Raw genomic sequence first — 57,671 nt, forward strand, 5'->3', positions numbered from 1 at the left:
ATCGTTCAAATTCATTTTCACTTCGCGGCTGCGATCATCCCATCTGTCCTATCTTATCCGCCAGCATCGCCAGTAATACGATCGGCAGGTAGATATAGCTGCTGAACATCACTCTTCTCGCCGCTTTTACGTCCATCTCTTTATACAATCTCAGGCTTTGTACTACCATGAACAGGTTACATGCCAGCAGGATCCACATGCTTGTCTGTCCTGTAAGTCCGAAATAATACGGCAGTACACCTACCGGTATCATCAGCACAGAGTACATAACAGCCTGCAGTGCCGTGAATTTGGTCGGTCCCTTATCCGCCGGCAGCAGTTTGAACCCTGCTTTACTGTAATCCGTATGCGCAACCCAGGCAATTGCCCAGAAATGGGGGAACTGCCACAGGAACTGTATCCCGAATAAGATCCAGCCACCGGCACTGAAATCGTCATTCCCGGCCACCCAGCCGATCAGGCAGGGTAATGCTCCGGGAAACGCACCCACCAGTACTGCGATCGAATTGATCTTTTTCAGCGGCGTATAGATGTACGCATAAAGAAAAAGACTGAACGCTGAAAGCAATGCAGCCGACAGGTTAAAAAAGTACCACATCATCAGTACACCCATGATGCCGGCCAGTAAGGCAAACACATAAGCTTCCTGCTGACTCATCCTTCCATTCGCCACCGGTCGTTTTCCGGTACGTTTCATCATGGCATCCGTATCTTTCTCCACTGCCTGGTTGATCGCATTAGCGCTCCCGGTAACCAGCATGCCCGCAATAAAAAGAACTACGATCATACCCCAGTCGTACACCACTACTTTAGGTGCCAGCAGGTAGCAGATCACACAGGAGAAAACCACAGTAAAACTCAGCGTGAACTTGATCAGCTGAAAATAATCTCTCATTTTCGCGGCAAGCGAGAATGAAACAGAATCTGATGTGTCCGCGGTTTTCGTCATTTCATTCATTTGTTGACACAAACAACAATCTTAAAAACAATGCCCTGATCTTCTCAGGGCATTTATAGTATCATTGACCGGTATAGCAGCGTTACTGCGCAGCCATACCGGTTGTAGTTTAATGATGACTTTCGTCGGCCCCTACCGGTGTTGTCTGCGGGATGAAATCATGCCCGTCCTTACCGTAATCATATGCCCAGCGGTGTACTTCAGGAATCTCTCCGGGCCAGTTACCGTGGCCAGGATTGATTGGTGTAGTCCACTCGAGTGTATTTGATTGCCACGGATTCTGCGTAGTCACTTTTCTGCCCTTGAAAATAGAGTAGAAGAAGTTGAACAGGAACAGCAGCTGTACTGCGAATACGATGATCGCAACGGTGCTGATAAACCTGTTGAGCTCCAGGAACTGCTTGAAGCTTTCCCAGTTGGAGTAATCGTAATAACGACGCGGCATACCTGCCAGACCTTCGTAGTGCATTGGCCAGAAGATCAGGTAAGCTCCCGCCAGGGTTACCCAGAAATGGATATACGCCAGCGAGTTGTTGAGGTAACGGCCGTACATTTTAGGGAACCAGTGGTACACGCCGGCGAACATTCCGAACATGGAAGCCACGCCCATCACAATGTGGAAGTGCGCAATTACGAAATATGTATCATGGAGGTGGATATCCAGTGCTGAGTTACCCAGCCAGATACCGGTAAGACCCCCGGAGATGAACAGGCTCACGAAACCGATGGCGAACAGCATACCCGGTGTAAAGCGGATATTACCTCTCCATAATGTCGTTAACCAGTTGAATACCTTGATAGCAGATGGTACCGCGATCAGTAGCGTAAGTAATACGAAGATCGATCCGAGGAAAGGATTCAGACCCGTTACGAACATGTGGTGTGCCCATACAAGGAACGCCAGGATCGCGATCGCGAATAATGATCCTACCATGGCCATGTAACCGAAGATCGGCTTACGTGAATTCACAGACAGGATCTCTGATGCCATACCCATGGCCGGCAGCAGGATGATATATACCTCAGGGTGACCCAGGAACCAGAACAAGTGCTGGTACAGGATTGCGCTACCGCCTTCATTCGGCAATGCGCCCACACCGGTAATAAAGATATCCGACAGGTAGAAGCTTGTTCCGAAGTTACGGTCGAAGATCAGCAGGATGAAACCTGAGAACAGTACAGGGAATGACAGTACACCCAGTACGGCAGTGAAGAACAGCGCCCAGATAGTGAGCGGCATTCTTGTCATACTCATCCCTTTTGTACGCATGTTCAGGATCGTTGCGATATAGTTCAGACCACCCAGCAGTGAAGACACTACGAAGAGCGCCATCGCGATGAGCCAGAGATCCATACCTGTTTTAGAACCTTTGGAAGCGTCTCCCAGCGCACTGAGCGGCGGGTAAGCCGTCCAACCGCCACTGAAAGGCCCGGTTTCAACGAACATGGAAGAAAGCATTACAATGCTCGCTGCAAAGAAGAACCAGTAGCTGAGCATGTTCATGAACGGAGAGGCCATATCCCTTGCTCCGATCTGCAATGGAATGAGGAAGTTGGCGAATGTACCGCTCAGACCTGCTGTAAGTACGAAGAACACCAGCACGGTACCGTGTGTGGTAACGAGGGCGTAATATGCTTCATCGGAAATACGGCCGCCTTTTGCCCATTTACCCAGGATGTCTTCCAGCCATGGGAAAGTAGACTCAGGATAGCCGAGCTGTAAACGGAAAAACACACTCATCAGGCCTCCCAATATAGCCCACACCATACCCGTGATCAGGAATTGCTTCGCGATCATTTTGTGGTCCTGGCTGAAAACATATTTCGAGATGAATGTTTCATGATGGTGGTGCTCATGATGATGATCATCATGCGCTCCATGTGCCAGGTCTGAATGTGCGTGCAATACTGCTTCGTTACTCATACAATATTCTTTAATTTCTATTCGATAAATCGTACCGTAATTAAACGGCTTGGCTCATTTATAATTTGGCAGCTGCTTTTGCTGCGGTATCGGCTGTTTTTGCCGCTACTGTTTTTGTGGTGTCTGCCTTGGCTGCTGCAGGGTCCTTATCCGGGAATACATCCAGGTAGTTAGGTTTCTGCTTTGCCATGTACAGGTCGTATTCTGCCTGTTCTACCACTTCAATCACACCTTTCATGGAGTAGTGACCGTTACCGCACATCTGGTCGCAGCTGATCTCGTACACAAAGTTAGGATTACCGGTGATCTCCTTCATCTCTTTGGTGGTGTATTTAGGCGTAAACCACATGGTTGTAGGGATACCCGGAACCGCATCCATTTTCAGGCGGAAATGCGACAGACCTACGTCGTGGATCACATCCCTTGAACCGATGATCAGTTTTACCGGCCTTCCTTTCACCAGGTAAAGCGTTTGTTCGGTTACGATATCGTCGTGACTGAGTTCATCTTCCCAGATCAGACCAAGTACGTTGTTGGCAGGATCGATGTTGCGGAAGTATTTCTTACCGAAAGCACCGTCTTTTCCAGGATACCTGAAGATCCAGCCGAATTGTTTCCCTGTCACTTCCACTACTGCAGCATTCTGCGGTGGTTCACCGGTGAACAGGAACCAGTTACGTAAACCGATGATTACCAGTACAGTAAGTGTTACGGCAGGGATAATGGTCCAGATCAGTTCCAGTGTATTGCTATGCGGGAAGAAGAATACTTTTCTTTTTTCAGTCTCCTGGTATTTATACGCAAACCAGAAAAGGATGATCTGGGTGAGCACAAATACGATTCCGGTTACGGCCAATGTAACCCATAACATAGAGTCTACCCTTTCACCCTCCACGCTGGCAGAGCCATGCGGTAAAAGTGTTTTGCCATAGTACAGTTTGTTGCAGTACCATACACCGATCAATCCCAGAACAAGGAAAACGATCATTAAAAACCCGTTGATCTTGTTGTTCTGTTTCCGGCTTACTTCTTCGCCTTTCAGCACGGATACATACTCACTGGCTTTGGCGATCTGGAAGATCACAACAAAAATCAGTACGATCACAGCTATGGTTAAAAACATTGTCATAACGCTATCAATATTTTCTTAATTCTAAATGATACTTCTATACTTGTTATACCTGGTGTATGATACTTTCTTTCATGAATGGGTGATACTTTGGAACCAGTGGCTTGCTGGCGAGCGAGCGTCCTGTAAAGTATATCATCAGACCAACAAATAAGCTGAGAATTCCGAAATCGAGCCAGCCGAGCGATACATGCTCTTTGGAAAGGCTGCCCATCACCATCTGGTAGAAATCGATCCAGTGACCGAAAATGATCAGTACGGCCATGAATGTTACCAGGGTATAGTTCCTCTTCGCAGAGCGTTTCATCAGGATCAGGATCGGGCAAACGAAATTGATGATGAGGTTCAGGAAGAAGATTCCCTTGTATGGCCCCTGCACACGGTGTTTGAAGTATACGGTTTCCTCAGGAATGTTCGCATACCAGATCAGCATGTATTGTGAGAACCAGAGATAAGTCCAGAAGATAGAGAACGCAAACATGAACTTACCGATATCGTGCAGGTGTTCCTGGCCGGTGAGCTCCAGGTAACCTTTATTTTTCATGTATATTACCCATAATGCGATCAGTGACATACCTGATACGAATGAGCTTGCAAATGTGTACCAGCTGTACATGGTAGAATACCAGTGTGCATCGATACTCATCATCCAGAGCCATGGGATGGTTGATCCTACTGTAAGACCGAACCAGGCCAGGAACAGGGAAGCGCGTACAGTGTTCCTCCAGATAAAGCTGGCGCCTTTTTCAGCATCCATCGGTGCTTCATCCGCCTCGCGGCTGATCTGACGCATTCTCCAGCCCAGCAGGCTCCACAGACCGATAGCCAGTGTTGTCCAGATCAGGAAGAATTTTGCATTCAGGAAGCCGGCCTTTCCTTTCAGGATCGGGTCAGCAGCTACTGCATCATGATCGAGCCAGTGGTAGATATGGTGTTTATCGCTTACTACAACATAAACCAGCACGATGAATGTGATGGAACCAAAAATAGGTACCATGGCTGATATGGCTTCCGGGATACGGCGGAACGACTGCTGCCAGCCGCCCATTGCCAGTGTGGTAACACAGATAAAGAACATTGCGGCATTACAAACCAGTGTCCAGAAGATCGTATTGTACATGAGTGTTCCCCAGAACTGAACCTGCTCGTGCTCGTCTGAGCTGAAGCCTTTCGTAAACAGCCCGGTCAGTAATGCAACCAAACCTACGCCTATCAGGGCCAGTGACCAGGTTTTCATTTTTGCGGGGATCTCAAATTGCAATTTGATAGATGCCATCATTAATCTTTTATATCAGTTAGTACTGTTCCTCTCTTGGCGGAACGGATCAAATTTATTTTTTAGCTGTTGCATCTGCTGCTGCTGGTGCTGCGGCTGATGCTTTTGCTGCGATCTGTTTGTTCTTAATATACTTTATCACCATCCAGCGCTGCTTGCGGTTCAGCTGCGATGCGTAAGAACCCATGAGGTTCTTTCCGTAGGTTACGGAATAGAACATCTGTCCTTCAGGCATTACAGAAACGATCGGATCGCCGATCAGGTTCTTCGGTGCTGCAGGATAAGGTCCGTTACCTTCTTTCCAGAGCGGTCCGTTACCGTCCAGTTTGGCACCATGACAGATACCGCAGTTGATATCGTATAAACGAACAGCTTCCTTGGTTTCATCTGCAGAGAGCGAATCATAAGGATTCTTTACTGCGCGTGAAGCATAATATTGTGTTGTATCACCCGGCTGGTCTTTCGCAATATGGAAAGGCATTTCCTCGCCACGTGCAATGGTTCCGGCTACGGGCATTGCAGTGTAATGGATAATCTTCTCTGCCAGGTTGCTGTGGTCCGCATAGGTTTCGTATGCACGGCTATAAGCCATGTCAGGCATATAGATCTTTCCTGGCTTACGTTTTATATCGCTGCAGCTCACGATCACTGCGGCGGAAGACAAAACAGCTATGATAGATAATTTATTCATCGTCGTTCTATTCTATTGATTATGCAGCTGCAATTTGTTTGTTTTCGAAAGGCATTTCGTCTTTATCGTAGCGGCCGATCCACCAGCCTTCTTCCACGAACTGCACGTCTGTTTCAACAGCGCCGTTTGCAGAAAGGAATGCGGTGAGTTCTTCCGTATTGGTCTTGTCAGTGCATTCGATCACCATTACAAACAGGTCATCTGTTGCCCTTGCATGGAAATGGTGTTTTTTCACGAAAGGAGCCAGCTGGCACAGGTAGCAGAATGTAAGCACCATGCCTACTGCCGCGAACAGTACGGTCAGCTCGAATGTGATCGGGATCCAGGCTGGTAAGGCAAAATTCGGTTTACCACCAATGTTCAGCGGCCAGTCTTTGGTGAAGATCCAGCTGATACAGCTCAACGCTGTTGTGGTTCCGGTAATGCCATAAATAAAACCTGCAGTATGAAGGCTTGTTTCACGCATTCCGAGTGCATGATCCAGTCCGTGCACGGGGAAAGGCGTGTATACATCCTGTATTTTATACCCCGATGTGCGTACTTTCTTCACCGCAGGGAACAGGACCGCCTCATCATTAAAACAGCCTACTACGAATTTCTTTTTTGCCATGTTTTTTTAGCTTTTGGCTTTCAGCGCTTGCTGCCAGCTTTTTATCCAAACACCGCGGTTACATGAACCGCAGCTAAAAATCTTTTTTCAACCCGGCGCTTAGTGGTGATGCGCATGCTCGTGAACGAACGCTTCCAGCGGTTGTTCCTCGATATGTCCCACTTTGCTCTTATAGTTCTCACCGGATGTTTTCAGTACGTACTTGATCTCCGCTATCGCAATTACAGGGAAGTATTTGGCGAAGAGGAAGAAGCATACAAAGAACAATCCGAATGTTCCTGCATAGAAACCGATCTCCCAGATGGTCGGGCTGTAGTATACAGACCAGCTGGACGGGAGATAATCCCTGTACAGTGATGTTACGATGATCACGAAACGTTCGAACCACATACCGATGTTCACGATAATACTCATGAAGAAGGTTACGAACAGGTTTCTTCTCATCTTGCGGAACCAGAAGATCTGCGGGCTGATCACGTTACATGCCATCATACCCCAGTAGCTCCAGCCATAAGGACTGAACAGGTATGCACGGCTGTACCAGAAGGTGTAGCCCTCGTATTTGTTCTGGCTGTACCAGCCCATGAATAATTCTGTAAGATAGGCGACACCCACAATAGAACCTGTGAGTACAATTACCTTATTCATCGCTTCAATGTGACCCAGGGTAATATAATCATCCATCTGGAACACTTTACGCACAATGATCATCAGCGTTTGTACCATCGCGAAACCTGAGAATACCGCACCCGCTACGAAGTAGGGCGGGAAGATGGTAGTATGCCAGCCAGGAATTACCGAAGTTGCGAAGTCGAATGATACGATCGTGTGTACCGAAAGTACCAGCGGTGTACTCAGACCGGCCAATACCAGTGAGAGACTCTCATGACGCTGCCAGTGTTTGGTAGAACCCGTCCAGCCGAAAGATGCGATACCATACAGTCTCTTCCGCAGCTTGGTGAAAGCACGGTCACGTACGGTTGCAAAGTCGGGCAGCAGACCTGAATACCAGAATAATAATGATACAGTGAAGTAAGTAGAGATCGCAAATACGTCCCACAGCAGCGGAGAGTTGAAGTTCACCCATAAAGGTCCGCGTGTGTTAGGGTAAGGCAGTACGAAGAACGCCATCCATACACGGCCCATGTGGAAGATCGGGAACTGACCGGCACACATTACGGCGAAGATGGTCATCGCTTCAGCGGCACGGTTCACACCTGTTCTCCAGCCCTGGCGGAACAGCAGGAGGATCGCAGAGATCAGTGTACCGGCGTGACCGATACCTACCCACCATACGAAGTTGGTGATATCCCAACCCCATCCCACTGTCTTGTTCAGGTTCCACTGGCCGATACCATAAGTTACCTCCCGGTACACGCTGTAGACACCAAACAGCAGTAAAGCAGCGGCTATATAGAAACCGATATACCATAACCGCGTAGGTTTCGCCTCAATAGGACGAACAATGTCTTCTGTAACCTGGTGGTAATCCTTGTCACCATCTACCAATGGTTCCCTAAGCTGTGATTCGTACTTTAAATGCATCTGGTCTTTATTTGTTAGCTGCAGAAACGTTCTGCAGCCATCGTTTTAATGTTATTGTTCAACTTCTGTTTTCAAAACCCATTATCACACACTGGGTTTCGTTTTTTACATGTCGATTATGCGTGTTCTTTCTCCGCGTGCTTTTCAGCTTTTTTCTCTGCGCCGTGCGCGGCTACCGCTTCGTCTGAGTTCCTCACTTTGGCGAGGTAGCTCACATTCGGCAGTACGTGCAGCTGCTCCAGTACATAGAAGCTGCGGTTCGGGTTGTTCTTCCTGATCTTAGAGATCTCGCTCTCAGGATTGTTTACGTTTCCGAAAGTGATACAACCGCTTGCACAAGCCTGCGCACATGCTACGTTCACATCTTTATCTTCCAGCGGACGGCTTTCTTTCTTCGCAGCCAGTTTACCTTCCTGTAAACGTTGTACACAGAATGAACATTTCTCGATCACGCCGCGTGAACGTACAGTTACATCCGGGTTGAGCACCATCCTTGTCAGGTCATCGCTCATGTTGATCACCACATCGTTTACTTCACCTTCCTGGTTGTTCGGGAAGCTGTCTGCGCCGGTATAATCTGCCCAGTTGAAGCGACGTACTTTATAAGGACAGTTGTTCGCACAATACCTTGTACCGATACAACGGTTATAAGTCATCTGGTTGAGACCTTCTGTGCTGTGGTTGGTAGCAGCTACCGGACAAACGTTCTCACAAGGAGCGTTATCGCAATGCTGACACATCATCGGCTGGAATACCACGTTCGGGTTGTCCATGTCGCCACTGTAGTAGCGGTCGATACGCAGCCAGTGCATTTCATGTCCGCGCAGTACTTCCGGCTTACCTACAACAGGGATATTATTCTCAGCGTTACAAGCTACCACGCAGGCGCCGCAACCGTTACAGCTGTTCAGGTCTACGCTCATTCCCCATTTGATACCTGGTTTATCGAACACAGGATAAATGGTTCCGTCTTTTTCGAAGTTTTCGAGACCGCCCCATGGAGCCAGTTCTTTCTTCCTTTCGTTCAGGATCTCTTCCGGATCGTGTTTGTACTGAGCCAGGGTGAGTTCCTTCATCACTTCCGTACGGTTACCTTGTGTGGTATCGTAGCGGCTGTGTGTCTGGGTGAGGGCTACAGGGTATTTATCGCCGGTTACAGTAACGGTTACATCATTGTTACCGAACTTAACGTTGCTGCCGCTCAGTGCTGCGAGGATGAAGGCATTCTTACCTACGTTCGCTGCAGCTTTACCAACTTTCTCACTGCGGCCGTAACCTACAGCGATACCGATGGTGTCCGGATGTGTACCCGGTATGATCAGGGCCGGCAGTTCGATGCTCTTGTCACCGGCAGTGATTTTTACTACTTTTTTAGGAGGATTTACTTCGTAAGCATCCGCCTGGCCGCCATTGTTCAGGTCAATATTCAGCAGGGTCCTTGCCAAAGCAGGAGAAACGATTACGTAGTTATCCCATGTTGCGCGGGTTACCGGATCCGGTAATTCCTGCAGCCAGGGGTTAGAAGCACCCTGACCAGCACCGATACCAACTTTTTCGTACAGTACCAGCTCGATCTTACCACCTTTCTTAGCAGCAGATACAGCTGAAACTGCACCGGGAACAGCACCACCGTTGAAGGATGCTCCGCTTGCAGCAGGTGCAGCAGCCGGGTTGATCACGCCATCCTGCAGTGCTTTATCCCAGCCGCTTTCGCCGCCGTTTTTAGCGCTCCAGTAATTCTTCAGGTACGCCAGGTAATCGGTAGAAGCACCGCTCCATTTCAGGAGGCTGTCCTGCCACTGGCGGGTTTTGAATAAAGGATAGATGGTTGGTTGTATCAGTGAATAGTAACCTGTTTTAGGTTCTGCATCGCCCCAGCTTTCGAGGAAGTGATGATCCGGCGCCACGATCTTGCAGAGCTCGGAAGTCTCATCCATTTTGCCGTTGAAGGAGATGGTTGTTTTTACTTTTTTCAGACCGGCCTTGAATTTCTCTGCATCGAACCAGCTGTATGCCGGGTTTGCGCCATAAATGAGGAGAGTTCCTACAGTGCCGGCATTCATATCGTTCACAAGCTGTACAAAATCTGCATCAACACCCTGACGATAATTCAGCGTTGCAGCCCAGTTGATGGTCTTGCCGCCTGCTCCGATCGCTTCGTTGATCGCGTTGACGATGATCTGCTCGTTTACGTCGTTGCTTCCGCTTACTACCAGTCCTGCGCCTTTGTTCTCGTTCAGTGCTTTGGCAGCTTTCTCGATACCGGCTTTAAGCCTTGCATCGCTGATGCCTGCAACACCCTGACCGTTAACAGCACTCAGCAATGCTGCTGCTACTGCTCCGGCTTCGGAAGGACGGTGTAAATATTTTTCATCTGCATTGGAACCGGTCATGGATGCCACACTTTCAAAATGAAAATGTTTGCTCATTTCTGGGTTCTTCTCGTTGAGTTTTTTACCTGCAGCATATTGTTTGGAAAACTCTGCAGCACCGAGCCATGTACCGAGGAAATCGGCACCCAGGCTTACGATCACTTTTGCGTTCTCGAAATGATAAGAAGGAATGGCTTTCCTGCCGTAAGTGGCTTCGTTCGCCTGGATCATGGCGCTGTAGGAAACAGCATCATAAGTTACGTGGCGGCTGCCCGGATATTTAGACAGGAACTGGTTGATGATCTCTTTGGTAGATGGAGAAGTGATCGTGCTGGTCAATACTACTACCGGACCGGTGATCGAAGCAGCTGCTGCCTTGTCAACCGCTTCAAAAGTTACTTCCTTGCCATCGATGGTCGGGAAGCGCAGGCGTGATGTATCGTAGAGGTCGAGCACGGATGCCTGAACACGGGCAGTTGTTGCACCCTGTGTGATCGGGCTTAAATCGTTACCTTCTATTTTGATCGGGCGTCCGTCGCGTACTTTGGCCAGGATACTCACCACGTCTCCGTCCTGAACATAAGTAGTAGCATAATAATTGGCTACGCCTGGAACAATATCTTCCGGTTTATTGGCAAACGGAATAGCCTTTTTTACAGGCATTTCGCAACTTGCCGCAACAGCTGCAGCTGCAGTGCTGAAACCGAGATATTTTAAAAAGTCTCTTCTTGGCGCTTTCGCATCCAGGAAACTCTTGCCTTCTTCTGCTTCGAAAGGCAGCTCTTCCCTGAATTCATCTTTCACATCTTTATTGTAAGCCTCAGACTGATTCAGCTCTCCAAAACTTTGCCAGTACTTTTTTTGCTCCATAATTTATCAGTTGACACCGGTCTTTTTAACGGCCCGGCGGTTAACGCTTTGTTCTTGTGTATTTATTTTCAAAGCAAACGGAACAACCGCAGTTGCCGTCTGCAGGCTATCTTAATAGTGACATTTCTGACACTCGGTACCACCGATCTTCTCTACGGTGATTCCCTTGGTGCTGTCGATTTTTCCGCTCTTCAGATCCTGGTGATATTTCTCGTAAATACTGTAGAAACCATTGTCTTTGAACTGTACCTGTGTAGTGCGGTGACAGTTGATACACCAGCCCATGCTGAGGTCTGCGAACTGTTTCACTTCACCCATTTTCTGTATTTCGCCGTGACAGGTCTGACATGCTACCTGGCCTGCTTTTACGTGCTGTGAGTGGTTGAAGTAAACGTGATCGGGAAGGTTGTGGATACGTACCCATTCGATAGGCTTGGCTTTGGAAGGATCCCATGGTTTGCCCGGCTCGAATCCTGCGTATTTGTATAATTTCTGGATCTCTGCAGTTCCGTTGATCTCCTTGCCATCTTCTGTTACGATCGGCTCGCCTTTGTATTCGTTGATGCCCATGTGACAGTTCATACAAACATTCACAGAAGGAATGGTTGCCTGTTTGCCCTGGTAAACACCGGTATGGCAATACTGACAGTTGATCTGGTTGATCCCTGCGTGTACTTTGTGTGAGTAGTAGATCGGCTGCTCAGGCTGGTAGTCTTTGCTGCGGCCCAGCGCCATAGCGCCTTTTGAAGTAAGGTAACCACCTATCACGAACAGTACTACTGTTACCATGGCGATATAGCTCTTGTTCTTCCAGAACGCAACCGGCTCAACTGCAGGCTGACCTTCACGATCGTCTGCCAGTTTCTTCAGGTTCGAGTTCACCTGTAACAGGATCAGTGATACTACAGCGAGGATCAGTGTGAGGATACCAAACAATAAAGAATGGTCACCTTCGGCCGCTGCACCTGTATCTGGAGAATCTACTTTTTTAGGGTCTACAGCAGGAACTGTTTTAATATACGCAAGGATATCATCGATCTGTTTCTCATCGAGGATACCTTCGAATTTGTTCATCGCCACTTTATTGTACTCATTGTACAGGTCGTTGGCATACTTGTCTCCCGTTTTCAGGAAGGCCTGGCTGTTCTTGATCCAGGCATGCAGTTTTGCCTTATCAGGCCAGCGGTCTTCCACACCTGCCAGTGCAGGGCCGGTAGATTTTGCATGAACCTTGTGACAACTCGCACAATTGGTATTGAACAGCGTTTTTCCGTCTTGTGCCGATGCTGGATTCAGGAGGACAGAACCCATTAATAATAATGCACTTACGAACGAGGCTTTGGCTATACGTCTAAAAGATATCATATTCACAAACGGTGGTTCTTGGTGTGGAAAAATATCCGTGAACGGCTGCAAAAATATGACAGGATGCTGACAAAACACCAACCTTGTTAAAAAAAATTTAGCCTTGCCAGGCTTGTGTTTCAGCGGATTATTAGAGAACGCTTTAACTAATTGTCATGCTTTTCTGATCGTTTTCGCAATCAGTTATAATGTGGTGAGCGGCAGAAGAAAAATTCCCTTATTGCCTCAGATTCAGAGATTAATCATGATTTTTGAAGCATGTTTCAACGCTTAAAAGAAAAATGGCAGGTCAGCTGGCCAAGGTTCGTCCTCATTTTCTGCACGTTCGCTACCGGGGGTAGTCTTTGCGGTTATGCCGGCCGGAAATTACTGTCACTGACTTCGCTGGGCCGGGAAGACGGTTTCCTGTATTGGGTCGTATATATAGTGCTCATCACTTTTCTCTGGCCTTTCTGCGTTTTACTGATCAGCATTCCCCTCGGGCAATTCCTGTTTTTCCGCAATTACCTGCGCAAAATGGGCCGCCGCATCACGGGTAAAAGCTCCAATTCGTATGAAGTGCGCGAAATGCGCCTTAAGGTTGATAATTCCATCGACATGAAACAATTGCAGTCACAGGCGGAGGAAAAGGTTGTCCGCATCGCCATTTTCGCATCGGGTGCCGGCTCCAATGCGGCTAAGATCATCGAACATTTAAAAGGTCATAAGGATATTAAAGTGGCGCTGGTGGTGTGTAATAAGCCTGGTGCGGGTGTGATCGGCATAGCCGGATCGAATCATATTCCTGTGCTGATGATCGAAAAAGAGCAGTTCTTCCGCGGCGATGCCTACCTGGCCGCACTCCGCGAGCACCGGATCGGGTTTATTGTGCTGGCCGGCTTCTTATGGAAAATTCCTGCAGCGCTGATCCAGGCCTATCCTGGTCATATCATCAACATCCACCCTGCACTCCTGCCCAAATACGGGGGTAAGGGCATGTATGGCATGAAAGTGCACGAAGCTGTGATCGCTGCCGGTGAAAAGCAAAGCGGCATTACCATTCATTATGTAAATGAGCATTTCGACGAGGGTGAGCATATTTTCCAGGCCACCTGCGATATCGAAGCAACAGATACGCCCGAATCACTTGCCGCCAAGATCCATGCACTTGAACATGCGCACTTCCCCGTGCAGGTAGAAAAACTCGTGCTGAAACGTTAAGGAGCCAGGCGTTCCCGGTTCCAGTTACCGGCTACCGTTTTCCTGTAGATGATCCGGTCGTGGAGCCTGTTGCTCCTGCCCTGCCAGAATTCTATTTTCTGTGGTTTTAAGATATAACCGCCCCAATGCGGCGGGCGCGGCACTTCAGTTCCTGCAAACTGCTGTTCGTAACCCGCATACCTTTTTTCCAGTTCCGCGCGATCCGGAATAACCGTACTCTGCGGCGATGCCCAGGCTCCGATCCGGCTCTGCAAAGGGCGTGAGTGAAAATAGGCATCGCTGTCTGCTGCTGCCACTTTCTCTACATTACCCGAAATCCGCACCTGTCTTTCCAGCTCACGCCAGAAAAACACAATGGCTGCTTTCGGGTTCTGGTGCAACTCAGCTCCCTTCTGGCTATTGTAATTGGTGAAAAATACAAATCCTGCTTCACTGTAATCTTTCAGCAATACGATCCGCGCATCCGGCTCGCCTTCGGATGTGGCCGTGGCCAGCGTCATTGCATTCACTTCTTCTACCTTGCTTGCGATCGCTTCATCCCACCAGCGCCCGAATTGCACAATAGCATCTTCGGCCACATCTTCTTCTCCCAGTGATCTTAACTTGTAATCAGTTCTGATATCGGCTATTGTATTACTCATCGGGGCAGGTTTATACTGCAAAGATACAACAGCTGCGCGAGTACAGGTGGTTATAAAAAGAAGGAAGCGTGCCATTACACGCTTCCTTTATAAATAGAATTTGCTATCGTTCTGAATTAATCGGTCAGGTCTATTTTTTTCGCTTCATGCGAATGTTTTCCCGATATGAAAGTATAGATCGCCGGGATCACAAACAGCGTTAACAGTAATGAGAACATAATACCGCCCACTACCACGATACCCAGCGGCATACGGCTGGTAGCAGCAGCTCCGAGCCCCATGGCAATCGGCAATGCGCCGAGCGCTGTGGCGAGGCTGGTCATCAGGATCGGCCTCAGGCGCTGTGCCGAGGCTTCGATCACTGCTTCAAATTTCGGCAGGCCGCCTTCCCTTTTCTGATTCGCAAATTCCACGATCAGGATCCCGTTCTTTGTTACAAGCCCGATCAGCATGATCATACCGATCTGCGAGAAGATATTCAGTGTCTGGTTGAATATATACAAACTCAGTAACGCACCCGCAAGCGCAAGCGGTACCGTGATCATGATCGTGAACGGATCTTTAAAGCTCTCAAACTGTGCGGCCAGTACCAGGTAGATCAGTACCAATGCCAGGCCAAAGGCGAATGAAGTATTGGAAGAGCTGTCCGCATAATCGCGCGACGGGCCGCTCAGCGCTGTCTGGAAACTTTCATCCAGTAATTTATTGGCTATTGCCTGCATCGCTTTCACTCCGTCTCCGATGGTTTTACCTTCTGCCAGCGAAGCCGACATGGTTGCTGCCTTGAAACGGTTATAATGGTAGAGCGTTGGCGGATTGGAATTCTCTTCCAGCTTCACTACTGCAGTAAGCGGTATGCTTTCGCCGCGGTTGTTACGCACATAGAGTTTTTCGATGTCGCCGGGTTCTTTACGATCGTTCAGCATTACCTGTGATATTACCTGGTACTGCTTTCCATTCATGATAAAATAAGCAAGCCTTCTTCCGCTGAATGCACTTGATACCACATCGGCCACATCCGAAATAGACAAGCCCAGATCTTTGGCCTTAATCCTGTCGATGGTAAGCTGCAGCTCCGGTTTATTGAACTTCAGGTTTACATCCACGTTCTGGAAAGTCTTGTCTTTCCGTGCTTCTTCAAGGAATTTGGGGATCACGTCCTTGAGTTTTTCGAAGCTGAGGTTCTGCAATATGAACTGCACCGGCAACGATCCGCGGCCGCCACCCACGGAAATGGTCTGTTCTTCCACCGGGAAGATCCTGGCATTATTGATAGCAGGAAGTTTTTTGGCAATGGCTTTGGCAATCTCACTCTGGCTGCGCGTTCTTTCGTCCGGCTCCACAAATGCGATCCGCGCTGTTCCGCTGTTCACGCTTCCGCTTCCGCCGAAACCAGGTATGGCCGCAAACACAAATGATTTTTCAGGGATGGAATCAGACAGATAGTTGAGTAATTTATCACCGGTTTCCACCATATAACTATAACTCGCACCCTCCGGACCGGTCAGCTGGAAACGAACGCTGCTGCGGTCTTCCAGGGGAGCCAGTTCACTTTGCAGATTGGTTCCGATCAGGTAGATCGAACCTAAACATGCCAGGATCAGGATCCAGGCAACCCATCTCACCCGGATGAACGCGCTTAATAAACGCTTGTATCCGTTTTCCATGCCACGGAAGAATGGCTCGGTCTTTTCATAGAATTTACCATGTCCGGCATCTTTTTTATTGAGGTATACGTTCAGTACCGGCGTAATGGTAAGCGATACAAATGCAGAGATCAAAACCGCTGCCGCCACCACGATACCGAATTCGCGGAACAGGCTGCCCACAAAACCCTGCAGGAAGATCACCGGCAGGAATACTACCGCAAGTGTGATCGAAGTGGACACTACCGCGAAAAAGATTTCCTTACTTCCTTCCAGTGCCGCCTTTCGTATCGGCAACCCGCCTTCCAGTTTGCGGAAGATATTTTCCGTCACAACAATACCGTCATCCACCACCAGCCCCGTTGCCAGTACAATACCCAGCAGCGTCAATACATTCACAGAGAAGCCTGCAATGTACATGATGAAGAACGTTGCCACCAGCGAGATCGGGATATCGATCAATGGCCTGATGGCGATCAGCCAGTTCCGGAAGAAGAAGAAGATCACCAATACCACCAGGCCGAAAGAGATCAATAAGGTCTCTTCTACTTCCTTGATCGAACGGCGGACGTTTTTTGTCTGGTCGATCAGCGTAGTCATTTCAAAATCACCTTTCTGGCTCTTCTGGATATCTGCGATCCTTTTATAAAACTCGTCGGCAATATTGATATAGTTCGCGCCCGGCTGTGGTGTAATGGCAAGTCCCACGGCGTTTACGCCGTTCAATCGCCAGCTGAACTCTTCCTGCTCCGGACCGATCTCTACTTTTGCTACATCATTCAGACGAACGATTCCCGCCGAATCTTCATAAATGATCAGGTCGCGGAAATCCTTCTCTGTAGAAAGCCTTCCCAGCGCGCGGATGGTTAACTCTGTATTGTTACCATAGATCTTTCCCGAAGGAATTTCTACGTTCTCCCTGTTCAACGCATTGCGGATATCCGTAAAGGTTACGTTATAGGCGTTCAGTTTATCGGGGTCTACCCAGATCCGCATGGATGGCCGTTTCTGGCCTAATATATTCACACCACTTACTTCCGGGATGGTCTGCAATCTTTCCTGCAATACATTTTCCGCATAATCGCTCAGCTCCATCAAGCCCTTGGTACGGCTCTGTACCGCCATGAGTACAATGAAATCGCTGTTGGCATCGGCCTTGCTCACTACCGGCGGCGCATCGATATCCTGCGGCAGGTTGCGGACAGCCTGGCTTACTTTATCCCTTACGTCGTTGGCTGCTGTTTCCAGTCCTTCTTCAATATTAAACTCCACTGTAATGTTACTGCTGCCCACGCTGCTCGAAGAGCTGATACTCCGGATACCGGGAATACCGTTGATGGCTTTTTCCAGCGGCTCGGTGATCTGGCTTTCGATGATGTCTGAGTTGGCTCCGGCATATGAAGTACGCACATTCACGATGGGCGGATCGATAGCCGGGTATTCACGTACAGAAAGAAAAGTATATCCCACCACACCAAACAGCACGATGAGGATATTCATCACCGTGGCTAGTATGGGTCTTTTGAGTGATAATTCTGATATATTCATTGTAGACTCGTAGTATTAATGATGGAGCCGCAATTGATCCATGATGATAACCGGCGCTGATTACTGGGTGAAGTCTGAAAGCTTTTTCACGCTTCTCACTTTTACCGGCGATTTCGGGCGAACGAACAGAACACCGGTAACCACCACACTGTCTCCCACCGCAAGGCCCTTCACCACTTCTGCTGCACCAGCTTCACGTAACCCGGTTTCTATGTCAACAAATACGCCTTTACCCTGGCGTACCACCACCACTTTTTTCGCTTTTGCGTCGGGGATGATCGCATTGGTTGGCACCAGTATGCTGCTGGATCTGCCGCCGGTTTCCAGTCTTACTTTCACGAACGCTCCCGGATGAATGGCTTTGCCTTCCAGCACGGCCCTTACTTTCAGGTTGCGGGTTGTTGCGTTGATCTGGGGTTCGGTTGCAATGATGCGCGCTTTGCGCAATGTATTATTCTCATTGGTCTGCACTGTTACCGTGCGGCCTTTTTCGATCAGTGACGCGTACATTTCGGGTAAGGTAAAATCTATTTTTACCTGGTCGGTCTGTTGCAGGGTTGCCAGCACGGTTGCAGAAGTAACATATGCGCCCGGGCTTACCATCCGCAATCCCAGCACACCGGAGAACGGTGCACGCACAACGGCTTTATCGAGTAATGCCTGCGTAACCGCCATATCTGCTTTCAGGCTGTTTACCTGGTTCAGCGCAACATCATAATCTGATTGGTTGATCCCGCTCACTGCCAGCAGTTTTTTCAGCCGGGCTTCGGTTTTCTCCGCCAGGTCGAGCTGAACTTTTGTTTTTTCCAGTGTTGCAGCGATATCGGCATCGTTGATCTTTGCCAATACAGTTCCCTGCTTTACAGAAGCGCCTTCGGGCAGGTTCAGCTGCACAAGCCGGCCGCTGATCTCGGGCCTGAGCTCTACCGCTTCATTGGCCACTACCGTTCCGTTCACTTCAAGCGTATTGCTGAGGCTGCTGGTAGACGCTATGATCACGTCTACGACCACCGGCTGGTTGCCGGCTGCCTGTTTAGGTTGTTCTTTCTTGCTTTTACATGCCAGTAGCACGAGCATAGCTAACGGCAGCATGGAAATTCTTTTCAACGGCTGGTTGGTTTTAAGACCACTAAAGATAGCAGTATTTTATAACCAGTGTTTTAACAATGTATAAATGGTTGAACAGCGTTACTCATCCCTTCTGCGAAGAGATCCGCGCCAGTTGTAGCGGGTAGACCGGTATATTTCATATTGCTTCTGGATGAAATAACCCAGCTCCAGGTCGTTCAGCAATATGACCTCCTCGTAGGCTGGTCTGAAACGTATCATGAAAGTATCCAGTTCGGGAGACTGGAGATTGGTGAGCTTGCGCACAAACTGTTTGCTGAAACGGCGGTCGATGTATTTATCATGTTCCTGCTGCAGCAGCCTGTTCTGCAGGTTGAGCAGGCTCCGGTTCCGTTTGGTGCGGAAAAGATTGATGATCTCATCCAGGTCGAAGCCCACGGTAAGGCCGCCCGGGTTGTAATTGGGATTATCGCTCAGCCTTAATGAGGGTTTCTTAAAATCGAAAACCCTGGCATAATCTTTCCGGTTCTGTATGGAATCGTATTTATAATAGTTATTGCGCACTTTCACTTCCGGCAGTTCGGCAGCGCGTATATGGATCATGATATTGAACTTGTCCATATTGGAAATGGTATCCACCGCGTATTTCTGTGTTGCCTTACCGATGAGTGAGAACCAGATGGAGTCTGTGTTTTTAACGGTAATGAGGTAACGCCCGAGCGAATCGGTAATGGTTCCGCGCCCCGAATTGCTCAGTACGGCTACGGATTCGATAGGCCTGCGTCCGCTCACATCATATACGGTTCCGCTGATGGTAACGAACTGGGCATGCGCTTCCTGCACTATTCCAAAACAGCCAGTCAGTAATACAATAAGAAGAACGGGTAGCCTTTTTCTCAAATCCTGGATAAATTAATAAGGATGTAATATTAAAACAGCGAAAGCATAGAACAAGACTACATTACCGAATTAACGTTGATTTTGCAGATTGCTGAAATTGTTGCTAAAATTTTACATCGATGATATACGGCAGCATTGTACGCCAGGTAGGCCAGTCGTGGTTGATATCATCGCCCCAGATATCGAGGTCGTAGGAAATCCCTTTTTCATGCAGTACGCCTGCCAGCCTCCGCGAGCCGTCCGGATCTTCATAAGACCCGCTGCCGGTATAGATATGGATATGCTGACTGGCTTTTATTTTTCCCAGGTACCACTGGTCTGTTAAAGAGGGCAGGTAATGTACCGGGCTGTTGTAGTAAACCTGTTCATCCCAGAACCCTTTGCTGTATTCGGTCAGATCATATACGCCGCTCATGCTGATGGCCCCGTTGATGATATCGGGCCGTTTCAGGAAGAGATTCATCGCATGCAATGCTCCGAACGATGCGCCGCAGGTATAGATCATTGTGTCGTTACTGGTGGCGTTGCGGATGAACGGGATTACTTCCTCAAACACATATTCATTGAACTGGTTATGACGGATGCCCTTATGTTCAGGGCGCATTTCATTGTTCATCCAGCTTTCGTTATTGATACTGTCGATGCTGAACACACGCAGCTTGCCCGCTTTGATATAAGGCGCCAGTGCTTCGATCAGCTGAAAGCGTTCATATTCCAGGTAATCCGCCGCTGCCGTGGGTATCAGCAGCAATGCAAAACCATAGTGCCCGTAAGAAGCAATAGGCATTGTTTTATCTAGTGCCGGGCTATGCCAGCTGGTTGTCTCTTTTTGCATACATAAACATTTTCACAGGAAGGAGCGTTTGCTTCTTCCTATTCAATACAATTCTTCCGGATCTCTTTCCAGAGGTCACGGTAACACTGTGCTGCATAACTGCCGGCGGCATAGGTTTCCAGCGGCGCTTCCTTCACACCCATTTTTTCTACGTCGCTGAGGTAGGGTATATAACTCTTAAAGAACAGCCTGTCTTTATAAAATGCATTCATCACTTCATGATGCAGGTTCTTACGGTGATCTACCATGCTGAAGAAACATTTGAGCTTTTCCCTGTCGAGGTTATGCTCTTTAAAATAATCCAGCACTGTTTCGAAGGACCGTACAGACAATGTAGTGGGAATATTCGGCATCAGTACCCAGTCTGCTGCGGCAAACACGGCATCGTGCAGCAATGAGATGCCGGGCGGACAATCGAGTATCACCACATCGTATGTTTTCTTCAGTGGCTGAAGCAGTGATGCGAGTTTTTTCTTCGATTGCTTCATTTCATTCAGCAGGATATCCGCATGCCTTGCTGATATATCTGCGGGAATGACGGACAGGTTTTCATAGGGTGATGCCTGTATCGCTTCTTCCAGGTCCATTTCACTGTTCAGCAACTTGCGGGAAGTGTTCTTTACTCCGGCCTGTGCTCCCAGGTAAAAGGAGGAAGAGCCCTGCGGGTCCATATCCCAAACCAGTGTATGATAGCCTTCGCGTGCCGCGAGATAGGCAAGGTTAACGGAAGCGGCCGTTTTGCCAACACCGCCCTTAAGGTTGTATAGCGCTAATATGACCATGCTCTAATATACATTATTTTGGCATAATGCCAATAGGGCAACGCTGATCAGAGCAACCAGCCCATAAGAAGACAGGCAATAACAATATAGGGTGCCGGGATCCGGTTACGGCTTAAAACAAAGAAGGTACAGCCGATCACGAGCAGGTCCCAAAGCCATATCGACCGCCCCTCGAACAGGGCCATGAGCACCGTATCCTTGAGCAGGTAACAGGTGGCACCGCACATGATCCCCACCACGGAGGCGTTGATCCCCTCCAGGGAACGGAAGATTACCGCATAACGTTTCAGGTTATGCCACACGGGAAAAAAGAATAACACGAGCAGGGCACTCGGCAGAAAAATAGCTACCGCCCCAATGATACAACCCAGCAGCTGGTCGCCCGGACCGAGACTGCGCATCACCATGCCGCCGGTGAATGCGCTGATGGAAAATACGGGACCAGGTATAGCTCTTACAATACCCGAACCGGTGAGAAATTCCTCCCTGCCCATTTTAAGCACATCGGGTCTCTTTTCCTTTACACGTCGGGTTTCAGGGCGGGTCACGTACTGTTCGTACATATAGGTCATGAGCACATCTCCGCCACCGAATACAAAACTGCCGTTCCGGAATGCGTTCTCGAACAGGTTGAACTCTTTTTTCAGCCGCCAGTTATTACGGCTGGCCGTTTCAGAGAGATAGCCCGCCATACCGAAAAGTGCCAGGAAGATCAGCATATTGCCCCATTTGATCTTTTTGGGCGGCGTTCCTTTCTGCGGAATTCTTTTATCGCTGAAATTGGTAGCAATACCCGCCGCAACGATCAGCACGGGGAATACCCAGGGTGTTTTAAACGCCAGGAACGTAGCCAGCGTTGCCACCAGCATGATCACCCGGGTAATGGTATTATGAATGGCGATATGAAAAATGCGGAAAGTAGAATAAGCAATGAAGCCGATAGCCATAGGCTGAATGAACCTGAAAAGATCCGGGCTCAGGCTTTTATCGTCGAAATAATCGAGCAGGAAGGAAAGACCTCCCATAATGGTACAGGCTGGCAGGATCCAGATCATCAGTGTAAGCACGGCCAGCCAGAGACCGCCGCGTTTGTAACCGATGAGGGTAAGGATCTGTGTGGATGACGCCCCGGGCAACAGCTGGCAGAATCCGTTGTATTCTATCAGCTCCGATTCGGTGATGTCTTTGCGTTGTTGTACAAAAGTCTTCATCATCATACCCAGATGCCCCTGCGGACCACCAAATGCGGTAATGCTGTGCCACAATACGGCACGCAGAAAGGGGATATGGCGTAAGAGTATCAAGTAATGGAAGTGAAGCCGGAAGTTAAATAAATTCAACAGCTTTCAGTATCGCAATCCGGTGAAATCGGTCCTGAACGGGATAAAACAGCTCTTATAGTGTAGTTTTATCCCGTCCGGTATGATTTATTTTTTCAGGCCTATCTCGCGCAGGCGTTCATCCAGGTATTCACCGGCAGTAGCGTCCGGGTAGGCTTTGGGATGTGATTCATCTATACAGCTTTCCAGGCAGGCCAGGCTCATTTCACTGCGAGGGTGCAGGAAAAACGGCATGGAAAAACGGCTGGTATGCCAGAGGTCGCGCGATGGATTTACCACCCGGTGGGTAGTACTGCGCAGTTTATTATTGGTAAGCCTTTGCAGCATATCGCCCACATTCACCACGATCTGTTCCGGCAGCGAAGTAACACCAACCCAGTCTCCCTGTTTAGTGAGGATCTGGAGGCCGTCTGCAGATGCACCCACCAGCAATGTGATGAGGTTAATATCTTCATGCTGCTCGGCACGGATAGCGCTTTTCGGCTCCTGGGTAATAGGCGGATAATGGATACAGCGTAAAATAGAATTGCCGTTTTTGATATGCGCATCGAAATAATGCTCGTCCAGCCCGAGATAAAGAGCAATAGCCTGCAGCAGTGAACGGCCACTTTTCTCAAAATTGCGGTATGCATCGAACAGGGTCTTGTTGAACGGAGCGATCTCGTTTACCTTAACGTTATCAGGATATTCTTCTTTGATCGGGTCATTGTCTTCCACGGTCTGGCCATACTGGAAGAATTCTTTCAGATCCGGTGCTTCACTGCCCTTTGCATGTTCACGGCCAAAGCTGGTATAGCCACGCTGACCGGCCAGCCCGGGAATTTCATACGCAAGTTTTTTCTCTAGCGGCAGCGAAAAGAATTGCTGCACATATTCATATTGATTGGCGATCAGCTCGTCGGGGATGCCATGGTTCTTTACGGCCACAAAGCCTACCTCTTCATATGCTTTCCCCAAAGCCTGGACAAACGCGTCTTTGCGGACAGGATCGCCGCTCAAAAAATCGGAAAGATCAACAACTGGAATGGCCATAGCATGTAGATTTTATAAACGTGAATAATAAGGCCGGAGCCTCACATGCAAAAATAACGGGATTTTAGCTGAACCTGTATAAATAACAAATCCCGCCAGTGATGGCGGGACTGTATTTATACATACCCCCAATTGAAAAATCCTGATCCCTTACGGGCGAATATTATTGTTTTTCGAATTTGATCGATTTGATGAACACATCCCCCGAGAAAGCGTTCATGATATAACGGCCGCTTACCAGGTCGCTCATGTTCACCACCAATTGCTGTACGCCTTCGCTTATATTGGTTACCACGGTCTTGGCCATTCTCCCCTCCACATCCAGCACCTTGAGGATCAGCCTTCCGGTACGGTCAGCCTGAACGGTCAGGTAACTGCTGGTATCTACCAGGTTCGGTTGTAAACTTTGAATATACATGCCCTATAGCGTTTAAAAATGTACGGATGCTATTATATGCCAGGGGGGATATATATTTGACACAAATCCCTTATGCTCCGCTGCATAAGGAGTGCAATTATGATGCCGGATTTGTTAAAAAGTTTAACGGAAGCCTATTCTTTTTTTAAAATCCTTTGCAATTCTTCCGGAGTGGTATCCATCAGTACGTATTTTTTCACCTGGTTGATGAGCATTTCGTCTAACACTGCTACCACATTCTGATAGCTGGCTTCGCTGGTTGGCTTGATCAGTACAACCGTTTCATTCCGGTTGCCGAACTTCTTCTCTACCCCTGCCATTTTCTGCATGATCACCGAACGGATACCGGAAGCAGCATAGTTGGTTGGCTGCATTTCCTGAACGGCGGAACCATTGTAAAAGCTGATCGTGTTATCCGGACCCAGCAGGAAAGAGATGGTTTTACTCTCTGCTGTCAGCGTTGGAGGCTTGCCGGGTTGGCTTTCGTCCGGCATAATCAGTTTCATAGCGGTCGACGCATTTAATGTGGTTGTGAAAATGAAGAACGTAATGAGTAAAAAGCCGAGGTCTACCATAGGTGTAAGATCTACACGTGTAGACCGTTTTTTTGACCGGATGCCGCCACGGGCAGCAACATTGCCGGAGGTTTCCATTTCTGCCATAACTATTGTTTTCAATAGGATGCCCTAACCTGGCAATTCCACAGCAAATGGGTATTTTTTTACACGGGCTTATTTACGGGATGTCTTCTTAACGGCGATATCGCGGCGAAGCTGCTCTGTTTCCTTGTATAACTGGCGGATATTCAGCTTGAGCAATTCCATATCATCCCTGAGGCTGTTGATGGTTTTATGCAGCAATTCAGTGTCGCCCGGCAAACCGGCACCATCTCTGAAAAAAGCGATCACATCCACTTCCAGGATCTCTGCAATCCGGAGCAGTCTCGATGCCGAAGGATCGGTTTCATCTCGCTCTATCTTGGCATAGGCGCCGGGCGTGATATCGAGCTCCATAGCCATATTGGCCTGGCTGTAATCCCTGCTTTCCCTGAGTTTCCTGATGCGGTATCCGATTGAATTCTTCACCTATCAAAATTCCTTCAGGCAATATTTGCAAAATGTCCTCAAAAGACATTTTGAGTCTTTTTAATGATATTTAATATCGTTAAAGTATTCTACTGTCATTTGAGGACATACACTCCATTTTTACCTGCCTGCTACTTTATACTTAAGCGTATTGTTCTCGATGAATTCCTCATAGTAAACATGATCAGCAGATACGTAGAATTTTTTGTTATTGATGATCACGGTTTTGCAGTCTGCCGGTAATGTATTCACCACATCGCCGATGGCCGGCCTGGCATTGTCTGCGGGTTCGGGCAGTTCCTGGTAAACGGGCTCATCATTCTGTGCAATTGCATGATCCGCTTTTCCGGTATTCAGTACGCCGTTCTTCCCGGTTACATGGTACCAGATCTCGCCATCGGACCTTGTGAATTCCTGGAAATAAGTACCGTTGTACTCATAGTATTTGTTGCCATCGATCACTACTACATTCGCATCGCGTGGTATTTCGGGAACGTCGGCACCAACCGGGGCTCTCACTACTTCATAGCCATTATTCTGGTGGCGGTAAAAAATTCCGTTGAAATAAAAATAAGCACCGCCGCCCCAGCGCATCGGCCAGTAACCTGCGGGCAGTGTGCTGATATGGATGCCTATCGGCGGAGGGATCACACGATAATAATTCCCGTAAGGTCTGTAATAAATGCCGCCCGAGTAATAATAAGGCAGCCCACCGAATGTTAACCTGATCGAGGCAGAAGGTACACTGTAAAACCGCTGTCCGCGTGCGGGATAATATTTCCAGTTGTAATTATGCCGCGGCCCTCTGCCACGCTGCGCATCTGCCGAAACCACTGTTATTGTTATCAGTAACACCATGGCGGCCCTTAACCACGAAACCCTGTTTTTCATACCTGAGATTTAAAAATAGTTGAATAAAATCTTTATCGCAGGGAACAGGTCAAATCTCATACTTCTTTTACTGAAGGAAATCTTAAAATCGGCGAGTACACATAAAAAAGCCACAGCTGTTGCTGTGGCTTTGATTCATTTATGAGCATCTTATTTGCGTGCCATTACTTTTTCGGCGGCTGCAACAATAAACGGCGTATCGAGGCCGTATTTGGTGAGCAGTTCGGTTGGTTTACCGCTTTCGCCGAATGTATCGTCTGTGCCGATGTATTCAACAGGAACAGGACAGTGTTTTGCAGCTACCTGGCCAATTGCATCGCCAAGGCCGCCGATCACATTATGCTCTTCCACAGTTACTGCGCAACGGGTCTTTTTGATAGACGCGATCACAGCTTCGGTATCCAATGGTTTGATCGTGTGGATATTGATCAGTTCCACGCTGATGCCTTTTTCTTCCAGGATGCAACCCGCTTCGATGGCTTTCCATACCATATGGCCGCAGGCGAAGATGGACACATCTGCACCATCACTCAGTTTTTGTGCTTTACCGATCACGAAATCGCTTCCGTCTTCTTTGGTGAAGTTTGGCCATTTCGGGCGACCGAAACGCAGGTATACCGGGCCTTCATAAGCCGCAATTGCCTTGGTGGCAGCTTTGGTCTGGTTGAAATCGCAGGGTACGATCACAGTCATACCAGGCAGCATTTTCATCAGGCCTATATCTTCCAGGATCTGGTGGGTTGCACCATCTTCGCCCAGGGTAAGTCCTGCGTGCGAAGCACAGATCTTTACATTTTTTCCGCTGTAAGCCACGCTCTGACGGATCTGGTCGTACACACGGCCGGTGCTGAAGTTTGCGAAAGTAGTGGTGTAAGGGATTTTGCCGCCGATGGTCATACCCGCAGCAATACCGATCATATTGGCTTCTGCGATACCTACCTGTACAAAACGCTCAGGAAAATCCTTGATAAAAGGCCCCAGTTTCAGCGATCCGGCGAGGTCTGCAGTGAGCACCACCACATTTTCATTTTCCTTACCGATCTCGTGGATGCCTTCGCCAAAACCGCCGCGGGTTTCTTTTTCGTTGAGTACCTGGATATCTTTTAGCTTCATAACAGTCTATAATTTGCGTTGAAAGTGCTGCAAAGTAAAGGAAAACGGTTTAATTGCCGGCCACAACCTCTTTTACATTCCCCGTTCTTTTTAAAACACCCCAGTGCTGCAATTCTCCTTTTACGGCTTTCCGCATTGCCCGGAACAGGACTACCAGCAGCAGCCACCGGTAAACGATGCGCTGGGGGATAAGCCAGACCAGTTTCCCGGCTTTTTCCTTTTCAAAACTGAAGGCCAGTATGGCCACAGCTATGTCTACCAGCATGAACAGCAGGTAATAGATCCCTATTTCGGCCGCATTACCGGTAAATAAGCCTATCAGCATCATCAGGTCGGCAAAGGGCGCAAACAGCGGAATGATGTATTTGAACAACAGGATATCCGGCAGCACGATCCAGCCGATCCGCGGGTATTTTACATTGAACAATGCATCCCGGTTTTTCCAGAAGGTCTGCATCACCCCGAATGTCCAGCGAAAGCGTTGTTTCATGAACTGTTTGAGGGTTTCCGGTGCTTCTGTGAGGGCCACGGCATCATTTTCATTCACAACCCGGTAACCGCAACGCAGGATGCGGATAGTAAGGTCACAATCTTCCGCCAGCGTATCGGTAGTAAACCCGCCCGCCATTAACAGGGCCTCTTTCCTGAATGCACCGATGGCTCCGGGCACTACGGTAATGGCATTGAACCAGGCAAATGCTTTACGGTCTATGCCCTGGCTGGAAATATATTCTATGTTCTGCCAGCGCGTCAGCAGGTTCACCTCATTTCCCACTTTCACATTACCGGCTACCGCTCCCGTTTCTGCATTGCCGGCGAAATGCCGCATCATTTTACTTACTGCATCCGGCTTCAGCTTCGTGTCGGCATCAATGCAGACAACAAATCCGGCATTCGTTTGCGCTATACCATAATTCAATGCAGAAGCTTTCCCGCCATTAGGCTTGCTCAGTACCCGCACTTTCGGATGTTCTTTAAACGCAGCATATACTTTTTCATACGTCGCGTCTTTGCTTCCGTCGTCTACAAATATGATATTGAAATCAGGATAATCGCATTTCAGCAGGTTATGCAATGAGCTTACCGCATTCACTTCTTCATTATATGCAGGTACTATTATTGATACCAGCGGATATTCTCCTGTTTCGAAACGCAGTTTTTTCTCACGGCGGTGCTGCAGGGTTGCGAGCACCAGCAGTATCAGCATCCTGATCGTTCCGAGCAACAGGAATACGATAAACAAACCTGCAAGGATACGGCTGCCGTAGTAACCGCCTTCCATTAAAAGATAATTCAGCTGCATCAGATCTTTCTGCGGAACCGGCGGCATGATCTCATCTTTCTTTTTACCGAGCAGGTCTGCAATACTTGTAAACCTGTAGCCGTTTTTCTGCAGGTATGTAATGATGCGCGGCAAGGCTTCCATGGTTGCCAACCTGTTTCCGCCCGCATCATGCAGCAGAATGATATTGCCCGAATCTTTCATCTTTACCACACGGTTGAAAATAGAATCCGCATTCAGGGGATGATCCTCTCCTATCTGCCAGTCTTTGGGGTCTATATTTTCTCCGATCGTGAGATAGTCTTCTGTACGCCGCAGGCTGATGGGCATCAGTGCCTCCATTTCGCCCGGTCTTGTATTATCAGCATCGCTGTATGGCGCGCGGAAAAGCACGGTACCATGTCCGGTGATGCATTCCAGCAGCAAACGTGTTGCGTCGATCTCAAGACTCGCGCGCTGGTTACTCACCCTTGCGATGTTGGGATGCGTGAATGTGTGGTTGCCCAGTTCATGCCCTTCGCGGTAGATCCTTTTTACCAGCGGGATATTTTTCTCTGCTTCGATCCCGATCAGGAAGAACACCGCAGGCACTTTGTACTTCGCCAGTATATCCAGCACTTTACCGGTGTATTCCGGATCAGGCCCATCATCAAACGTCAGGACCATTTTCTTTCCTTCGGGAGGGGCCATCTGCTTCACCAGGAACATGGATGGCAATGAATCATAACGTTCTTCCGTGATCAGCATGGATGATGTGTCCAGCTCAGGTGTGATATGTCCCTTCCTCGGCAGCGACACCACATTCATCACTTCGCCTTCGCCGATATAATCGATCGAATTACTGCCGTCTATTTTAGTAAGCTGTGTAAAATCGAAACTGCGCAATGCCTTTTTGGTCATAGGCTGGTTATAGAATTTCCACAGTCGCAGGTCTTCGCTCCCTAGCCGCCACAAAGATGTTCCCGCCAGTCCGTATTCCGTTGCATAACGGACTGTATTGAAGTTGGAGACTGCATCTGTAAAATGTACTTCGTGCAGATCGTTCACTTCATCGTAATACTGGTAACTGAGATTGAACGTTTCGTTACTGAACCGTACATGCCCTTCACTTTCCCTTGCAACGGTTAATGCTTTATCGTAACTGAGCGTGGTGGTTTGCCCGCCTGCCACCCAGTCGTAACCATATCCTGCCATACACAACACGATCTTTTCCGGCGGCACTTTCGATGCTACATGATCCAGTGCTTTTTCCACCCAGCGCTGGCTGCTGACAGGTCCGGGCTTACTGCCTGAAGAATGCTCATCGTAAGCCATCAGGAAAATATAGTCGTTGTATTTTGCCAGTGCGGCATGATCGTAATCCGTGTTGAAGGGGCTTACGTCCTGCGATACCAGCAATCCTGCTGCATGCAGGCGTTCATACAATTCTTTCTGGAATGCCGTGAGCGCTTCATTCTTTTCTTCTATCAGCGCTTCAAAATCTATATTGACACCGGCAAAACCATATCGTTTACAAACATCGAGCAGGGCGTTGATCAGTTTTGTTTTTTTGGCGGGATTATTCAGTATGCGGTGCACTACATCGCCCCGCCAGGCAGCATTATAGTTATTGGTAAGCAGGGGCATTATTTTCACGCCTGCATTTTTCATGATGCCGTATGCCGACTGGTCTATTCTTGTTTCGAGACTGTCGCCCGACGGATTGAGAAAAAACCATTCGGGAATCACCAGGTTGAGCTTGTTTACATGCCTGCGTAAAGAGATCAGCGACTGCGGATCCCAGTTTACATAGAAAGCCGCGCGGATACCCAGGCTGTCGCTGAAATAAGGGGAGTTGGACAGATTCAGCACGCTGTCGTGCTGACCGCTGCCTTTGCCCCGGCGCCAGCGGTCATCTATGAATTTGCGGATACCCTGGTATTGTTTAGCCTGCGGCACATTGGTCTTTTCGGAAAGCAATACTTTTTTCCGTGCCTGGTCTTCAAAGGAGGGCAGCTTCTGAACGCCAAGTGTGATATAAGCGATGATGAATGCGGCAATGGAAACAACCAGCAGGAATAACAGGATGCGACTCCCCCATTTCACCCGTTGCCAGCGCGACGGGTTGCTGGTCTGAAATATCTGTTCATTATGTATGCTCATGCAGGGGTAACCGGTCTAGATAGCGCAAATTAGAAAGATCACGGCTTGTTTCAAATAATCAAACGATAAAGTGCTGGTAAAATTTGATAAAACTACCATATGGACATTGGTCTTTTTTTCCTGAAAATGCAATACATTCATGATCCTATTTAACGTATCCTAAAACCAACAACAATTGCCATGAAAAAGAAGCCGGTTGAAGAAGCGAATAACCAGCGTTCGAGAAGAAATTTTCTGCGTAACGGAGCCACTGCGCTCGCAGGTTTTTACATCCTGCCCCGCCATGTACTGGGCGGACCGGGCTTTACAGCACCGAGCGACAAACTGCAGATAGCCGGTATCGGTGCCGGCGGTAAGGGCGAAAGCGATCTCTGGAACTTCTTCCAGAGCGGCAAAGCCGATATTGCGTTTCTCTGCGATGTGGATGAGAGGCAGACGAAGAAAAGCCGTCAGCGTTATCCAAAAGCCAAACTGTATAAGGATTACCGTGAAATGCTGGATAAGGAAGCGAAACATATCGATGCCGTATCCGTATCCACACCAGACCATATGCATGCTGTACAGGCCATGGCCGCCATGCAGCTCAACAAGCATGTATACGTTCAGAAACCTTTAACCCACGATATTTACGAAGCCCGTATGCTTACCCAGGCAGCACACCGCTATAAGGTAGTAACACAGATGGGTAACCAGGGATCTTCCGGAGACGGTGTACGGCAATTAATGGAATGGTACAATGCCGGCCTGCTGGGCGATGTGCATACGATCTATTGTTATACCGACAGACCCGTATGGCCGCAGGGTATCGGCTGGCCTTCCGCTACCAATGCCATTCCGGCTGAGCTCGACTGGAATCTCTGGCTGGGTACTGCACCTTACAGGGAGTATGTAGACGGACTGCTGCCATTCAACTGGCGTGGCTGGTGGGATTTCGGAACCGGAGCCCTCGGAGACATGGCCTGCCATATCATGGCGCCGGCTTTTGCAGTGCTCGGACTCGGCTATCCCGTTTCGGCAGAATGCAGTGTGGCAACTCCCTATATCCAGAACTGGACAAAAGCCTACCATCCGGAATCAGGTCCTGTTTCATCATCCATTACCTTAACCTTCAAAGGAGAAAAGGGTAAACCTGATGTGAAACTCCACTGGATGGATGGTGGCATACAACCGGAAAGGCCTGAAGAACTCGGACCCAATGAAATGATGGGCGATGGCGGCAACGGTGCGATATTTATCGGGACCAAGGGTAAGATGATGTGCGGCACTTATGGTATCAACCCGCAGCTGCTGCCAACATCACGCACCAAAGAAACCAATACGCCACAAACCATTGCCCGTGTACCCAAAGGCGATGCCGGCCACTATGCCGCGTGGGTAGAAGCCGCCATTGCCGGTTATGGCAGCGAAAAAGCAAAGAACCTCAGCTCACATTTCGATATTGCCGGACCGCTTACCGAAAGCGTACTGATGGGTAACCTGGCTATACGCAGCTATGATATCCAGAAAAAAGATGATAAAGGAAAAGTGTCTTATCCCGGCCGTAATATCAAACTGCTGTGGGACGGACCCAATATGCGCATCACCAACTTCGACGAAGCCAACCAGTTCGTAAAACGTACTTACCGCGACGGCTGGAGCCTGGGTGTGTAAGAGATGATATCAAAAAGAGAGGCTGTATCTTACTTTTGATACAGCCTCTCTTTATTCGGATCCCTGATGGAGAGCAAGTGTCGTTTATGCGATTCTCAGAGCTTTTATTTTACGTTGAGACTTCCTCTTTTATACTGATATTTTAATCCCATCACTCGACCTTTACTATTGAGAATAGATCCAGCTTCGAAAAGAACTCAAGCAGTTTTTTAAGAAAACCCATTCCTGCTGAACCGAGATCGATATCATAGGTGATACGATCACCTTCATGCGAAAATCTCCAGTTATGCACCACGCCGTATTCTCGATCCTTTTTCTCTGAACGTTCATTGAAGTCACCGATAAAATCGTCTATTTGCTGAAACACACTCGGAGTATCCACAGCTACTCCTTCTCTGAGTTCTAATTGGATGCTGCAGTCTATGTTCAGACGTTCAACGATTAATTCATAAGTCAGGTCTTTTATTTTAAAAGGCTGTCCAATGTTTGGATACATCTGCTTATGATACGCCAGCGGATCCAATCCCTCAAACCAGAATTCTATATCAGAACAATCAACATCGCTGTCATCCGTTTTGTAAACCCTGCCTGACTTTGATTTCCAGGATATAGTGACCGGGAAATTGTAGTTATTTATCCAGATTTCAGATGAAAATTCTGTTATTGAATCTTTGGTTCGCAGAAAAAATTCCTGTGTTGATGCCCCAGCCCACCCTATTAAAACCTTTTTGTTCACTTTAAATCCGACACGATTTTCAAATAATGATGTTAGCTGACTATTGGCGCAATCAACAAATTTTTGCGAAAATTTTAAACCGTATCGTTTTTCACACTGCTCGATATATATATCCGGGTAAGAAAAAAGAGTGTTCGAAACTTGTCTATTCATAACGATAAATTTAAGGTATTATAAAGCACGAGCATAACGTATGATCCTTCCTGCCAGCATGAAACTTGCCCAATCATCGGCCAATCCTCCTCCCCAGGTCAAAATATCCTGAACTATTGTTCCAACTATAATGCCTACTCCAACTGTGACACCAGCTGCTTTAATATAGTTTAGCAAAGGTAAATTCGCAGTATCGCGGAAAAATTCGGCAATAACAGCATCGGAATTTTGCAGATTATTCATTAGTTTCTTTGCTAATCTTGAAATCCTGTCGAGATTGGTTTGCGGTATAGCCACAGGTATCGGTGCGGGCACAGAACTTTTGGGCACATACCTGTACAGAATTACACCACTTTCAGCCAGCGATGCTTCCAGCCACTCATTCGGTCTCTTTGCCTGGTAATACCTGGTTGCAAAGGTAAATCCCTTCTGCCATGCCGGGGCAATGGCAATAGGCTTCATCGGACAATGCGTATTCGCCAGTGCTACATACGAGGCCACTTCAGTCCGTCCATCCGATAAACCCTGTGGATTGTTGGGTTTTACTTCAAATATTTCGCCAGTAATTGTGTTTACTATATCAGCATATCCCTGCCTGCCGCTTCCTGTACTACTTGCTCCAGGAACCCCAAATTCAACCTCACCCGCGATTGGGTTTTCAAGTACATAGTTATACATAATGAGCCAGTGCTCTAAAGTTCCTGACCATTTTACATTGCCGGTTCGATTAGTGCCATTACAACCTCCCGCAAGTATGACATTATCGGCCAGGTCTTCGGCATCTATTTGATCAAAGATTGCTTTTTCTGAAATAGTCATTTGCGGCTCAGGGTCGGGCTCTGGATCACTCGGCTCCCACCCTGGCGCACAGGGATCATTCGGGTCAACGCCGCTAAGTTTTACTTTAGTCTGTACCTCAACATTTTTAGAATCTGGGATGTTGCCACCACCGTCGCATGGGGTGGGTGGAGGACCCGAACCACCACCGCCTCCGGTTCCACCTCCTCCACTTCCACCGCCAGTTTCACCTGATCCGCCGCCCAAGCCATCATCTAACCACTGTCCATAGCAAAAAGTTAGATCCATCTGAACAGAAGGACATTCTGGACATCGGTCGCAGATTCCGCCCGGCCCAAAGCAATTGCCCGTTGTTCTGATATAAGGACAATTTGTAAAAAAAATAGTCACGTCCTCACAAGTTTCAGAATAATACAGCATATCATTTTTAACCGCTTGCTGATGCTCCTTTTTTCCGATGGCAACAAATATAGAATTGGCTTCGGCATGATCTTGGCTGGAAAAAATGGATGGATCAGTTATCCTGAAATTCTTATGTCCAAATACGATCTTATCGAACATCATGAAAGACAAAGCAAACTGCTGAGCCTTTTGTTTTGAAGCGTCCAAATATAGTAGCCTTTTATACTGCCAGTCATTGACATAACTGATCGTGGTATCGCTAGCTGAAGCTGTTATAATCATTACAGCATTTACATGGTTTTGGGAATCACGTGCAAAGGGCACATAATAAACATCACTTTCATTTCCATTCTGGTTTGAACTAACTGACAAGCCACTTCCGTTCATTCCAACCCTGGTTTTTTTTGCGCCCTTTTTCAGCATCTTGTCCCACCGGGGATAACCGATCCGTTCAATGGTCTGTACTATAAAAGGGTGGCTTTGGTTCTTTCGCTGGATGTATGCTACTACCACCGTTTCAGCTGCATCGCCGCTGCGATGGGCACCAAAGAATTTTTCCTTGCTAATATCATCATTTGTTCGGGTGATCTCCAATTTGCGGCAGGACACATGCAATGTCATCGCCAGCAGCCATAAAATGGCCGGTCTCATTAAAAGTTTAGTTAGTTTCACAATAGTCTAATTTTGGGACGGTGAAACTATCGATCTAAAACAGAATAAAACATCGTTAAAACACCCATTTTTAACCAACAGGTTTTAATCATCTTTGCTGGATGTTTAAAACATCAACCAATACCATTAAGTTGGAAGAATCGGTGAGCAGCAATGTGGCGGGCGGGCATGCCCAACCCTGATCACAATACCATCAACCCTCACAACCCCAAAGAAGAAGCCGCCTCAATTTTTTAGATTGAGACGGCCGTTTCTTTTTGTCTTATTTCCGGTCAGATAGAGAAGGCTTTCATGTAAGCCGCGTCTGCATCTGCACTTTGTAATGGTGTTGTGCCCGTAAAAGCCTCCTGTTCTACTATAAAATATTTCAGGCCTTTATCCTGTCCGTATTTCAGAATGGATGGAAAATCGATCGTGCCTTTACCGAGCTGTACAGACTCATGCCCCTTGTCGGTTTTGGCAAGGTCTTTTACATGACAGAGACGGAAACGATCGGGGTATCTTTCAAACCATTTCTTAGGATCTTCCCCGGCAGCCACAACCCAGTAAATATCCATCTGGAAGTCTACCAGGTTTTTATCGGTTCCATCCATCATCACAACCTGTGGTATTTTACCATCGATCTCTTTGAATGAATAGTCGTGGTTATGATAGGCAAACCGGATCCCGTTCTTTTTGCAGATCTCGCCCGATTTATTGAATTCGTCTGCAAAGCGTTTAAAATCGTCTATGCTTTTCTGTTTGCCTTTATACGGACAGATCAGGTATTTCATGCCGATTTCCGCCGCCTCTGCGGCTTTCCGTTCAAAGTCAACGGTATTGTTGCAGTGTGAGGACACAATCTTCATATCCAGATCATCCATGTATTTCTTAAACTCTTTGTTGGTCATTCCCCAGAACATCCCGGATTTGCCTTCAAAGCTTTCGATCTGTTTGTATCCGTATTCTGATAATTTCTTCAGTGTGCTTTTTGCATCTTTCGTTATGTCATCTTTAACGGTCCAGAGCTGCAGACCGAAAGACGGCAGTTTTTTCATTGCACTGAACGGAGCGGCGCCAAGGCGTGAGGCAAATGTCAGTCCCAACGTGGCGAATGCGGTATTGCGTAAAAAATCCCTGCGGTTGCTTGACATAATATTGGTTTGATCTTAATGAATAGAATAGTTGTTATGAAACATCTTAGGCCCAGGCCTTATCACCTTTCTTATACGGGATACAGCCATCGTATCTTCCCGGCACTGCCACATAACGCAATGCTTTGGTAGCACCGATCTCCGAACTGAAATAACCCCAGAGTGTCAGTTCCTTCATCATGCGGAAATAATGCGCAGGATCTTCTTTCTTCTTGTTTTTCTGGTATTCCTTCTGTTCTGCATCGAGTGATACCAACAGATCATGGCGTTGCTGCGGTGTGATCTTCATAAACACGGAACCGTATTTTTCTTTGCTGGCATCGTTCAGCTTGTCCATGCCTTTCATGAAAACCTGCTGATCCTTCTCGGTATAGTTATCTTTTACGATCACAGTCATAAACTTTCCTACAGCAGCTGCTTTCGCGCCAGGTGTTCCGGTTTCGGGTAATATGGTTTCTGCCACTTCATCCAGAAAAGCGATATCGTCTGTTGTAAATGCAACAGTGCCCGACGTGCTGGTTTTACAGCCCGAGAGAAATGCTTCTGCGCCAAGGATGGTTCCTCCGAGCAGCAATGTTACTGTTGACAAGGCTTCGCGTCTGTTCATGGTTATGATTTAATGAGATTGAATAGTTGATTGATTAAAGATTCTGTTTTTTCAGTTCAGATACTGCATGATCCACTGCGCGTGCTGTAAATGCCATATAGGTAAGTGATGGGTTTACACAGGCGCCCGATGTCATAAATGAACCATCCGTGATGTAAACATTCGGCGCATCCCATACCTGGTTGTATTTGTTTACAACAGAGGTTTTAGGATCTTTCCCCATACGCGCCGTTCCCATTTCGTGGATCCCTCTTCCCGGAATCGCATTGTCATCCCTGCCTTTTACATCTTTTACGCCTGCATTCACCAGCATTTCCATTGCATCGTTCTTCATGTCCTTGCGCATTTTCAGCTCGTTCTCTTTCAGCTCACAGTCGATAGAGAGAATATTCAAGCCCCATTTATCCTTGCGGCTTTTATCGAGTGTTACCTTGTTGCTGTGATCAGGCAGGATCTCACCGAAGCCGCCGATGTTCATGGTCCAGCTGCCTGGTTCTGTAAGTGCTTCCTTCAGATCTGCGCCTATGCTCAGTTCCGGGATATCCCTGCCCCAACCCTGCCGGCCTGCACTACCCTGGTAACCGAAGCCACGCAGGTAATCACGTTTATCGCCGAAAAGATTCTGGTAGCGGGGTATGTAAATACCATTTGCACGACGGCCATAATAATATTTGTCTTCATAACCTTCCACCATTCCGCTGGCACCCACGCCGAGGTGATGATCCATAAGATTATGTCCAAGCTCGCCGCTGCTGCTTCCAAGTCCGTCGGGCCATACGTCAGTGGCTGAATTCATCAGTATCCAGGCGGAGTTTAAAGTAGATGCATTGAGGAAAACGATCTTTGCCTGGTAAGTGTATGTTTTATTGGTTTCGGCATCCAGCACTTCCACTCCGGTAGCTTTTTTCTTGTCCTTATCGTAAAGGATCTTTGTTACGATCGACCACGGACGAAGTGTGAGATTACCCGTTTTCATTGCAGCAGGCAAAGTAGAAGACTGTGTACTGAAATAAGCGCCAAACGGGCAGCCCAGCCAGCATTTATTCCGGTACTGGCAGTTGGTTCTGCCTTCGTGTTCCTGTGTAAGGTTGGCTGTGCGGCCAATGATCATGGTCCTTTTGTCTTTATAGAAAGCTTTAAGGCGTGCAGCCACATCTTTTTCAACGCAGTTCATTTCCATCGGCGGGAGGAACTGGCCATCGGGTAATTGCGGTAAATTTTCTTTACTTCCACTGATACCTGCAAATTTTTCCACGTAATCGTACCAGGGCGCAATCTCGTTGTAACGTACCGGCCAGTCAACTGCAATGCCGTCTTTTGCATTCGCCTCAAAATCAAAATCGCTCCAGCGGTAACTCTGTCTGCCCCACAATAATGAACGGCCGCCAACATGATAACCCCTGAACCAGTCGAAACGTTTTACTTCGGTATAAGGGCTTTCCTTTTCGTTCACCCACATATCGAGATTGGTTTCATTGAGCGGGTAATCGCGGTTGAGCACAGGATAATCTTTGATCATCTGCTGTGTTTTGCGGCCGCGGTGCGGGAATTCCCAGCCTTCTTTATTGGCGTTTACATAATCCTTGATATGTTCAATATTACGGCCGCGTTCCAGCATCAGTACCTTGAGCCCTTTTTCTGTAAGCTCTTTGGCAGCCCAGCCTCCGCTGATACCGGAGCCGATAACAATTGCATCATAATTTTGGTCAGACATGGTTGTTGTTTACTGGTTTATTGGTAATGATGAGAATATGATTGAATGATGATCTTATACGTCGCAGATCCTGACTGCATTTTTCAGGGACCCGATCTTATCCGCAGCTGCCGGCATGAATTCCTGTGCTACAAAGCCTTTGTGACCGGTTGCAACAATTGCCCGCATGATAGCCGGGTAATATAATTCCTGCGTATCGTCTATCTCATGCCTGCCCGGAACACCTGCCGTATGATAATGCCCGATGTATTTGCTGTATGCTCTGATGGTGTTGATCACATCACCTTCATCGATCTGCATGTGATAGATATCGTAGAGTAATTTAAAATTGGGTGAGCCGATCTTTTCACAGAGTGCCGCGCCCCATGGCGTTCTGTCGCACATATAATCTTTGTGATTGATCTTGCTGTTGAGCAGTTCCATATGCAATACCACCCCTCTTTTTTCGGCAAGGCCGATTACCTGCTTCAATCCTTCGGCACAGTTTTTAAGTCCGGTCTCATCATCCATGCCATTACGGTTACCGCTGAAACAGATCAGGTTGGTAAACCCGGCATCTGCAACCAGGTTAATATGTTCCGTATAATTTCTGATCAGCGTGGAATGATACTGCGGATCGTTCCAGCCTTTTACAAGACTGATCTCCGCGCCATTGCACATGGTAGAAATAAGGTTATGCTGTTTCAGCACCGGCCAGTCCTTAGGCCCAACCAGGTCAATGCCCGCCAGTCCGATCTCGTTTGCTGTTTTGCAGAGCTGATCAATCGGCAGATCATTGAAACACCAGCGGCAAACGGAGTGGCGCACATTTCCTTTTAATGCGCTCTCAACCGGAACCCCGGCGGCGAATGAACGCAGGGGCGCTACCGCTATGGCTGCCGAACCGGTAAAAAGATTCCTGAGGATCTGTCTCCTGCTATGACGTGTGGCCATCTTATACAGTATGCTTATGATTAAAAAAATGAATGCTGGTACAGCAGGATGCCTCACACGGCAGTTGATAAGGATATGGTTTTGGCATCATCGTTGGGGCTCTTGTGACAAGCGTAGTTAAATATAATATTTTTTTGGATCAATAATGTAAAATGCACACATACATCAATTTTTTTTACCAGCTTTACAGGAACTGATAACAACGATTGTATGATGCGAAAATTAAGGATGGGAATGATCGGCGGGGGTAAGGATGCTTTTATCGGAGCCGTTCACCGGATTGCTGCCAATATGGACGGACTGATCGATTTTGTTTGCGGCGCCCTCAGCAGTAATCCTGCCAAAGCCGCCGAATCGGGCAGGGCATTGTTTCTTCCCGAAGACCGGATCTACACTGATTACACAGACATGATCGTTAAAGAGAGCCAGCTCGGCGCAGACCGGAGAATGGATTTTGTGGTGATCGTAACGCCCAATTCAGCTCACTTCGCGCCAGCCATGCTTGCACTTGAACACGGGTTTCATGTGGTGATTGAAAAACCGATGACCTTTACGCTTGACGAAGCGAAACAGCTGCAGCAGAAGGCAAAGGAAAAAGACCTGTTATTATGCCTTACCCATACTTATGCCGGCTACCCGATGGTGAAGCAGGCAAGGGCAATGGTGCGGGAACAGCGTTTCGGGAAGATCAGGAAGATCTGGGTGGAATACCCGCAGGGCTGGCTGAGCAACCTGTCTGAAAAGGATGGAAACAAACAGGCACAGTGGCGTACCGATCCCGGGCAATCGGGCAAGAGTGGTTGTATGGGCGATATCGGTACACATGCAGCACATCTTGCAGAATATATCAGCGGTTTAGAGATCAGTTCCCTGTGTGCAGATCTTTCTACCGTTGTGGAAGGCCGACAGTTAGATGATGATGGCGCTGTTCTGCTGCGCTTCAATAATGGCGCATCGGGCGTACTGCTCGCATCGCAGGTGGCGGCGGGCGAAGAGAATGCATTGCGCATCCGTGTTTATGGCGAGAAAGGGGGGCTGGAATGGGCGCAGCAGGAACCGAACACACTGATCGTAAAATGGCTCGATCAACCTACACAGCTGCTTCGTGCCGGCGTGGGTTATAAAGAACCATTGTCTTCTTTCGCCACACATAATTTAAGAACACCAGGTGGCCACCCGGAAGGTTATCTCGAGGCATTTGCCAATATCTACCGGAATTTTGCACTCACTTTACAGGCGAGAATGAACGGGCAGACTCCGGCACCTGAAGCGGCAGATTTTCCAGGTGCGGCAGAAGGCGTTCGTGGTATGGCTTTCATTGATAATGTTGTGAGATCATCGGCATCCGAACAGAAATGGACCACTTTTGAAGTATAACCTGAACAGGATTTTCCAATAAATTACATGCATGAAAACGATAAAAGGACCCGGTATTTTTTTAGCCCAGTTCCTGGGCGATACTGCTCCCTTCAACTCATTGCAGACCATCTGCGAATGGGCAGCAGGATTGGGTTATAAAGGAATACAGATCCCTTCCTGGGATGCACGCTGCATCAATCTTAAGCTCGCGGCCGAAAGCAGGACCTATGCTGATGAGCTGAACGGAATGATACAGGCCGCAGGACTGGAGATCACGGAACTCTCTACACACCTGCAGGGACAGCTTGTGGCATCTCACCCTGCCTATGATGTACAGTTCGATGGCTTTGCGCCGGCGGAAGTACGCAATAATGTAAAAGCAAGAACCGAATGGGCCACGCAGCAGCTGATGTACGCTGCCAAAGCATCGCGCAACCTGGGCCTGGATGCACATGCCACATTCAGCGGGGCATTGTTATGGCACACGGTATATCCCTGGCCGCAACGTCCTGCAGGATTGGTGGAAACAGGTTTTACGGAACTGGCAAAACGCTGGCTGCCGATCCTGAATGAATTTGAGACCAACGGTGTAGACCTCTGCTATGAGATCCATCCGGGAGAAGACCTGCACGACGGCGTGAGTTATGAAATGTTCCTGGAAAAAGTGAACGGTCATAAAAGGGCCTGTCTTTTATACGATCCTTCGCATTTGTTACTGCAGTGCATGGATTACCTTACTTATATCGATCATTATCACGAGCGCATCAAAATGTTCCATGTGAAGGATGCGGAATTCAACCCAACAGGCAGGCAGGGCGTGTATGGTGGCTACCAGGGCTGGCTGAACCGGGCCGGGCGTTTCAGATCGCTGGGCGATGGCCAGGTAAATTTCGGCGCTATCTTCAGCAAGCTCGCTGCCTACGATTACAGCGGCTGGGCCGTAATGGAATGGGAATGCGCCATCAAGCATCCGGAAGCGGGTGCAGCGGAAGGTGCGCCATTTATCAGCAAGCATATTATCCGTGTAACCGATAAAGCATTCGATGATTTTGCGGGAACAGGTTCCGACGAAGATTTTAACCGGCGTATTTTAGGAATTGATCAATAACTTTATCCATCTGACAACTGAACGAAACAGCAAGAACAATATGAAAAAGTATTATGTAGGTATCGCATTGCTTGCCCTGATGGCAGCCTGCGGCGGCGGAGAGAACAAAGAAGCGAAAACAACAACCGCAGCTTCATCTTCCACAGACATTTCATCAAACCCGGATTACCAAAAGGGCCTGGAACTGATCGGCAAATCAGATTGCTTAACCTGTCACAAGGCAACAGATAAAAATATCGGCCCTGCTTACAAAGATGTGGCACAGAAGTATGAGAACACCGACGCCAACATCACCATGCTGGCCGGCAAGATCATCAAAGGCGGCTCAGGTGTATGGGGTGGCGTTCCCATGACCCCGCATCCGCAGCTCAGTGAAGACGATGCGAAACAGATGGTAAAATATATCTTACTCTTAAAAAACCAGTAACACATGCGATCACTCTTTACCGGCGTATTGCTCAGCGCAATAGCCCTGCTCGGCTGCTCCACGCAGAAAAAAGCACAGACATCAGACGGCTGGATCTCCCTGTTCGACGGAAAGACCACCAAAGGCTGGCATAGCTACGGCAAACCCGCAGCCGGTGAAGCATGGAAAGTAACGGACGGAACGCTCTTCCTGGATGCTGTTGCCAACAAGAGCAGCTACCAGAGCAAAGGCGGCGGTGATCTTGTTACGGACGAAACTTTCGGCGATTTTCATTTCAAGTACGACTGGAAGATCTCCAAAAACGGTAACAGCGGCCTGATCTTCTGGGTGCAGGACGATACGGCGAAATATAAAGAAGTATGGCATACTGGTCCGGAAATGCAGATCATCGACAATGATGGTCATGCCGATGGCAAGATCGTTAAGCACAGGGCAGGAGATCTCTACGACCTGATTGCCAGCACCGAAGGCGTTGTAAAACCGGTAGGTGAATGGAATCATGCAGAGATCATCAGCAGCAAAAACAAGCTGGAATTCATTCTGAACGGCGTTACCGTTGTATCTACTACATATGGAGATGCCAGCTGGAATGCACTGGTAGCGGGCAGTAAATTCAAAACCAGGCCTGCTTTTGCAAAAGTACCCAGCGGCCATTTTGCCCTGCAGGACCATGGAAATGAGGTTTGGTTTAAAAACATCATGGTCAAAAGATTATAATTTAAAACCATACATAAATACGAACCATCATGTCTCCCGCACATGATGGTTTTTTATTTTTATAGCTATTTCGTAATTTACCGCGCCGGAACTGTTAATCATAACCCCCAAACATGCCAGTGACTGATTCCAGAGTGGATGCTTATATTGAGAAATCGGCCGATTTTGCAAGGCCGGTCCTTGAGCATTTGCGTAAGCTGATACATAAAGCCTGTCCTGAAGTACAGGAGACCATTAAGTGGGGCATGCCTGCTTTTGAACATAAAGGGCCGCTCTGCAGCATGGCTGCGTTCAAGGGTCATTGTGCTTTTGGTTTCTGGAAAACAGCCTTGCTGCCCGACCCGGAAGGTGTGCTTACCCACCGAAGTGATTCCGTTGGTTCACTGGGCCGGATTGAAAAAACAGCAGATCTACCTTCAGATAAAGCGTTACTTGCATTATTGAAAGCTGCCAAAAAACTGAATGATGAAGGCATTAAACTCCAGCCCAAGAAAAAGAACAGCGTAAGAAGGGAACTGGTAATGCCAGATCCGCTGAAAGAAGCATTCAAAAAGAATAAGAAAGCGCTGCAAACCTTTGAATCTTTCAGCTACTCACATAAAAAAGAGTACCTCGCCTGGATCACGGAAGCAAAAACAGAAGCTACACAGAATAAACGGATCGCTACTACTATTGAATGGATGACGACTGAAAAGAAAGAGCAGCTTGAGTTGCAATAAACTTACCCGTTCACCGCACCAAACACGAGCGCAGCTATCAGTGCACCGATAACCGGCCCTGCAATCGGTACCCAGCTGTATCCCCAGCCATTACTGCCTTTTTGTTTCAGGGGCAGGATCGCATGCATGATCCTTGGTCCGAGATCACGTGCAGGATTGATGGCATAACCTGTAGGTCCGCCCAGTGAAAGACCGATACCCAAAACAAGCAAAGCCACAGGCAATGCATCGAGTGAGCCGAGGCTGCTGGTTGGTCCTGTAATATAAAGCGCACCGAATACAAGTACAAACGTGCCGATGATCTCCGTAAGCAGGTTGGCAGTATTACTCCTGATAGCTGGCGCTGTACAGAACACAGCCTGCTTGGCATCACCATCCGGTGTTGCATCAAAATGTTTCATATAGGAAAGCCATACTACCAGCGCACCGGCCATAGCACCGAGAAGCTGGCCGGCTACATAATAGGGTACAACATCCCACGATATTTTCTTCATGGCCGCAAACGCGATCGTGATGGCAGGATTGAGGTGCGCGCCGCTATCGCCTTTGGCGGCAATATATACGGCTACAAAAACAGCAATGGCCCAGCCGAATGTAATAACGATCCAGCCACTGTTCTGGCCTTTTGTTTTGTTAAGTACCACATTGGCTACTACACCATTTCCGAGCAGGATCAGGATGGCGGTTGCGATAAATTCGTTCAGGAAAATAGACATGGCAAGTTGTTTATCCGGTAAATAAAAGGAGCTTTTTAATCTTCTGCAACATAGGCTGCTGCCGCATCGATGGCTTTCTTCCAGCCGGCTGTTTTCTTCTTCACTTCAGTCTCGGGCATCTGCGGGGTAAATTTCCGGTCTACCTGCCAGTACGCGCTGATCTCATCGAGGTCTTTCCAGTAACCGATGGCAAGGCCGGCCAGGTAAGCCGCTCCAAGTGCCGTGGTTTCTGTGATCACGGGGCGCACCACTGTTGTATCCAGTATATCACTCTGCAGCTGCAGCAATTTGTCGTTCACTGTTGCACCGCCATCCACACGGAGTTCTTTGATCTTTACACCGGCATCGGCTTCCATTGCGGTAAGCACATCCATGGTCTGGTAAGCGATACTTTCAACAGCGGCTTTTGCAAAATGTCCTGCTGTTGTTCCGCGGGTAATGCCTACAATGGTTCCGCGCGCATGCTGGTTCCAGTAAGGCGCACCGAGCCCGGCAAATGCGGGTACCATGTATACGCCGCCGTTATTTGTTACGGTTTCTGCAAGCTGTTCCACATCGGAAGAGTTGCGGATGATACCGAGGCCATCTCTCAGCCATTGTACTACGGCACCTGCAATGAATACACTTCCTTCCAGCGCATAATGCACTTCCCCGTTGATCTTCCAGGCGATGGTCGTTACAAGGTTATTGCGCGAGGCGATGGGTTTGGTTCCGGTCTGCATCAGCATAAAGCAGCCGGTCCCGTATGTATTCTTCACCATGCCGGGCTGCAGGCACATCTGTCCGAAAAGAGCAGATTGCTGATCACCAGCTACACCTGCTACCGGGATCTTTGCACCGGTAAGCACGTTCTGCGTATAACCGAACACTTCACTGCTCGACCGCACTTCGGGTAAAACAGAAACAGGTATATTGAATAATTCCAGTAATTCCTTATCCCATTCAAGCCGGTGAATATTATACAGCATAGTACGTGATGCATTCGATACATCCGTAGCATGTACTTCGCCGTTGGTGAGTTTCCAGATCAGCCAGGTATCGATGGTACCAAAGCACAGTTCACCGGCTTCTGCCTGTGCCCTCGCTCCGGGAACCTGGTCAAGGATCCATTTCAGTTTGGTTGCGGAAAAATAGGCGTCTGCGATCAGCCCGGTCTTTTCCCGGATCATTACATGTTTTCCTGCCGCACGAAGTTCATCACAATAAGCTGCGGTTCTTTTATCCTGCCATACAATTGCATGATATACAGGTTCGCCTGTTTTTTTATTCCACACCACCGTTGTTTCTCGCTGGTTGGTAATACCGATGGCTGCAATATCCTGTAAGGTGAGCCCTGCCTTGATCACGGCTTCCGTAGCAACAGACAACTGCGTGTACCAGATCTCCGCCGCATCGTGCTCTACCCAGCCGGCCTGCGGAAAATGCTGCGTGAACTCTTTCTGGGCTACTGCAACCACTTCGCTTTTGTGATTGAATACAATGGCCCTGGAACTGGTTGTCCCCTGGTCGAAGGCAAGGATAAATGTAGACATATGGCTGGTCCTTTATAGGCTTTTAAATATAGGCAATCGTTTCTGTTTTATTTCAGGTATCCGCCCTGTTGCAACAGGCCGGCCCATACTTTATATCCGGGTGCTGTGAGGTGGAGTCCGTCAATCGTATATCTTTTATCGAGCTTACCCGACGCGTCGAGGAAATGCGGATACAGATCGATTACAGTAATACCCGTTTCTGCTGCTATCTTTTTCAGGCCTGCATTCACTGCAAGTATATGCTCATCTTTATTATAATGATTCTTGAACTGTGTGAATTCATTGTTTACCGGCAGCAGTGTATGAAAGTAAATCTTTGTAGCAGGCGACTTTGACCTGATTCCTTCTATGATACGGCGGTAATTACGCAGGATCTGGCTGTCGGGGATATTGCGCGAAATATCGTTGATGCCGATCAGGACGAATACTTTTGCCGGTTTGCCGTTCGCTACTTCATCCAGCCGCTCCAGTACCCCGTAACTGATATCGCCCGAGATTCCGCGGTTACGTGCTTTATCCAGCCCCAGCAATTCACGCCATTCTACTCCCGCAGTAATACTGTTACCGAGAAATACAATATCACTGCTGCTATGCGGGTAACTCCTGAACTGCTCTGCCCGCAGCGCCCAGTTGTTGGGCCGGAAGGTACTGTCCCAGGTTGCTGCCGGCTGCTGTGCCTGCGCGGTTCCTGCCAGTATGCTTACAAAACCTAATACTGCGATCAGTTGTCTGATTAATGTACTTTTCTTTTTCATAACACTAATTTAACTGTTTAAACAGATCCGGATAATCGGAAATAATACCATCCACGCCAAGGCCGATCTGTTTTACCATTTCTTCTTTCGTGTTCACCGTCCAGGGTAATACTTTGATATTTTTCTGATGGCATGCATCCACCATTTCTTTTGTCACCGTTGCAAATGCAGGACTGTAAGTGTCCGGCGTGAATGCCAGTTTTGCAAGCTGCTCCTCTAATTTACCTGCATCTTTATCTACGAGGAAAGACAGTTTCAATTCAGGGTACATTTTGTGCAGCAGGTTCAGTGGCCTGGGGTCAAAGCTTTGTATCACCACCCTGTCCATGATCTTTTTTTCTTTCAGCACGGCTGCTACCAGCGTAACAAATTCCTGCGGATCGGGGTGATTGATATTATCGGTTTTCTCTTTCGATTTGATCTCGATATTGTACAGCATTTTCCTTTTCCCTGCGTACTGCTCAACTGCATCGATCAGGTCTGCCAGCAATGGTTTCTTCACCGCCAGCTTTTGCTGATGGGGGAAGTCAGGATGGCCCTTCATACCTACATCGTATTTGCTGATACTGTCGTAGGTCATGGTGTATAACAGGGTTTTAGGCCCGTCTTTAGGATCGAAAAAAGTTCCCTGCGGCGTAGTAGTGATAGCCGGGTTGAAATAAGGATCGTGCGATACCACTACTTTTTTATCCTTCGTGATCACCACGTCCATTTCGAGTGTTTGTACAATTCCCAGGTCGATCGCGTGTTTCATCGCCGGGATCGTATTCTCCGGCATCAACCCGCGGCCACCGCGGTGTGCTTCGAAATCTATCTTTCGCGTTTTTTGTGCATGAACGCCTGCTGTCAGCAAAGTTGCCGCACACAGAATACCTGCTGTTTTTTTCATGAGATATTATTTTATTATTGAAACAACAATGCTATCAGGCGGTTGCTTCATACTTATTACCAAAGCGATCCGTTGCCTGTACTTTTATGCTCTTATAACCTGCGGGTAACGGAACAGAGAAAATATGATCTGTTTTTTTAGGCTCTGCAAATGAGCGCGATGCCGGGAGCTTATCACCTTTCATCAGCTTAACAGCGAGCGGATCAAAACCCGGCTTATTGCCCAGCACCCCTTTCGATTGGCCATCGAGCCACCACTCTACTTTCCACAGCGGATCCCAGTTGAATACATTCGCGATCATTTCGTCCTGGCCGGCTTCGTTCTTCTGCACAAAAAGGCTGATCTGGTGCGATGCCTGCTGACCCGTGCTTTTATAATACCAGCTCAGTTCGTTCCCTTTCACTTCATATACACCGTAACCATCGGGCGTACCGTCTTCGCAGATGGGGCCCGTCCACCATGCACCGCATACGGTTCCGTGCACATGCTCGTAAATGCCGTTGGTGATCACATTGCGGTTATAGTGCGTGTGGCCCGACATGATATGACAGTTCTTAAACGGCTCCAGTATCGCGTACAGGTCTTTGTTATTATCTACTGCATTGTGTACAGGAATATGCAGGCAGATGATCACCAGATTATCCTTCGGCACAAATTCCAGGTCTTTTTTCAGCCAGTCGAGCTGTGCCTGCGTGATGCTCCCCTTATACTCTCTTTCTTTTCCCAGATACAACACATCATCCAGCACTACATAATGCGCCTTACCGCGGTTGAAGGAATAGTTGGTAGGGCCGTAATGTTTCTTGAATGTAGCATCCGATGTTTCGTCGCCGCCGAGCCTGTAATCCATATCATGATTACCGATGGCCTGGAAGAAGGGGATGCCCATTTTACTTACCGCTTCATTGTATCTGGGGAAGAGATCGTGGTTATCCCATACAATATCTCCCACACAGATCCCGTGTATCAGCGTACCTGCTGCCAGGCCGCCTACCAGTTTCTGCACATCGGGAACGGATTCATTCATCATCAGTTTTACATCCTTATCGTTCTTTACCTGCGGATCGGCCCAGATAATGAACTTGTGGTTGCTGTCGTCCTTACCGATCGGCTGAAATTCGAAATCGGCTTTTTTATCTGTCAGGGATGAAATGGTTTTGTATTGCCTTGCAAGGCTGGCCTCATTCGGGAAATGATACCCGGCTGGTGTTGATACGAAAACGAACGTGGCATTGGCATGCGGCTCAATGCTGTAATTACCGTTCTTATCGGTAGCCACTGCGTTGTAACAGTCACTTACAATTACATTGGCGAGTGGTTTGCCGTTACTCGTGATACGGCCGGTGATGGCATTGCCTGAACGGCTTTTGCTGCCGGAAAAAGGCCTGGCGCAGGATGCCAGTAACCCGCCACCTGTAAACATCAATACATTCTTAAGAAAGATCCGTCTTTGCATATTGTTCTTTTGTTGAGGTCGCAAAAAATAGCTGGTAATGCAGGTGCAGGGTAAACAAAAATACCTGCCTGGCCCATTAGGCGGCAGGTATTTCGGATTGTTATTTAAATAAATTCATACTAATTCTGGTAAACGGCAAAATCATCGATGGATAAACGTCCGTTCTGTACGGTGGCCGAGTTTTTACCCAGGCCGAGTTTATTGATGCGGAATCGTACCGGACCGCTGATGTTCATCAGGAAAGTAGCGCCTTTGGCAAGCCCGCCGTTTGAACCGGCATCGGAGATATCGTTACCGATCTGCTGCCAGGTTGTACCCTGGTTGGTGGAATATTCAAGGCGCCATGTTGAGCTGGCATCTGTATAATACGCACCGTAAGACAAGGTTACTTTGGTTGCGCCATTCGGCAGATCGTAGTTCATCTGCAGGTAGCCGCTTGCGCTTAATTCCTGCTGCATGCGGATACACTGTAATCCTGCAGGGTTAAACCTGTCGCGGCCCGATGTATTACCCAGGATCGCCTGGTCTAGACGCCATTGTCCTGTTTTCAATGTGATGTTGGCTGCAGCATAACTTCCTTTCTGAGAAGCGTCGGGTGATTCAAAATCTTCAGGGTAACCAGGGTATAAAGGTCCGCTCGCATTTTTAACATCATTCAGGTTACGCATCCATACCTGTTTGTTAGCAGTATCCGTATTATAAGTTGCAATACCTGTAAAAGCTGCGCTTGCCGGAACACGGTTGGCTGCAAATGTTGCAGTGGTTTCTGTATGCAGTTTTACCAGGCCGTTGGAACCATCGTTCAGGTTCTTTTCACCGCTGTAGGTTTCGCCGGAAACCGGTGTTGGTTTTACATCAGCATTTACGGTGATCAGTGTGCTCTCATAATTCAGGAAACTGGTAGCCAGTTCCGCAATAGTGAGCTGTTTTACGGATGGTGTAAGATTGGAAGCCAGCTTTTTCATTTTGTCTGTGCCGATACCGCTCAGTTGTAAAGAACCTTTGGTGCGCGACAATTTAGCGCCAAGTACTTCTATTTCAACAGAGTCGCCCATTGCGAACGGAACCGTTGCCGTTTCGCCCAGCGCAACAATGATACCCCTGATATTACCGCGGCCATAGTTCTGGATCACGAAAGTACCCGGTGCGATATTCTTTGCGGCAGCATCGGAGATAACGATGCCCGACAATTTATGCGCGCCGCCGATCATTTCTCTGGCAATGGTTACATCATTGCCTTTATAAAGTGAACGGATCTGTTCTGCCGTGGTTACCGGGTTTACAGTACCCAGGGCATTGTTCATATCTTCTTTCAGACAGCCGGTAAGCGATAAGCTCAGCAGGGCAGCCATTATGGAAATATTTATCTTTTTCATTTTTGAATTTTTAATGTGCAGGGTTATGATTATTTATTCCACCACATTTTGGTATTCAGATCATCCGGTCCGCCCATAGCTGCAACAGCGGCTTCATAGTTCGCCCTGTTGAGCGATTGTACGGAAACCGGGTATTTGAAGCGCGCTGGCATTTTACCATTGTTCAGTACGCCAGGACCGATCGGCAGTACAGGATGGCCAGTACGGCGGTACTCGTTCCATTGCTGGAAGTCGGTAAAGAACATCGCATAATATTTCTGCAGGTGGATCTGTTCCAGCTTGCTTCCATCTGATCCTCCGGCATTCCACATAATGTCCGTTCCATTCAGGTAATTCGCTGGCACCGTATAACCCCATAATGTGATACCGTTGGTGATACCATTATCATAGTAGGTTTTAGGGTTACCCGAGATGTATCCGCGCACCGCAGCTTCCGCCAGGATGAACTGTACTTCTGAATAGTTGATGATATTACCCAGTAACGGCTCGTCTTTCAAAGCAGCAGGATAATAAGACTTACGGTCAGGAACCGCACCGCTTGCATAACCGCTCGGGATACCGAGGTACTGGCCACCTACCGGCGCCGCCCATTTCGCGATACGCGGATCGCCCCAGTCTTTCAGGTTGTTGATGAAGAATTCGGCCAGACCATTATCTCCGTTGAAATCATAATCCCTGTAAGTATTGAATGCCGATACATAAGGAGCGGTGGTTGTGAACCGCAGGATGGCAGATTCATCGTTGGTAGTGAAAATGGGATAAGTAGCAGGACTTGTCTCTACCATTTTCTTGATCCTTGCACCTGCATTCATTTCAGGTTTGCCGGAAACGCGCAGCAGCAAACGCAGCAGGAGGCTGTTACCGAACTTTCTCCATTTTGCAATATCACCTGCGTATAACGGATCGAGCGGCTTCTGATCGGCAGTAAGCGCCTGGTTGGCCGCGAGGTACACGTTGGCAGTATCGAGCTTGTCGAGAATGCTGGTATAGATATCTTTCTGTGAATCGAACTTAGGCGTATAGATATTATTCTTACCCATATTGGCTTCACTGTAAGGCACATCGCCGAACAGATCGGTGATGAGCGATGTTACCCATGCATCCATGATCAGTGCCATGCCCATCAGGCTTTTCTGCTGCAGGATGGCAGCGCCTTTGTACATGTCTTTGAAATTGGTCAGCTGCAGGTACCAGTTGTTCCACATATAATCTGATTCGCTGGGGCGGATCACATACCTGTGGATCTCATCCGAGTTGATGGTGGTTACATGGTCCTGCATCAGCTCATTTGTAAGACGCAGGGCACGGGTCTGGTTTTTAGTCACCACATCGTACAAGGCCGGTGCAAGCAAAGCTTCAGGTGCCGCCAGTGATGATCCGTTCGGATTGGTGTTGATCTCAGAGAAGTTCTTGGTACAGGATACCATGCTGATGCTCACAGCGGCTAATCCTGTTATGATGAAGTATTTTATTGCTTTCATTTTAAATCGCTTTATTGATTATTTAAAAACCAACTACAAGGTTAACACCAAAGCTTCTTGTGCTTGGGAACTGACCTATCTCGAATCCGGCATTGATCACACCATCGCCGTTTGCATTCGATCCAAGTGTTCCGAACTCCGGATCAAATGCCGGCCAGTTGGTAAACATCAGCAGATCACGGCCATACACACCGATGGTTGCTCTCTGCAGGCGAAGCTTTTTAAGCAATGCCGGGCTGAATGTATAATCAAGACGCGCTTCCCTGAATTTGATAAAGTCTGTGCTGAATGTATTCGCTTCCACGTTATCGCGGTTGAAGTGACCATTGTAATAAGCCTGGATATTGGTTGCCATTACATCGTTAGGCCTGTAAGTTCCGTCAGGATTCATCTGCACTCCTACCCCGGTAATTCCGTTATAACGGCCAGGCAGGGTTTTGGTCAGTTTGCCTTCTTCAGACAGTACCGCTGTAGTGAGTGAATATCCTACTGCACCAAACTGCGCATCGAACAAGAGATTCAGGCGGAACTGCTTGTACCTGAATTCTGATCCGAGACTTCCTTTCCAGTCAGGTGTGGTATTACCCAGGTATTTGATCGTTTGTCCCAGAACAGGAATACCCTGTGCATTGTAAACGATCTGTCCGTCAGGCGAACGCTCGTAACCCAGACCATACAGATCTCCCATACGGCCACCGTTCCTTGCTTCGATAGATCCGCGGTTAGCTGGCCCGGTAGAAAGTACCATGGTTTCCAGGTCGGCCGGCAGTGAAAGGATCTTGCTCCTGTTGGAAGAATAGGTTCCGTAAAGGCTCCAGTTCAAACCGTTTTTGGTTTTGCTTTTGATCACAGTTCCGTTCACCTGTACCTCGATCCCCCTGTTGCGGACTGTTCCCATGTTCAGCACGGTTGAGTTATAACCTGCAGCACGGTCGATAGGAATCGGAGTGATCTGATCGTTGGTGTTATTCTCATATACTGCAACATCAAGCGTAAGCCTGCTGCCGAACAGTTTTGCTTCCGTACCAATCTCCTTACTCACCGTACGCAGCGGCTTCAGATCAGGATTGGCAATAGAAGTCGGGTTCGATAATCCTGAAGGGAACAATGTAGGGTTATATACATATGCAGTCAGGTATGGATCTGTTCCACCGCTACCCACAGAGGAATAAGATGCGCGGAGTTTCAGGTAAGAAACAAATGCAGGCAGTTTGAATGCTTCCGACAGGATCGCACTTGCGTTCACCGACTGATAATAGAATGATGAGTTACCTGGCGATGTTGGCGTGGCCAGTACACTGGTCCAGTCATTACGCCCGGTATAATCGATGAAGTAACGGTTCTTATAGCTCAGCTGTGCCAGGCCATATAAACTGTTCACCGCATACTGGGAACGGTAAGGCAATGATACCGGCACCACTTTGCTGTTTGCAAAAGTGAAGATGCCCGGGTACAGGAGCTTGTCGGCTCTTACTTCATCCCTGATGTATTTATTCTTGAGGCTGCTTCCGCCAACAGATGCATTTACGGTAAAGTCGCTGTTGATCTTGCGGTTGTAACGTGCCAGGAAATCTGTAGTGATCTCCTGTGCATAGATGTTCTGCGTACGGTACATACCGTCCGCAAACTTGTTGGTGTTTTTCGGACGTTGCTGTGAACGTGCTTCCGCAGAGAAATCGATCGAGCTGCGTACCATCAGGCTGAACTCTTTGCTCAGGTTATAGGTAGCAGAAATATTTCCCACCACACCGTTCCTGTTCGATTTGTTCAGCATTTCATATGCCTGCAGGTAAGGGTTATCCAGCAGACTGCTGAATGGCCTTGTCTGCACCAGACCAACCTGTCCCGGAGCCCAGTAATCTTTAAACCAGTTCATATCCATGTTCGGCGTAAGGCCCCTGATGAAATACATAATGGTCTGGTTGTTATAACCGGTTGAAGGCAGGTTATCGCTTGAACGGTTGGTATAGTTGATCTTGGTTGCGATCTGCAGTTTGTCCGATACTTTCTGGTTTACAGAGAGCGCAACCGTATTACGGCTGTAACCGGTATTCGGAATGATCCAGGTATTCTTCAGATTGGTATAAGAAAAACGCGCAGATGTTCCGTTGCTGTTACCACCTTCAACAGTAACGCTGTTGGTATAGGTTTTACCGGTCTGGAAAAAGTCTTTGTGATTGTTCTTATATGGAACCCAGTCCGTACGCTGTGCGCCGGTGGTCCTTGTTACAGGATCGTACTGGAAATATTTCTGACCGTCGAATTTAGGTCCCCATGCAGAACTCGTGCTGCGTGTGCTTGCTCCGTCTGCAGTTGCATTGTAAGAATACCAGGTATCCTGTCCTGCAGCACCCTGGCCGTACTCATACTGGTAATCGGGCCAGCGGGAAATGGTTTCCAGTGTTGTGTTGGAGTTAAAAGTAATACCCAGCCCTTTCTGTGCACCGCGACCCGATTTGGTTGTGATCATGATCGCACCGTTTGCACCTCTTGAACCATACAATGCAGCAGCGCCAGGACCTTTCAGCACGGTAACGCTTTCAATATCTTCAGGGTTGATATCGCTTAAAGAAGAACCGAAGTCGGTTGGAGAATCCGAATCCAGATAAGATCCGCTTCCCTTACTTCCGGTCAGCTTTCCGCTGCTTCCGCTCACGATCACACCGTCGATTACGATCAGTGCTTCACCTCCGCCGGATAATGAAGTTTCACCGCGGAGTACGATACGGTTAGAACCCGCAGGACCACCACCTGATTTCAGGATATTGATACCTGCCACTTTACCCTGCAGTGCATTTGACCAGTTGTTAGACAATGCATCTGTAAGTTGTTCATTGTTCACTTTACCAACGGCATAACCCAGGCCTTTCTCTTCACGCTTGATGCCGAGGGCCGTTACAACCACATCCTGCAGTTGTTCAACGTTCTCAGAAAGTTGTACGGTCAGCACAACCTGGTTCGTGTATTTTACCTCCCTGGTCTGAAAGCCCACCGAGCTTACCACCAGTGTTTCGCCGGAGCTGATGGTGATGGCAAAGCCACCCAGCTCATCGGTAACGGTTGTACGTCCCGTAGCTCCTTTGATGCTTATGCTCGCATTAACAACAGGCTGGTTGTTAGCGGCATTCACCACTTTACCACTCAGCTTTTTTTGCTGGGCCATTGCCGGCATAAACAGCAGAAGTGACAGGAGGGAGAGAAGACAAAGCCTCCCGATTCCTTTTTTTGCTTCAGCAGTTGATTGTTTACTCATAACAGTTCTTGTTTTTGTAGCGGGTTTTGATTTTTATTTTTTCCATGTAAATGCTGTGAACACAATCGATAATACACAGGCAGCAACGAGTACAATAAAGCCTCCGTCCCAGCCCCATTTATCTACCACATGTCCCATGGCGATGTTGGCAAACAATGCACCGCCGAGGTAACCGAACAAACCGGTAAAGCCTGCTGCGGTTCCGGCTGCTTTCTTGGGAACAAGATCAAGCGCCTGCACACCGATCAGCATCACCGGTCCGTAGATCAGAAAACCGATCACCACCAGTGCGATATTATCTACCAGCGGATTTCCGGGAGGATTTTTCCAGTAAACGATCACTGCTACCAGTACCAGTAACATATAGATGATGGTAGCAGGTGCACGCCTTCCCTTAAAAATTTTATCGCTCAGCCAGCCGCAGAGAATGGTACCCGGAATACCGGCATACTCATATGCGAAATAGGCCCAGCCGGATTCTTTCATAGAAAACCCTTTCGCTTCCTTCAGGTAAGTGGGTGCCCAGTCGAGCACACCATAACGAACGAGGTACACGAAAATGTTTGCCAATGCTATATACCAGAGTACTTTATTGAACAGTACATAATCCAGAAAGATCCTTTTGGCGCTCAGTTCCTTTTCCTGCTCTGCAGAATAATCAGGTGCTTTTTCATTTTTATATTCTTCGATGGATGGAAGGCCGCAGGATTGAGGTGTATCCCTGATCAGTATAAACGCGATCAGCGCTACGACCAAAGCAATGATGCCAGGGAAATAAAATTTACTCTGCCAGGTAGCGAAAATTGCAACACCTGCAATGGAAAGCGGGCCAACAAGACCGCCGCCGATATTATGCGCCACATTCCAGATCGACATCCACAGTCCGCGTTCTTTCAGCGAGAACCAGTGCACCACAACACGTCCTGAAGGAGGCCAGCCCATTCCCTGGAACCAGCCGTTGATGAAAAGCAATCCGAACATGATCGCAATAGAGCTTGTTGCAAATGGGAACACACCCATCATGATCATACACAAAGCAGAAAGTACAAGACCGATCGGAAGGAAGCGACGCGCATTACTTCTGTCAGACACATTTCCCATCAGGAATTTGCTCAGACCATAGGCAATGGATACGCCTGATAATGCAAAGCCAAGATCTCCTTTTGAAAAACCCTGCTCTACCAGATCGGGCATCGCCATTGAAAAGTTCTTACGGACAAGGTAGTATCCTGCATAGCCGATAAATATACCGGCAAAGACCTGCAACCTTAATTTTTTATAGGTTGGATCTATTGCTTCTTTTGGAAGAAGAGGCTTATGGGCAGCCGGTTGCAGGAAGCTAGGAATCTTCATATAGCGCGCTCGTTATTGGTTTATATCTGCCATTGTTATTATTTTATTCGGGGCGGCAAGATATTATAGAACCCCATTTTAAAAACTCTTTCGACAACACTTTACAATATGTTAATGTGGTCGTCATATTCAGGTTTAATTCAATTTATAGTGTTCTGCCAGCTCTTTAAATGCATGCACCTGTTCTTCTATCCACTGTTCGTCTTTTCCAAGTGCTTTTGCCATGATGGCGGCAACCGGTTCCGCAATGCGGACACTCTCTTTTGCATCCAGCAGTAACGCCCGCGTTCTGCGTGATAATACGTCCTCAAGCGTCCGTGCCATTTCATGCTCAACAGCCCATAATACCTGAACTTCATGGATATGCAGGCTTTCGCTGATCCAGTTGTCCGCATTTCCATTCATACGCTGACGCAATAATCCTGCATCACTTCCATAGAAATACAGCGGATCATTCCAGTCCATATTATCCGCAGCTCCATGTACATGCAAATGCTCTGTTGCTGTCTGTCTTTGTTTCCAGTGTAATTCCTTCTCGATCCTGTTGATCATGTCTTCGCCCATCTTGCGGTAAGTGGTCCACTTGCCTCCGAGTATGGTAAACAATCCTGATCCGGTAACCATGATCTTATGGCTGCGAGAAATTTCTTTGGTGCGTTGTCCGTCACCCTGTGGTGCGGCAAGCGGACGAAGGCCTGCAAACACACTCAGCACATCCGAACGTTGCGGATGTGTGGTGAGATAACCTGCAGCAGTATCGAGAATAAACTGGATCTCCTGTTCCAGTGCAACGGGCTCGAGACTTGCCGCATCGATCGGGGTATCTGTTGTACCAACCACAAGTTTATCATGCCAGGGCACAACAAACAGTACACGGCCATCTGCAGTTTTAGGGATCATCAGTGCGGTAGACGAATCCTGGAATTTTTTATCCAGCACAACATGTACACCCTGGCTCACACAAATGCTTTTGGGAGCTGAGGGATTATCCATCTTTAATATATCATCTACAAAAACACCTGTGGCATTGATCACAGCCTTGCCTTTGATCTCGAAAGATCTTCCTGTT

General features: G+C 48.1%; 46 protein-coding genes (1 of these 46 cut by a window edge). 7 read left to right on the forward strand and 39 right to left on the reverse strand.

Annotated features, from left to right (window positions below; genetic code table 11):
- Positions 1 to 34 precede the first annotated feature (34 nt).
- From cyoE to B5D42_RS06265, 9 genes are all read right to left on the reverse strand, one after another.
- Positions 35 to 949 carry a heme o synthase gene (cyoE, locus tag B5D42_RS06225; protein WP_139367016.1) on the reverse strand — a complete coding sequence of 305 codons (915 nt, stop codon included), beginning with the start codon at positions 947 to 949 and terminating at the stop codon, positions 35 to 37.
- Positions 950 to 1,067: 118 nt separating this feature from the next.
- Positions 1,068 to 2,882, reverse strand: a complete 1,815-nt coding sequence (locus B5D42_RS06230) for a cytochrome c oxidase subunit I (protein ID WP_078830608.1) — start codon at positions 2,880 to 2,882, stop codon at positions 1,068 to 1,070.
- A 58-nt stretch (positions 2,883 to 2,940) separates the two neighbouring features.
- A complete protein-coding gene (locus B5D42_RS06235) occupies positions 2,941 to 4,011 on the reverse strand; it encodes a cytochrome c oxidase subunit II (RefSeq protein ID WP_078830609.1) in 1,071 nt (356 codons plus the stop codon).
- A 46-nt stretch (positions 4,012 to 4,057) separates the two neighbouring features.
- Positions 4,058 to 5,287, reverse strand: a complete 1,230-nt coding sequence (locus B5D42_RS06240) for a quinol:cytochrome C oxidoreductase (RefSeq protein WP_078830966.1) — start codon at positions 5,285 to 5,287, stop codon at positions 4,058 to 4,060.
- Between the two features lie 55 nt (positions 5,288 to 5,342).
- Positions 5,343 to 5,978 carry a c-type cytochrome gene (locus tag B5D42_RS06245; RefSeq protein ID WP_078830610.1) on the reverse strand — a complete coding sequence of 212 codons (636 nt, stop codon included), beginning with the start codon at positions 5,976 to 5,978 and terminating at the stop codon, positions 5,343 to 5,345.
- A 19-nt stretch (positions 5,979 to 5,997) separates the two neighbouring features.
- The gene (locus B5D42_RS06250; protein WP_078830611.1) at positions 5,998 to 6,588 is read right to left on the reverse strand and encodes a DUF3341 domain-containing protein; all 591 of its coding nucleotides are present in this window, start codon (positions 6,586 to 6,588) and stop codon (positions 5,998 to 6,000) included.
- A 99-nt stretch (positions 6,589 to 6,687) separates the two neighbouring features.
- A complete protein-coding gene (nrfD, locus tag B5D42_RS06255; protein WP_078830612.1) occupies positions 6,688 to 8,133 on the reverse strand; it encodes an NrfD/PsrC family molybdoenzyme membrane anchor subunit in 1,446 nt (481 codons plus the stop codon).
- Between the two features lie 116 nt (positions 8,134 to 8,249).
- Positions 8,250 to 11,375, reverse strand: coding sequence for a TAT-variant-translocated molybdopterin oxidoreductase (locus tag B5D42_RS06260; protein WP_078830613.1), 3,126 nt, complete (start codon positions 11,373 to 11,375; stop codon positions 8,250 to 8,252).
- A gap of 111 nt (positions 11,376 to 11,486) precedes the next feature.
- Positions 11,487 to 12,740: a c-type cytochrome gene (locus B5D42_RS06265; RefSeq protein WP_078830967.1), complete on the reverse strand. Its 1,254-nt coding sequence runs from the start codon at positions 12,738 to 12,740 to the stop codon at positions 11,487 to 11,489.
- A 258-nt stretch (positions 12,741 to 12,998) separates the two neighbouring features.
- Between B5D42_RS06265 and purN the strand changes: the two genes are divergently transcribed.
- Positions 12,999 to 13,940, forward strand: coding sequence for a phosphoribosylglycinamide formyltransferase (gene purN, locus B5D42_RS18105; RefSeq protein ID WP_245825586.1), 942 nt, complete (start codon positions 12,999 to 13,001; stop codon positions 13,938 to 13,940).
- Here the strand turns inward: purN and pdxH are convergent.
- The 14 genes from pdxH to B5D42_RS06340 all read right to left on the reverse strand — a co-directional run bounded on the left by pdxH (position 13,937) and on the right by B5D42_RS06340 (position 30,663).
- A complete protein-coding gene (gene pdxH / locus B5D42_RS06275) occupies positions 13,937 to 14,581 on the reverse strand; it encodes a pyridoxamine 5'-phosphate oxidase (protein WP_078830614.1) in 645 nt (214 codons plus the stop codon). The two genes, purN and pdxH, sit on opposite strands and share 4 nt — an antisense overlap.
- Before the next feature lie 116 nt (positions 14,582 to 14,697).
- Complete coding sequence (locus B5D42_RS06280) at positions 14,698 to 17,775, reverse strand: efflux RND transporter permease subunit (protein ID WP_078830615.1); 3,078 nt, start codon at positions 17,773 to 17,775, stop codon at positions 14,698 to 14,700.
- Between the two features lie 60 nt (positions 17,776 to 17,835).
- Positions 17,836 to 18,882 (reverse strand): efflux RND transporter periplasmic adaptor subunit, encoded by a 1,047-nt coding sequence (locus tag B5D42_RS06285; RefSeq protein ID WP_245825588.1) that lies wholly within the window; start codon positions 18,880 to 18,882, stop codon positions 17,836 to 17,838.
- Positions 18,883 to 18,963: 81 nt separating this feature from the next.
- Positions 18,964 to 19,743 (reverse strand): peptidase associated/transthyretin-like domain-containing protein, encoded by a 780-nt coding sequence (locus tag B5D42_RS06290; RefSeq protein WP_139367017.1) that lies wholly within the window; start codon positions 19,741 to 19,743, stop codon positions 18,964 to 18,966.
- A 103-nt stretch (positions 19,744 to 19,846) separates the two neighbouring features.
- Positions 19,847 to 20,578, reverse strand: a complete 732-nt coding sequence (locus B5D42_RS06295; protein WP_078830617.1) for an esterase family protein — start codon at positions 20,576 to 20,578, stop codon at positions 19,847 to 19,849.
- A 38-nt stretch (positions 20,579 to 20,616) separates the two neighbouring features.
- Complete coding sequence (locus tag B5D42_RS06300; protein WP_078830618.1) at positions 20,617 to 21,360, reverse strand: ParA family protein; 744 nt, start codon at positions 21,358 to 21,360, stop codon at positions 20,617 to 20,619.
- Positions 21,361 to 21,407: 47 nt separating this feature from the next.
- The gene (gene chrA / locus B5D42_RS06305) at positions 21,408 to 22,664 is read right to left on the reverse strand and encodes a chromate efflux transporter (RefSeq protein WP_245825589.1); all 1,257 of its coding nucleotides are present in this window, start codon (positions 22,662 to 22,664) and stop codon (positions 21,408 to 21,410) included.
- Between the two features lie 123 nt (positions 22,665 to 22,787).
- Positions 22,788 to 23,732 (reverse strand): isopenicillin N synthase family dioxygenase, encoded by a 945-nt coding sequence (locus tag B5D42_RS06310; protein ID WP_078830619.1) that lies wholly within the window; start codon positions 23,730 to 23,732, stop codon positions 22,788 to 22,790.
- Positions 23,733 to 23,895: 163 nt separating this feature from the next.
- Positions 23,896 to 24,150 (reverse strand): T9SS type A sorting domain-containing protein, encoded by a 255-nt coding sequence (locus B5D42_RS06315; RefSeq protein WP_078830620.1) that lies wholly within the window; start codon positions 24,148 to 24,150, stop codon positions 23,896 to 23,898.
- Positions 24,151 to 24,284: 134 nt separating this feature from the next.
- The gene (locus tag B5D42_RS06320; RefSeq protein WP_078830621.1) at positions 24,285 to 24,812 is read right to left on the reverse strand and encodes an ExbD/TolR family protein; all 528 of its coding nucleotides are present in this window, start codon (positions 24,810 to 24,812) and stop codon (positions 24,285 to 24,287) included.
- 69 nt (positions 24,813 to 24,881) lie between these two features.
- Positions 24,882 to 25,235, reverse strand: a complete 354-nt coding sequence (locus B5D42_RS06325) for a helix-turn-helix domain-containing protein (protein WP_078830622.1) — start codon at positions 25,233 to 25,235, stop codon at positions 24,882 to 24,884.
- A gap of 120 nt (positions 25,236 to 25,355) precedes the next feature.
- Positions 25,356 to 26,126 (reverse strand): DUF6515 family protein, encoded by a 771-nt coding sequence (locus B5D42_RS06330; RefSeq protein ID WP_139367018.1) that lies wholly within the window; start codon positions 26,124 to 26,126, stop codon positions 25,356 to 25,358.
- 150 nt (positions 26,127 to 26,276) lie between these two features.
- A complete protein-coding gene (locus B5D42_RS06335; RefSeq protein ID WP_078830624.1) occupies positions 26,277 to 27,239 on the reverse strand; it encodes a transketolase family protein in 963 nt (320 codons plus the stop codon).
- A 49-nt stretch (positions 27,240 to 27,288) separates the two neighbouring features.
- Positions 27,289 to 30,663, reverse strand: coding sequence for a trifunctional glycoside hydrolase family 18/polysaccharide deacetylase/glycosyltransferase family 2 protein (locus B5D42_RS06340; RefSeq protein ID WP_078830625.1), 3,375 nt, complete (start codon positions 30,661 to 30,663; stop codon positions 27,289 to 27,291).
- A gap of 180 nt (positions 30,664 to 30,843) precedes the next feature.
- Between B5D42_RS06340 and B5D42_RS06345 the strand changes: the two genes are divergently transcribed.
- Positions 30,844 to 32,313, forward strand: coding sequence for a Gfo/Idh/MocA family protein (locus B5D42_RS06345; protein ID WP_078830626.1), 1,470 nt, complete (start codon positions 30,844 to 30,846; stop codon positions 32,311 to 32,313).
- Between the two features lie 151 nt (positions 32,314 to 32,464).
- Here the strand turns inward: B5D42_RS06345 and B5D42_RS06350 are convergent, their stop codons facing one another.
- From B5D42_RS06350 to B5D42_RS06375, 6 genes are all read right to left on the reverse strand, one after another.
- Entirely contained in the window at positions 32,465 to 33,202 is a 738-nt protein-coding gene (locus B5D42_RS06350; protein WP_078830627.1) for a hypothetical protein, read from the reverse strand.
- An 18-nt stretch (positions 33,203 to 33,220) separates the two neighbouring features.
- Positions 33,221 to 35,074, reverse strand: coding sequence for a hypothetical protein (locus B5D42_RS17845; RefSeq protein WP_176112925.1), 1,854 nt, complete (start codon positions 35,072 to 35,074; stop codon positions 33,221 to 33,223).
- A gap of 272 nt (positions 35,075 to 35,346) precedes the next feature.
- Positions 35,347 to 36,207, reverse strand: coding sequence for a sugar phosphate isomerase/epimerase family protein (locus B5D42_RS06360; protein ID WP_078830629.1), 861 nt, complete (start codon positions 36,205 to 36,207; stop codon positions 35,347 to 35,349).
- Between the two features lie 46 nt (positions 36,208 to 36,253).
- A complete protein-coding gene (locus tag B5D42_RS06365; RefSeq protein WP_078830630.1) occupies positions 36,254 to 36,814 on the reverse strand; it encodes a gluconate 2-dehydrogenase subunit 3 family protein in 561 nt (186 codons plus the stop codon).
- 34 nt (positions 36,815 to 36,848) lie between these two features.
- Entirely contained in the window at positions 36,849 to 38,528 is a 1,680-nt protein-coding gene (locus B5D42_RS06370; protein WP_078830631.1) for a GMC oxidoreductase, read from the reverse strand.
- 54 nt (positions 38,529 to 38,582) lie between these two features.
- A complete protein-coding gene (locus B5D42_RS06375) occupies positions 38,583 to 39,461 on the reverse strand; it encodes a hydroxypyruvate isomerase family protein (protein ID WP_078830971.1) in 879 nt (292 codons plus the stop codon).
- Positions 39,462 to 39,671: 210 nt separating this feature from the next.
- Here B5D42_RS06375 and B5D42_RS06380 point away from each other — a divergent pair, with 210 nt between their 5' ends.
- From B5D42_RS06380 to B5D42_RS06400, 5 genes are all read left to right on the forward strand, one after another.
- Positions 39,672 to 40,838, forward strand: coding sequence for a Gfo/Idh/MocA family protein (locus tag B5D42_RS06380; RefSeq protein WP_078830632.1), 1,167 nt, complete (start codon positions 39,672 to 39,674; stop codon positions 40,836 to 40,838).
- Between the two features lie 31 nt (positions 40,839 to 40,869).
- Complete coding sequence (locus B5D42_RS06385) at positions 40,870 to 41,928, forward strand: sugar phosphate isomerase/epimerase family protein (RefSeq protein ID WP_078830633.1); 1,059 nt, start codon at positions 40,870 to 40,872, stop codon at positions 41,926 to 41,928.
- 40 nt (positions 41,929 to 41,968) lie between these two features.
- Complete coding sequence (locus B5D42_RS06390; RefSeq protein WP_078830972.1) at positions 41,969 to 42,355, forward strand: c-type cytochrome; 387 nt, start codon at positions 41,969 to 41,971, stop codon at positions 42,353 to 42,355.
- Positions 42,356 to 42,358: 3 nt separating this feature from the next.
- Positions 42,359 to 43,072: a 3-keto-disaccharide hydrolase gene (locus B5D42_RS06395; RefSeq protein WP_078830634.1), complete on the forward strand. Its 714-nt coding sequence runs from the start codon at positions 42,359 to 42,361 to the stop codon at positions 43,070 to 43,072.
- A 113-nt stretch (positions 43,073 to 43,185) separates the two neighbouring features.
- A complete protein-coding gene (locus B5D42_RS06400) occupies positions 43,186 to 43,791 on the forward strand; it encodes a DUF1801 domain-containing protein (RefSeq protein WP_078830635.1) in 606 nt (201 codons plus the stop codon).
- Between the two features lie 2 nt (positions 43,792 to 43,793).
- Here B5D42_RS06400 and B5D42_RS06405 read toward each other — a convergent pair whose 3' ends face one another.
- The 10 genes from B5D42_RS06405 to B5D42_RS06450 all read right to left on the reverse strand — a co-directional run.
- Positions 43,794 to 44,507, reverse strand: coding sequence for an MIP/aquaporin family protein (locus tag B5D42_RS06405; RefSeq protein WP_078830636.1), 714 nt, complete (start codon positions 44,505 to 44,507; stop codon positions 43,794 to 43,796).
- A 35-nt stretch (positions 44,508 to 44,542) separates the two neighbouring features.
- Positions 44,543 to 46,039, reverse strand: a complete 1,497-nt coding sequence (glpK, locus tag B5D42_RS06410; protein WP_078830637.1) for a glycerol kinase GlpK — start codon at positions 46,037 to 46,039, stop codon at positions 44,543 to 44,545.
- A 47-nt stretch (positions 46,040 to 46,086) separates the two neighbouring features.
- Positions 46,087 to 46,794, reverse strand: a complete 708-nt coding sequence (locus B5D42_RS06415) for a GDSL-type esterase/lipase family protein (protein WP_078830638.1) — start codon at positions 46,792 to 46,794, stop codon at positions 46,087 to 46,089.
- 4 nt (positions 46,795 to 46,798) lie between these two features.
- A complete protein-coding gene (locus tag B5D42_RS06420) occupies positions 46,799 to 47,683 on the reverse strand; it encodes a glycerophosphodiester phosphodiesterase (RefSeq protein ID WP_078830639.1) in 885 nt (294 codons plus the stop codon).
- A 34-nt stretch (positions 47,684 to 47,717) separates the two neighbouring features.
- Complete coding sequence (locus tag B5D42_RS06425) at positions 47,718 to 49,139, reverse strand: calcineurin-like phosphoesterase C-terminal domain-containing protein (RefSeq protein WP_078830640.1); 1,422 nt, start codon at positions 49,137 to 49,139, stop codon at positions 47,718 to 47,720.
- 119 nt (positions 49,140 to 49,258) lie between these two features.
- Complete coding sequence (locus tag B5D42_RS06430) at positions 49,259 to 50,515, reverse strand: DUF5689 domain-containing protein (protein WP_078830641.1); 1,257 nt, start codon at positions 50,513 to 50,515, stop codon at positions 49,259 to 49,261.
- A gap of 29 nt (positions 50,516 to 50,544) precedes the next feature.
- A complete protein-coding gene (locus tag B5D42_RS06435) occupies positions 50,545 to 51,996 on the reverse strand; it encodes a SusD/RagB family nutrient-binding outer membrane lipoprotein (protein ID WP_078830642.1) in 1,452 nt (483 codons plus the stop codon).
- A 22-nt stretch (positions 51,997 to 52,018) separates the two neighbouring features.
- On the reverse strand, positions 52,019 to 55,249 hold the full coding sequence (locus B5D42_RS06440) for a SusC/RagA family TonB-linked outer membrane protein (RefSeq protein WP_078830643.1): 3,231 nt from the start codon (positions 55,247 to 55,249) through the stop codon (positions 52,019 to 52,021).
- A gap of 33 nt (positions 55,250 to 55,282) precedes the next feature.
- Positions 55,283 to 56,602 (reverse strand): glycerol-3-phosphate transporter, encoded by a 1,320-nt coding sequence (glpT, locus tag B5D42_RS06445; protein WP_217698795.1) that lies wholly within the window; start codon positions 56,600 to 56,602, stop codon positions 55,283 to 55,285.
- 135 nt (positions 56,603 to 56,737) lie between these two features.
- A protein-coding gene (locus tag B5D42_RS06450; protein WP_245825590.1) for a glycerol-3-phosphate dehydrogenase/oxidase crosses the window boundary here: on the reverse strand, positions 56,738 to 57,671 show its 3' portion. It continues 650 nt past the right edge of the window; only the last 934 of its 1,584 coding nucleotides appear in the window; its start codon lies beyond the right edge, outside the window — the gene reads right to left on this strand; the stop codon is at positions 56,738 to 56,740.

Origin of the sequence: Sediminibacterium ginsengisoli (genome assembly GCF_900167075.1) — a bacterium.
Classification (GTDB): Bacteria; Bacteroidota; Bacteroidia; order Chitinophagales; family Chitinophagaceae; genus Sediminibacterium; species Sediminibacterium ginsengisoli.

Coding starts and splice junctions, on each gene's coding strand:
- B5D42_RS06260 (WP_078830613.1), bottom strand. CDS start 11,375: ATGGAGCAAAAAAAGTACTGGCAAAGTTTTGGAGAGCTGAATCAGTCT.
- B5D42_RS06365 (WP_078830630.1), bottom strand. CDS start 36,814: ATGAACAGACGCGAAGCCTTGTCAACAGTAACATTGCTGCTCGGAGGA.
- B5D42_RS06340 (WP_078830625.1), bottom strand. CDS start 30,663: ATGAGCATACATAATGAACAGATATTTCAGACCAGCAACCCGTCGCGC.
- B5D42_RS06440 (WP_078830643.1), bottom strand. CDS start 55,249: ATGAGTAAACAATCAACTGCTGAAGCAAAAAAAGGAATCGGGAGGCTT.
- B5D42_RS06265 (WP_078830967.1), bottom strand. CDS start 12,740: ATGATATCTTTTAGACGTATAGCCAAAGCCTCGTTCGTAAGTGCATTA.
- B5D42_RS06375 (WP_078830971.1), bottom strand. CDS start 39,461: ATGGCCACACGTCATAGCAGGAGACAGATCCTCAGGAATCTTTTTACC.
- B5D42_RS06280 (WP_078830615.1), bottom strand. CDS start 17,775: ATGAATATATCAGAATTATCACTCAAAAGACCCATACTAGCCACGGTG.
- B5D42_RS06250 (WP_078830611.1), bottom strand. CDS start 6,588: ATGGCAAAAAAGAAATTCGTAGTAGGCTGTTTTAATGATGAGGCGGTC.
- B5D42_RS06235 (WP_078830609.1), bottom strand. CDS start 4,011: ATGACAATGTTTTTAACCATAGCTGTGATCGTACTGATTTTTGTTGTG.
- pdxH (WP_078830614.1), bottom strand. CDS start 14,581: ATGAGTAATACAATAGCCGATATCAGAACTGATTACAAGTTAAGATCA.
- B5D42_RS06320 (WP_078830621.1), bottom strand. CDS start 24,812: ATGGCAGAAATGGAAACCTCCGGCAATGTTGCTGCCCGTGGCGGCATC.
- B5D42_RS06245 (WP_078830610.1), bottom strand. CDS start 5,978: ATGAATAAATTATCTATCATAGCTGTTTTGTCTTCCGCCGCAGTGATC.
- B5D42_RS06330 (WP_139367018.1), bottom strand. CDS start 26,126: ATGAAAAACAGGGTTTCGTGGTTAAGGGCCGCCATGGTGTTACTGATA.
- B5D42_RS06405 (WP_078830636.1), bottom strand. CDS start 44,507: ATGTCTATTTTCCTGAACGAATTTATCGCAACCGCCATCCTGATCCTG.
- B5D42_RS06240 (WP_078830966.1), bottom strand. CDS start 5,287: ATGGCATCTATCAAATTGCAATTTGAGATCCCCGCAAAAATGAAAACC.
- B5D42_RS06310 (WP_078830619.1), bottom strand. CDS start 23,732: ATGGCCATTCCAGTTGTTGATCTTTCCGATTTTTTGAGCGGCGATCCT.
- nrfD (WP_078830612.1), bottom strand. CDS start 8,133: ATGCATTTAAAGTACGAATCACAGCTTAGGGAACCATTGGTAGATGGT.
- glpK (WP_078830637.1), bottom strand. CDS start 46,039: ATGTCTACATTTATCCTTGCCTTCGACCAGGGGACAACCAGTTCCAGG.
- glpT (WP_217698795.1), bottom strand. CDS start 56,602: ATGAAGATTCCTAGCTTCCTGCAACCGGCTGCCCATAAGCCTCTTCTT.
- B5D42_RS06360 (WP_078830629.1), bottom strand. CDS start 36,207: ATGTCAAGCAACCGCAGGGATTTTTTACGCAATACCGCATTCGCCACG.
- B5D42_RS06380 (WP_078830632.1), top strand. CDS start 39,672: ATGATGCGAAAATTAAGGATGGGAATGATCGGCGGGGGTAAGGATGCT.
- B5D42_RS06315 (WP_078830620.1), bottom strand. CDS start 24,150: ATGTATATTCAAAGTTTACAACCGAACCTGGTAGATACCAGCAGTTAC.
- B5D42_RS06400 (WP_078830635.1), top strand. CDS start 43,186: ATGCCAGTGACTGATTCCAGAGTGGATGCTTATATTGAGAAATCGGCC.
- B5D42_RS06395 (WP_078830634.1), top strand. CDS start 42,359: ATGCGATCACTCTTTACCGGCGTATTGCTCAGCGCAATAGCCCTGCTC.
- purN (WP_245825586.1), top strand. CDS start 12,999: ATGTTTCAACGCTTAAAAGAAAAATGGCAGGTCAGCTGGCCAAGGTTC.
- B5D42_RS06425 (WP_078830640.1), bottom strand. CDS start 49,139: ATGCAAAGACGGATCTTTCTTAAGAATGTATTGATGTTTACAGGTGGC.
- B5D42_RS06385 (WP_078830633.1), top strand. CDS start 40,870: ATGAAAACGATAAAAGGACCCGGTATTTTTTTAGCCCAGTTCCTGGGC.
- B5D42_RS06430 (WP_078830641.1), bottom strand. CDS start 50,515: ATGAAAAAGATAAATATTTCCATAATGGCTGCCCTGCTGAGCTTATCG.
- B5D42_RS06420 (WP_078830639.1), bottom strand. CDS start 47,683: ATGAAAAAAACAGCAGGTATTCTGTGTGCGGCAACTTTGCTGACAGCA.
- B5D42_RS06350 (WP_078830627.1), bottom strand. CDS start 33,202: ATGAATAGACAAGTTTCGAACACTCTTTTTTCTTACCCGGATATATAT.
- B5D42_RS06435 (WP_078830642.1), bottom strand. CDS start 51,996: ATGAAAGCAATAAAATACTTCATCATAACAGGATTAGCCGCTGTGAGC.
- B5D42_RS06415 (WP_078830638.1), bottom strand. CDS start 46,794: ATGAAAAAGAAAAGTACATTAATCAGACAACTGATCGCAGTATTAGGT.
- B5D42_RS06295 (WP_078830617.1), bottom strand. CDS start 20,578: ATGCAAAAAGAGACAACCAGCTGGCATAGCCCGGCACTAGATAAAACA.
- B5D42_RS06335 (WP_078830624.1), bottom strand. CDS start 27,239: ATGAAGCTAAAAGATATCCAGGTACTCAACGAAAAAGAAACCCGCGGC.
- B5D42_RS06345 (WP_078830626.1), top strand. CDS start 30,844: ATGAAAAAGAAGCCGGTTGAAGAAGCGAATAACCAGCGTTCGAGAAGA.
- B5D42_RS06230 (WP_078830608.1), bottom strand. CDS start 2,882: ATGAGTAACGAAGCAGTATTGCACGCACATTCAGACCTGGCACATGGA.
- B5D42_RS06300 (WP_078830618.1), bottom strand. CDS start 21,360: ATGGTCATATTAGCGCTATACAACCTTAAGGGCGGTGTTGGCAAAACG.
- B5D42_RS06390 (WP_078830972.1), top strand. CDS start 41,969: ATGAAAAAGTATTATGTAGGTATCGCATTGCTTGCCCTGATGGCAGCC.
- cyoE (WP_139367016.1), bottom strand. CDS start 949: ATGACGAAAACCGCGGACACATCAGATTCTGTTTCATTCTCGCTTGCC.
- B5D42_RS06370 (WP_078830631.1), bottom strand. CDS start 38,528: ATGTCTGACCAAAATTATGATGCAATTGTTATCGGCTCCGGTATCAGC.